Source organism: Acinetobacter sp. CAU_H_S170_2, from assembly GCF_058890445.1.
Map to the genome: position 1 here is coordinate 115,344 of NZ_JBZYAE010000001.1, position 57,671 is coordinate 173,014.

Genomic DNA, 57,671 nt, shown 5'->3' on the forward strand with positions numbered 1-57,671 from the left:
TTTTCTATATTAATATATTTACTTTTTTAATATTTATAACTTACATTTTTATTTATAGGTAATTACTTTTTTAATAATTATAATTTACATTTTTAATAAATTAAACTTACATTAATGTACATTTATTTATATGAATAAATGCGTAGAGAATATTATTAAAAAATAGCCTTTTTTGACTAAGCGTAGAATCTTCCGCGACGACGTTTTAGCCCCAAAACATGGATGGCGCGAACCAAAACTGCATAAGAAACAGAATAGCCAAAGTGTTGTTCAAAAAGTGGAACTAAATCACTAATATTTTGAAATTTTGTATTTTTAACAAATACTTGAAATTCATTCCAGTCTTTAATATGGCTAGGTGCTCCACGATTGTTCGCTGCTTTTGGAGACAAGCTACCTGTTTCCTCTTCGAGCTTAATCCATGCGTCTAAGGTCACACGAGAGATGTTAAATTCCTTGCAAACGGCAACCTTATAATCCGTGAGTTTATAGCGTTGAATCGCTGCTTTTCGAGTTTCTAAATCGTACTTTGGCATTTAATTCAATATTTTTAAAATAGCGAAGCTGTTATTATATGGCATAGTTGTTGCAAAAACCAAAATCACTAGATTAAAAAATGAAAGATGGTGATTTCGGTGAAAAATGCAGATTTTTCTTTAAAGAAAATGTCACTATGGCAAGTGGTCATTATTGGTGTGGCCTATATGACCCCGATGGTCGTGTTTGATACCTTTGGGATTGTGTCTGGGATCACCGATGGGCGTGTGCCATTGGCTTATATTTTGGCGTTGGTTGCAATGTTACTGACCTCATTTAGTTATGCACGTTTTAGCCGAATCAGTGGTGACTCAGGTTCTGCCTATAACTACACGGCACAGTCGTGTGGAGCCAAAGCCGGCTTTTTTGTCGGCTGGTGTTCACTGCTAGATTATATTTTGTTGCCTTTGGTGAATGCCTTACTGGCAAGTATTTACTTAGAAGCTGTGATTCCGAGTGTACCTTATTGGGTCTGGGTGATTTTATTTACAGGTTTAGTCACCTTGATTAACTGCTTTCGAGTCAATATTTTGGCGAACTTGAGTTTGGTGTTTGTGCTTTTGCCCTTGCTGTTGATGGTTTTATTTATCTATCTAGTCATTCAAGGCGTGGGTTCTGAACAAGGCTATGATCATGTACTGACTTTAGCCCCGCTGTTTAATGGAGACAGTTCTGTTTTGCCTTTGATTGCGGGTGCATCGATTTTATGTTTTTCATTTTTGGGTTTTGATGCGGTCACGACCATGTCCCATGAAACCAAAGATCCGCAAAAGAATATTCCACGTGCCGTGCTGCTTACCACGTTGCTCGGGGGCGGAATTTTTATTAGTGCCTCATGGTTTATCCAGCTGTATTTTCCAAGCAATGTGCGTTTTAACAACCCTGACGAAGCCTTACCTGAAATTGTCCTCTATGTGGGGGGAGCACTTTTCCAAGCCGTATTTTTATGTGCCCAAATCATGAATACCTTCGCTTCAGGTTTAGCCACTCATGCCAGTGCTTCACGTCTGATTCATATTATGGCGAAAGATGGCATTTTCCCCAAAGCAACCTTTGGGCAGCTCCATGCAAAATTAGGTACGCCACTTTATGCCGTCTTAAGTATTGGCCTGATTTCGCTATCGGCCATTTTTCTAGATCTTGCGACGGTGGTCAGCATGATTAGCTTCGGTGCTTTGATTGCCTTTACGGCGGTGAATTTCTCAGTTTTTGTGAAGTTCTATCTGTTGGAAAAACAAACCCAAGGCATTAAAAACAAATGCCTCAATTTGATTCTTCCCTTGTTATCTGTATTGGTGATGCTTTGCCTTTGGGTCAATTTAGAACGAAATGCGCTAATTTTTGGTTGCTCTTGGCTGGCGATAGGCATTGGTCTATTTATTTATAAGAAATTGAAAAGACAAAACATTGTGATTGGAAATGCATATTAAACCCTGCATGAAAATGAGATAGATATTGAGTGTAAATGAAATGAATATGAATAAACCGACATTTGTAGATGACGTTGAATACAAAGCCAGTTTTGCTGTACAAAGCGGCAAAGAGTGGAATTGGTTAAACCCGCAACGTGGTGCGTTTGATCATCCTGCCAATTACTATGAAAGTTCAATGCATGTATGGCATGAGTTTGATGCTTTAAATGCAGATATCGAATGTGATGTCGTAGTGATAGGTGGTGGCTTACTGGGAACCTCGGCAGCACTGCATTTGTCGGAGCAGGGTGTAGATACGGTCTTGGTTGAAAAGAACCGAGTGGGCAGTGCTGCCTCAGGGCGCAATGGTGGGCAACTCACACCGGGATTGGCACGTTGGGAAGCCGAAACCATGATCGAGCACTTCAGCTTTGAAGAGGCAAAAAAGTTATGGCACTTTACCTCAACTGAAGCCATGACTTTGATTGATGACATTACTGAAAAATATGATTTAGATTTACAACGTAAACGTGGACATCTAACGGCCGCAGTACACCCAGGGCATTTAGATGCCTTGCGTGAAGGCATGCAAGCACGTCAGTACTTAGATGAAAAAAATACCTCAATGCTGACCCAAGAGGAATTACGAGAGCATGTGCAATCGGATAACTATTTTGGCGGCTTATTGGATCATCTAGGTGGACATATTCATCCTTTAGCATTGACACGTGGTTTGGCGTATGGCTTTTGCCAAAAGGGCGGTAGCATCTATGAGCAAACAGAAGTGCAGTCGATTCAGGAACGTGCTGATGGTATTTATGTGACCACAGCGCAAGGGGTGATTAAAGCACGTAAAAGCGTGGTGATGGCTGTACACCATGCTTCATTTAAACTATTAGAAGAACGTAATCAAACTACGATTCCTTTTTATACTTACGTCTGTACCACAGCACCTTTAGCATTAGATTTGAAAGAACTATTGCCGACGGATCTGCCCGTATACGATACGCAATTTCAAATTGACTACTACCGTGGCGTTTCAAAAAACCGATTGTTATTTGGGGGCGAAGGCACTGGCTCGTGTTGGAGTCCTGAACAAACCCATGACTATTTGCTGGGACGTATTCAGCATGTATTTCCTCAGCTAGAGCAGGTGGCACTTGACTTTGTGTGGAGTGGAACGACAGATTTAACCGTTAATGGTGCGGCAGACAGTAGAAAATTTGGTCATCAATATCCCATTTATGCCGTACAGGGCTGGAGTGGGCATGGTGTTGCGCAAACGGTACGTATTGGTAAAGCGATTGCCGATGATTTCTGTGGTCAATGTGATGATTTTAATATGTTGACCCGAATTCAACATCAGAACATTCCTTTTGGTCGGGCATTGGCACCGTTAGTGATTCCAATTGCCAAAAGTATGTATGGTTTAGGAGCAATGATTAATCCGGGTAAGATGGTATCGTTCTAAACATGAACTTGTGCTGCTGAATCTATACAATTTATGTTTAGACTCAGCAGACACCGCATTTGAACGTTAAATTAGCGCTGTTCAGCTTCTTTTTTTGATTTCAACAGTTTGGGTTTCCATTCACTCATCATAATGCCAAACACCACCAAGAGACCGCCCAACAAAGCCAGTGGTGCTAAACGTTCTCCTGCAACGCGCCCAAATAGTGCTGCCCACACAGGCTCTCCTGCGTAAATAATCGCTGCTTGTGATGGGTTGATTGAGCGCTGTGCCCAATTCATGACATATTGAATCACAGCACTGGCAAGCCCCAATCCAAAAGCAATGCCTAATAATGGCCATGAAAAAGCAGGTAGTTGTTGCTCACCAGCCAGTGGCATGGATGCAAAGGCGAGCACAGAGGCAACCGCCAGTTGAATGACCGTCACCCGACCAATATCAACTTTTGGGGCAAAATAACCAATCAAAATAATTTCCATTGCTATAGCAATTGCACCGAGCAGGGTTAAGGTCTGGCCAAAATTCAATGAGATTGAGTTCAGACTATTGCCTGTGAGCAGGACTAAGCCTACAAACGCACAGAGTGCACCAATCCAAATCATAAAATGGGGCACTTTACGAAAGATCAACCACAATAGTAGGGGGACTAGGGGGACATACAGTGCCGTTAAAAAGGCAGATTCACTGCTACTGACTGTTTGTAGTCCGACCGTTTGTGTGCCATAGCCAATCGTGACCATACAGCCAATGAGTGCACCTGCCCACAGATCCTGTCGGGTGATGTGTTTTAAATGCTGATAGGAAAATAAGCCAATAATGGTCGCGGCACAGGCGAAACGACAACCGACAAAGAACATGGGGGAGCTAAAATTTAAGGCATATTTCACGGCCAAGAAGGTACCGCCCCAAATAAAAGTAATGAGAATCAGCGCAATCACAGGCGCTTTAGAACCGAGCTGAGTATTCAACATAAAAAACTAATGTGCAATATATTGCACATAGCTTGTCATGGTTTGTTTTTATGTGCAATATATTGCTCAATATTTTTTTTGATTTATCTGTATGAACTCTCCTGCGGTGCTACAACACGTCAGCCAAAATGTGCGTCATTATCGAAGTTTAAAAGGCCTGAGTCAGCAGCAACTCGCTGATTTAGCTGGATTAAGCCGTCGTATGGTAGCTGGGGTTGAATCTGGGCAGGACAATATTAGTCTGGCAAAGCTCAGCTTGATAGCCGATGTGCTTGAGGTCGATTTTGTACAAATTATTGCTGCGCCTGAACAGCAAGGGCAAGCGGTGGTGAACGTTTTGGCTTGGCAGGGCACACAAGCACACAGTGAAGCAAAATTAATGGCTTCAGCGGCAGCGACACAAAAAGTAGAGCTATGGACATGGGTACTTGCTCCAAATGAACACTATAGTGCTGAACCTGACCCAGAAGGCTGGCGTGAGATGCTCTATGTGATGGAGGGTGAACTAACTTTGGATTTGGCAGGCGACATGAAAGTCTTGGGTGTAGGAGAGTCGATCGTTTTTTCGAGTGCCATTGAATACCAATATATCAACCGTGGCAATGTATCGTTAAAGTTTATTCGTAATGCAATTTATTAAGAAGCAGATCTTCAAACTGATATTTAATGCATAAAAAAGAGGTCAATAGACCTCTTTTTTAAATTCTACAGTTAGAGCGATTGTTCATCTAATAGCAATTGTGCTTCACGTAGGTTTAAACTGCCTTCGTAAATCGCACGACCAGTAATTGCACCTAAAATACCAGGTTGACCTTTGAGGTTACGTACGTCATCAAGGTTGGTCACACCACCTGATGCAATCACAGGTAGGCCAGAGTATTGTGCCAGTTGAACGGTTTGTTCAACATTGACCCCTTGCATCATGCCGTCACGTGCAATGTCGGTATAGACAATGCTTGATACGCCTGCATCGGCAAAACGTTTGGCCAAATCAGTTGCCTTCACATCGGTCACATTGGCCCAACCATCGGTGGCCACCATGCCATTCATGGCATCAATCCCGACAATGATATGACCTGCAAATTTCTTACAAGCTTCTTCAACAAACTCAGGGTCTTGAACTGCTTTGGTGCCAATAATGACAAAAGACACACCCGCTTCTAGGTAGTGTTCGATGGTTTCTAGTGAGCGAATACCGCCGCCGATTTGAATGGGCAGCTCAGGTTGTGCGCGAGCAATCGCTTCAACCACAGGTTTATGAATTGGCGTACCCGCGAAAGCACCATTTAGATCGACCAAATGTAAGCGACGCGCGCCTTCATTTACCCAGTGCTGTGCAGTTGCAACAGGATCATCAGAAAAAACCGTATCGTCTTCCATACGACCTTGTTTTAAACGAACACATTTGCCATCTTTCAGGTCAATTGCAGGGATGATCAGCATGCTTTCGCTCCTAGCCAAATCTTAAATAAAATCAATGTCAGTCATCTTAGCAAAGTATTGGCAATTTTCTAAGCACCTGTTACAGCTTTTCATGACGAGGAGGTTTTATGATATTTTCCAGTTTTTGCAAAATCTCTTTCGGTAGTTGTTCCAAATGCCGCAATTCTTCAAAAACCAACAACGCGGCATAGGCATCGGCAGCGGCATAGTCAACTTGTTCAGGCGTGAGTATCTTCCTTGCCCAATTTGAAGTGCTGACTTTTTTGCTTTTCGGGAAGTTGAGTTGAAACAGCAGGGCGATGGCATTTTTAATGCCGACAGGGTTGGTCAAACCAAAGCTTGCAAAGCATTTTGACAGCTCAACCACGCCTTTGAGCTCAAAACCTTTTTTGCGGAATAGATGGGCATCATTTTTTAAACCAAAGCCCACTTTGAGTTGGGCGGGATTCGCCAAAAATGGCGCAAGGAAGTTCAAAATGGGTGGACTCATTTGAAACAAATAAGCATGCTCGACGCTAGCCAGTTGAATGAGATGCGGACCCGTGGAAACTTCTCCCACTTGAAAGGTCGGTTTGGACTCGCTGTCAAAACCGAAGATGGAAACCTGTTCCAGTTCAGCACGGATTGCTTCACACTGTTCGAAGTTTTGAATGACATGAATTGCTTGTTTTGGCAAATTTTGAAAACGAGGAAATTGTTGAATTTCGACTTTGCTGGGAAGGATGTGTTGAAAAGAAGAATCCATCATGCTTTAACTATGCCACTGTTGCTTAAGCCTAAAGCTTTTGCGTTGATTTAGCAAAACAGCCGACCTAGGCAGGCTGTTTTGCACAGGTGATTTTAGGACATAAAACCAGCCGCAATACCGCCGATAATCGCTAAAACGAAAATCAGGATGTAAATCCATGCCAAAACGGCTTCCCAGCCTGCGGTTGGGCGTGGTGAGCCATAGCTGTTGCTACGATCATCGCCTGGTGCGAAAATCAGGTAAAGCATTAGGATCACGTTGGCAAGAGGCACCAACATCAACAGTGATAACCAGCCCGTATGGTTGCGGTCATGTAGGCGACGAATAGTAAATACAAACGTGAAGTACATCAGCGCAACATAAATCAGGACGATAAAAATCATGCCGCCACCGAAGTTGCCTGTTTCCAAGTTCACGAATGTATTAGGAAAGATTGCGATGAAAATACCAAGAATAATTGACGCTACAATGGCAAGTAGACAGTTCCATGCTAGGTATGAAAAACGTCCGAAACGACCTGCGGCATTCAGCGCAGATTCTTGTGCATATTGAGTCATAGTGACTTACCTTATCGTTGTAAATTAAGTTTTTTATAAATAAAAATGTCTAAAAAGCAGGCAAAGCATAATCAAATTTGGTGACAATGAAAAGGCATCTCAGCCATCTTGAGTACACTAGTCTGCTGTAAAGCAAAGATTTTATACATTGAAAGGCACAGGAGTGGGATCACACGCCTCATTTACTTAAGCTGTTTCTGATTTATTTTTAGTCTAGATGCATCAATTTTGGATAAACAAAAGCCCAACCGAAGTTGAGCTTTTTCAATCAAACAAAAGCTGGAATAAATTAAATTTTCCATTCCACAAAGTTTTTCAGCAGTTGCAAACCTGCGGTATGACTTTTTTCAGGGTGAAATTGGGTCGCAAACAAATTTTCTTGATGAATGGCTGTGCAGAACTCTAATCCGTAGTCACAAGTTGCAGCCACAATGCCAGAGTTCTTCGGTTCAACATAGAAGCTGTGCACGAAGTAGAAACGTGCATCTTGCTCAATGTCTTTCCACATTGGATGACTCGGATCAGCCTGATGAACTTGGTTCCAACCCATATGCGGGACTTTCAAGCCGTCTACATCAGGAAAGCGTTTCACGCTGCCTTCAAAAATACCGAGAGCATCCACTCCGCCATTTTCTTCAGAGCGTTGCATCAGCGCTTGCATACCCACACAAATCGCTAATACAGGCTTATTAAATGCCGCATGGCGAACGACTTCATCAATCCCTGCTTCATGCATGCCTTGCATACAGTCACGCATAGCACCTACGCCGGGGAACACAATTTTATCAGCTTGAGCCACTAATTTGGGGTCATTGGTTACATCGACTGTTGCACCAACATGCTCAAGCGCTTTTGCTGCTGAGTGTAGGTTACCCATACCATAGTCAAGAAGGGCAATACGGGTCATTACAAACTACCTTTGGTTGAAGCAATGGTGTTGGTTGCACGTGGGTCAATTTCACAGGCCATACGAAGTGCACGCGCAAACGCTTTGAACACACTTTCAATTTGGTGATGGCTATTTTTACCTTTCAGGTTATCAATGTGTACCGTCATGAGCGCATGGTTCACAAAGCCTTGGAAAAACTCAGAGAATAGATCCACATCAAAACGACCAATCATGGCACGGGTAAATGGAATATCCATAAATAAACCTGGACGGCCAGATAAGTCCACCACAGCACGGCTTAAAGATTCATCTAACGGTGCATAAAAATGACCATAACGACGTAAACCTTTTTTGTCACCTAAAGCTTTAGCAAAAGCCTGTCCAAGCGTGATACCACAGTCTTCAACCGTGTGGTGATCATCAATTTCCAAGTCGCCATCACATTCAATATCAATATCAAATAAGCCATGTCGCTTGATTTGATCAATCATATGATCTAAAAAGGGAATACCTGTGTTGAGCGTGCCTTGACCCGTACCATCGAGGTTTACACGAACTCGAATTTTGGTTTCGTTGGTATTTCTTACCACTTCACTGATACGTTCTGTCATAGACACGTTCCTCAAAGACGTCAAATAATTGATGTAAAATGTTTCGCCGTAACGAAGTCACCGCATATTAGATTGCTCAGGAGGGTTTATCAATGCCTATTACCGTACACGCTTATACTTCACTGGAAAAAGAAGAGTTGCGCAGCCAGCTAGAGCGACTGTACGACACTAGTCCTGAATTTGGCGATGGGCATGATGCCGTAGAACAACTTGAGCAAAATCTAGCTCAGTATACCTTACTTTACACCGCAGAATTTAATACTAAAGTCATTGGCGCCATTTGGTGTAGTGGGCAGGGTGAAAATAAAACCTTAGAATACATCGTAGTACATCCTGCAAACCGTGGACGAGGTGTTGCGGAGCGGCTGGTTGAAGAAGTTTGTCGTATGGAAGAAGCTAAAGGTGTGAAAGTGTTCGAACCGGGCTGTGGTGCAATTCACCGTTGCTTAGAGCACATTGGTAAAATTTAAGCTTTTTTAAAGCAGTCTTTGGGCTGGTTTTATTCATGAATCGCCATGGTGATGCGCTTTAGGTGTAAAGAATGACTCAAAAAATGTACGAATGGTGCTAGGCTTGCTGTAAAAGTAAACACTCAAATGATTTTTTTGAAAACGGACTTGACGCTGCTTCGCTTAAACTGTTTAATACGCGACATCGGCGTGATAGCTCAGTAGGTAGAGCAACGGATTGAAAATCCGTGTGTCCCCAGTTCGATCCTGGGTCTCGCCACCATATTCAAAATCTTATTCAAAGATTTCAATCCCTGATCCCATCAGGGATTTTTTTTGCCTGAAATTTATTCGATCAAATAAAAAAAGTGATGATTTTTATTGACTATTCATCTGAGATACGGCTTAATACACGGCATCGGCGTGATAGCTCAGTAGGTAGAGCAACGGATTGAAAATCCGTGTGTCCCCAGTTCGATCCTGGGTCTCGCCACCATATTCAAAAAAGTCTCAAACAATGTTTGGGGCTTTTTTTTGTCTCATGAAAAGTAGGATTGTATAAGATGTTGAACAACATCATGCTTTAGTTAATGGAAAATGTGCTAATTTTGAGTCAAAAATAAGACTGAGAATGGCTTATGAAAGACCGCTTTTCATCGGGAAGTCAGCTTTATCAACTCGTACGTCCGAGTTATCCAGCGAGTTTGATTCAAGAAATACTCAAGCATGTAGTAACTCCTCAATTTGCGTGGGACTGTGGTGCAGGATCGGGGCAATTAACTCAATTGTTGGCGCCGCATTTTGATGCCGTGGTGGCGACAGATATCAGTGTGCATCAGTTACAACATGCACCTTATTTTGAAAATGTTAGTTATCAAGTTCAGTCTGCAGAGCACACCAGTTTTGCCGAGCAGAGTTTTGATTTAATCACGGTGGCTCAAGCCATTCATTGGTTTGATTTTGATGGTTTTTATGCAGAAGTGCGGCGGACTTTACGACCTGATGGCATTTTGGCGGTCATTGGCTATGGTTTAATTCAGCTGCAGCAACCTGAGTTACAGGGCTGTATTGAACGACTTTATTTTAAGACTTTGAAAGGCTATTGGGATGCCGAACGACGTTATATCGACGAGGCCTATCAAACCATTCCTTTTCCCTTTGAGGAAATAGCGACGTCTGAATTGTCGATGTTATTTCAATGGTCTGCTGCTCAATTGTTGGATTATTTAAATACATGGTCTGCACTGAAACATTATCGAGCAAAAAATTCAGATGACCCCTTATATGAGTTCAAAGCATTCTTTGCGTTGGATGATCACGCGAACCAAGTTTTTGAGCTTAAATTTCCAATTTTTTTAAGATTGGGTCGTCTACCTGGATCGGCGCATTGAGTGTCTGAGCTTAATCGGCAATCAGACGTTTACCAAAGCATACGACTTCGATTTCCTCATAGCCCAGTTGCTCATAGAAGCTTTGCACGTCGATGTTTTCTTTACGTACAAGCAGTTGTAGTTTGGGGCAACCTAACGCAATCAGGCGCTTCTCGAGCTGCTGTATAAGTGCGGTTGCGACCCCATTGCGTTGAAAGTGTGGATGTACTGCCAAATAATTAATCCAGCCGCGATGGCCATCATAACCACCCATCAATGTGGCGATGAGTTGTTCATCTTTAACGGCCAGTAAAAATAAACCATCTTTTTGTGCGGTTTTTCTAAAAATATCAATTTCAGGGTTGTTCCAAGGGCGAGTGAGGTCGCATAACTCCCAAAGTGCAATGACGTCTTCTAAATCTGTTTCGATATAGGGGCGAATAATGAACATGAGCTTAGCATTTTTATTTTTTGGATGCCTTTAGATTAGTTGAGTTTTTTTATTTTGATAAGTGTTTTATTGCACTTTTCATCAGACATAAAAAAAACGCCCAAGAGGGCGCTTTTTTTAAACTTTAAATTAAGCAGATTTTGCTTCTGCTTGAACAGGAAGCATGTGGCCTGTTTCTTCAAAGTTAGAATGCCAAGACAACGCTTCACGTAGAAGGTGAGGTGTATGACCACCTTTTGCACATGAACGATCGAAGTAGTCGTTTAATGCATCACGATACAGTGGGTGTGCACAGTTGTCGATAATCGCACGAGCACGTTCACGCGGTGCTAAACCACGCAGGTCAGCCAAACCTTGTTCAGTTACAAGGATGTCTACGTCGTGCTCTGCATGGTCAACGTGTGATGCAAATGGAACGATTGAAGAAATGTCGCCACCTTTTGCAATTGATTTGGTTACGAAGATTGCCAAGTGTGCATTACGTGCGAAGTCACCTGAACCACCGATACCATTCATCATTTTCGTACCGCAAACGTGAGTTGAGTTTACGTTACCGTAAATATCAAATTCAAGCGCAGTGTTGATGCCGATAATACCTAAACGACGAACCAATTCAGGGTGGTTCGAAATTTCTTGCGGACGTAAAACCAATTTATCTTTGTACGCTTCAAGGTTATTAAATACTTTCTCGCCGTATTTAGCCGAAAGAGTAATTGAAGAACCTGAAGCAAACTTCATTTTACCTGCATCAATCAACTCAAAGGTACAGTCTTGCAGCACTTCTGAGTACATGACAAGGTCTTCGAAGTTCGAATCTTTAAGGCCTGTGAGTACAGCATTGGCAATTGAGCCAATCCCTGCTTGTAATGGGCCTAAGTTTTTCGGTAGACGCTCTTCAGCCACTTCTTTTTCAAAGAAAGCGATTAAGTGGTCTGCAATGCCTTGAGTTTCATCATCTGGCGCAGTTACCGTTGATGGAGAGTCGTGTAAGTCGTTGTTGATGACGATACCCACGATTTTTGCAGGATCGATATTGATCGCGTGCGTACCAATACGTTCATCCACTTGAGTCAATGGAATTGGTTGGCGTGTTGGACGGTAAGTTGGGATGTAAATATCGTGTAAGCCTTCAAATGCAGGGCTTAAGTTGGTATTGATTTCAACAATTACTTTTTCTGCAAAAATTGCGAAGCTTGCAGAGTTGCCTACCGAGGTTGTTGGAATGATGCCACCATCTTCCGTGATCGCAACTGCTTCAATAATCGCTACATCTGGCTTTTTCAACTGAAGATTACGCATTTGCTCAACAGTTTCAGACAAGTGCTGGTCAATGAACATCACTTCGCCATTGTTGATGGCTTTACGTAAAGTGTTGTCCACTTGGAACGGTAAACGACGTGCCAATACACCCGCTTCAGTCAATTGCTTGTCTAGGTCATTACCTAAAGAAGCACCGGTAATTAATGTGATTTTTAAAGGATTTGTGTGTGCACGTTTAACCAATGCCAAAGGTACAGCTTTCGCTTCGCCAGCACGAGTGAAGCCACTCATACCTACAGTCATGCCATCTTCAATAAAAGCAGACGCTTCTTCCGCACTGATGACTTTATCGTGAAGTGAAGCTAAACGGATACGATCTAAAGACATGGTTTACTCTCGTTAATATTCTGGATCTGGCACCGATTGTACCGATCAAGAACGACATTGTGCATACCTGTTAGGCTAAGGTCTAATTTTTTGAAAAAATGTGGGTATAAGGGATTCTGATGATTTGTAAGTGGTTGAAATATATTTGGTAAAATTAAATTGTTGAATAGTTGAACAAAATCGTTTGATCAACTATTGTACAAAGTTTAAAAATGCTCAACCAAGGTTTGCTTTAATTTTTCGAGTGGATTGTTGCTGGAAATTTCAACATCTTGATTGTGATGAAGAGGTAGCGAAATAATTGCTTCAAGTCCGCCTTGTTCCCGATTATGAATAATCAATTTGCCTTGATGAATATCCACAATTCGCTTCACAATCGCGAGACCTAAGCCACTACCTTGTACGGTTCGGGCTTCATTACCACGGACAAAAGGTTGCATGAGCTCTTCAATTTGGTCTTCTGGGATCCCTTCGCCATGATCCGCTACGCTAATTAAAATGTGTTCATTTTCAAGTGTTGCGGAGAGTTCAATAGGTTCAGCACCATAACGTTTTGAATTATTGATGAGATTACCGATTAGGCGTTTGAGAGATAAACTGCGTGCTTGAATAATGGGGAGTTCTGTTGCGTCAAAACGAATATCTAGAGGTTTGAACTGCACCACCAATTCTTGTAACAACATATTTAAATCGGTGTCTTGGATTTCCTCATCTGAACCGTCGCGCATATAGGAAATGAACTGATTTAAGATCGCATCCATGTCCTCGACATCATAAATCAGCCCTTCTTTTAAAAAATCATCATCGGGCATCATTTCTGCACTGAGTCGAATACGGGTCAGTGGGGTGCGTAAGTCATGTGAAATCCCCGCCAGCATAATCCGGCGGTCACGTTCAGTCTGATCAAGGGTATAGATCATGTGATTAAACGCTTGGTTGACCTCGCGAATTTCTTGAGGGCCGTGATTGGTCTCTAAATACGGTGCTGTGCCTGTTTTACTATAACTGTTGGCAGCATTTTGCAGACGACGCAGCGGGCGATTGAGCTGACGAACCAAGGTTAAAATAATGGCTGCTGCAATAAGGGGTACGCCAAGTAGCCAGCCGAAAATTAGCTCAGGGCTGTAGTTGGCATAAGTTTTCAGTGGTTCTCGGACCCAGTTACCGTTCATTTCAGGGGTTTGAATCCAAATACGTGGGCTGGGTTTAAACTGGAAATATACTGTGGCATGTTCGACTTTTAATTCTTTGGCCAGCTTAGCTTCAATTTGGTTGGTAAAGAACTCGGCAATCACCTTATCTTTAACATTGGGATATTCTTTGGGATCGGTGACGTATTCAATCCCGACGCGGCTTCTTAGCCAGTCATCGACATCGACTTCAGTATTTTGATGATAAATCCGTAAATCGGGGTTGTTGAGAATTTCTATTTCAACAGCAAGATAACGAGCATGTTGTTGAATTTCTGGAAGATATAAGGTGCGCCAAAAGAACCACAAGGACATAAATAAACTAAAAAATACAATGAAGAGTACCAGTACGGTGGTACGCATGGCAGCAGAACGCGGCTTGATTTTATCTAAAAAGCGTTCCCAACGTGTGCGTTTCCGTTCTGAATACGCTTCGTAATCTGTAAATTTTTGAGGGTCGATGGGTTCGAGTTTCACGCCAGCTTCCTGTGGACTATTTTTTATCAATATTACTGAAAGATACAGCAGAGTCTTAGCGTTTTTATCAGTAATAGAAGGAGCTCATTCTGTTACTTTTTAAAAAGTAATCAAAATTTTTGCCATTCGCTGAACTCGCAATAAAGTTGACGAGCCTTGAAAGTAAAATTGGATCAAACAGCAGCGAATGGCTTTTAGGGACAATAAGTTCGGTGAACGTTTACATTATTGGAGCTTATTATTCCGCGCCATCTGGAACGAACACATAACCTACACCCCAAACCGTTTGAATATAACGTGCACGAGCAGGATTTTCTTCCACAAGACGACGTAGGCGCGATACTTGAACATCAATCGAACGTTCCATTGCACCCCATTCACGGCCACGCGCAAGGTTCATCAATTTGTCGCGAGTCAAAGGCTCACGTGGATGTTGTACCAAGGCTTTCAGGACCGCAAACTCACCTGTAGTTAGGGTTACAACTTGACCTTCACGCGTTAGGGTACGTGTTGATAAATCAAGTGACCATGGTCCAAAGCTGACCACTTCCATTTGTTGGCTTGGTGCACCTGGAACTTCACGCACTTGGCGGCGCAGTACGGCGCGAATACGTGCTAACAACTCATTTGGATTAAATGGTTTCGGTAAATAGTCATCTGCACCCGCTTCTAGACCTGCAATACGGTCTGAGTCACTGCCACGTGCGGTGAGCATAATAATAGGCGTATCAATATTGGATTGGCGTAGACGACGACAGATGCTTAAACCATCTTCAACAGGGAGCATGAAGTCGAGCACAATCAGTGAAAACAGTTCGCGTTGTAAGAGACGATCCATTTGGGTTGCGTCATGCGCTGTTTTCACCACAAAACCTTTATCTTCTAAAAAGCGTTGGAGTAGCGTACGTAAACGCACATCGTCATCTACCACTAAAATGCGTTCAACGCGATCTGCATCGCTATGTACAGCATCTGTTTTTTCAGCAGGTACAACTAAACTCATTGAAGTGCTCCTTTATTCTTTATTGTCATCGTAAACAAAAGTCGGGATAGTCTTGAGTATACGACTCATTTGTATGTCTTTACTATGCTCTAAAGCAACAAATATTGCAGGTAAAATCAAGACATAGATACCAAATGTATACATCTTAGCCCATAGAAAAAAATGGCAAAGAATACCTAAAAATAAGATTTAACACTGAAAATGAGATGGATTTATGAAATTTGCCTGAAATATGTCACATTTAAGCCATTAAATTAATAAAAACAGTTGTGGATTTTATAGTCTCGGTCTTTATAATCATGGCTTTTAGTACATATCCTTGTGGGATCACATACGATGACTGACTTAGTTCAGCAGTTGGCAAAAGAAATTGCCGTACGTCCAAATCAAATCGAGGCTGCCATCAAGTTGATTGATGAAGGTGCTAGCGTTCCATTTATTGCGCGTTACCGTAAAGAAGTCACGCAAGGCTTAGATGATGCGCAGTTACGTCAGCTCGATACACGTTTGGCTTATTTACGTGACTTATTTGAACGTCGCGACAAGGTAATCGAATCATTAAAAGAACAAGACAAATTGTCTGATGATTTATTGGCACGTGTAAATGCTGCTGAAACTAAAAATGCCTTAGAAGAAATTTACGCACCGTACCGTCCAAAACGGACCAGTAAATCATTTAAAGCCAAAGAAGCAGGCTTAGGCCCGATTGCAGAGAAAATCTTTGCAGAAGCGGTTGATCCAGCTGATGCATTGGCAGGCTTTAGCCATGAAGACTATCCAGATCTAGAAAGTCAGTTGGATGCGATTCAACATATTCTAATTGATGACTGGGCGCAGAATATTGCACTGACCACTGAACTTAAGGCCACGTTTGCAAAAACAGCCACTTTAAAAAGTTTAGTGGCAAGTGATGAGAAAAAAGAAGTTGGCAAAAAATTCCGCGATTACTTCGACTTTTCTGAAAATTTAAATAAAGTCCCGTCACACCGTTTATTGGCTATGTTACGTGGCCGTCAAGAAAACGTTTTAGGTTTAAAAGTTGATGGCGAAGATGATGCACCAGTGGCGCGTATTGAAAATGAATACAGCCTTGAAACTGCACAGCCGCAAGCACGTCAAGACTATTTAAAACAAACAGCTAAATTGTTCTGGTTAGGTAAGGTTCGTCCAAGTATCGAACATTCGTTGCTCACTGAAAAACGTCTTGCAGCTGAATCTGAAGCAATGGATGTTTTTGCTGAAAACTTACGTCATTTGCTGTTGTCTGCACCCGCGGGTGCACGTACAACCCTAGGTGTGGACCCTGGTATCCGTACAGGGGTGAAATTGGCTGTGGTGAATGCATCGGGTGATGTACTTACACATAGCACGATTTATCCATTTGCACCCAAAGATGATAAAGCGGGTTCAATTGCAGAACTTGCCCGTTTATGCCGCGAGTTTAATGTTGACCTGATTGCCATTGGCAATGGTACAGCAAGCCGTGAAACAGAAAGCGTTGTGGCTGAAATGATGGCTGCAAACAGTGATTTAAAACTGACACGTGTTTCTGTATCAGAAGCGGGTGCATCGGTTTATTCAGCATCTGAATTGGCTTCTGCGGAGTTACCAGAGTTAGATGTGTCGATTCGTGGTGCAGTGTCGATTGCACGTCGTTTACAAGACCCATTGGCTGAACTGGTGAAAATCGATCCAAAATCGATTGGTGTAGGTCAGTACCAACATGATGTAAACCAAACTGGTTTAGCGAAAACCCTTGAAGCAGTTGTTGAAGACTGTGTGAACTCAGTGGGTGTGGATGTTAATACTGCATCATCTGCTATCTTGGGTTATATCGCAGGTTTGAATAAGTCGATTGCGCAGCAAATTGTCGATTTTCGTAAAGAAAATGGCCGTTTTGACAACCGCCAAGATTTGAAGAAAGTGCCACGTTTAGGCGAGCGTACTTTTGAACAAGCGGCAGGTTTCTTACGTATTCAAGATGGTTCAGAGCCACTGGATGCTTCTGCTGTTCACCCAGAGTCTTATGCGCTGGTCGGTAAAATTGTTGAAGCGAAAGCGACGACAGTGAAAGATATTATTGGTAACTCTGAAATCATTCGCCAAGTGAATGCTGAAGAATTTGCAGATGAGAAATTTGGTTTACCAACCATTCAAGATGTACTGTCTGAACTGGAAAAACCAGGTCGTGATCCACGTCCAGAGTTCCGTACAGCAAAATTCCGTGAAGACATTACCGAAGTTGCGCAACTGACTGAAGGCATGCAGCTTGAAGGTGTCGTGACCAATGTGACGAACTTCGGTGCTTTTGTGGATGTTGGTGTACACCAAGATGGTTTAGTTCATATTTCAGAGTTGGCCAATGAATTCGTTGCAGATCCGCATAAAGTGGTGAAGCCGGGGCAAATTGTGCAAGTACGTGTACTCACTGTAGATGCTGAGCGTAATCGTGTGAATTTGTCGATGCGTCCGGAAGGTGCTGAAGCGTCTAAAGCTCCACGTCAACCACGTCGTGAAAATACAGAGCGTAGTGAACGTAAACCACAAGGTAAACGTCCACAACAAGCACGTCCGCAAGGCGAACGTGCTCAAACAAACAAGAAGCCGCAAACGGCTAAACCTCAAGAAAATAAAATTGGCGGTTTAGGTGCATTGTTACTTCAAGCAGGCATTAAAGGTTCGAAATAATCTTTAAGATTTGAATAAAAAAACCTCCCGATTGGGAGGTTTTTTTATGGTTACTTTTATCCGTTGATGATGGGCACGATCCAACTGGTGATAATCAGCATAATGCCAAAGTGCCCAAGCTTTCGGCAAACTTTGACAAAAGTTGGAGCGGGTTGTTCCAGTCGAGTGGCATAATCTTTGAGGCTTATGGCTTGTGTACTACGGCTATGCCACAGGAAAACAGCAAGATCGATACAGATTAGAATCGTCCCGACATTGGCCACGATATCCATCATCACATAATCTTGTAAATACAGGCTACTGCCTACTCGGTAGCAGAGATAAATCGCAAAGGCGATACACACATATTGCAGTACGAAAGTAAAAGCGCGCATAAATTCACAAAATAAAAAAAGACGGCTGTTTATAACACAAAAAGTAGAAGGGTCACGTCGTCTTTATTTTTTGTCCACAAAAAAAGGTATGAGTCTTAACTGATTAGGCTTTGTGCAATCAGGCTGGAAAAAATGGAGACTAAACCTATTTTTGAAAAAATATTGCAATACATGCTTGAGGGTTGTGAGATTGGCTTGTTTTTTGTTTCTAGAGAGTATATTTCGCTCGTCAGTGGGGTAGGCTGTTGCGGTGCGCGTTGGCTCTTAAAGCCAAATTCGAGCAAGATCATCAGCAAACCGCCATGAATCAGCACTTGCCAGATTGAAATATGAGAGAGGGTAAGTTCTGTATATAGATTAAAAGCAGTGGTTGCAGCAAAGATGAAGCAAAAAAGCTTGAATAAATAAAGTGTCTGCATTTCTTTTCCCCTTTTATAATTGCTTTTATGATGAGCTTTTTTTCTTAAGCGAATATTAAGAACTATAAAAGAGTTTCGAAAAATTTAGCTACCCAACCTTTGATCAAAGGTTGGGTAAATTGTAAGAAAACTTACCAGTGTTCACCTGGGAATAAGCGTGCATACGCTTTTTGTACCCAGTTGAGTTTTTGCTGTTCGCCTACAGACGCGGTAGAACTTGGGAATAAGTTATAACCAATCGACATGAGCTTATTGTTGATGTCTGGTGCAATTGAATAAGTAATCGATGCCAAGCGACCTAAGTTAGTTGCCACTTTCTTCGGACGCTTCACAATCGCATAAGCAACCAGATCTGCTGCTTGTTCAGGCGAAAGAGTCGGGACGTATTTATAAATTTTCGTCGGCGCAATCATTGGAGTGCGTACCAAAGGCATATACACCGAAGTAATCGCAATTTTATGTGAATGCACTTCGGCAGAAAGACAGCGACTGAATGCGTCTAATGCGGCTTTAGACGCCACATAAGCTGAGAAACGAGTGGCATTTGCCAATACGCCAATCGAGCTAATGTTAATAATATGCCCATCACGACGAATCATCATTTGTGGCAGGATGTTCATGACTAAACGTACCGCACCAAAGTAGTTAAGCTGCATGGTGCGTTCAAAGTCGTGGAAGCGTTCCGCTGACTCATGTACAGCACGGCGGATCGAACGACCTGCGTTATTAATTAAAATATCAATATGATCGACTGAAGCTAAAATCTGCTTAGAGACTTCATCAATCGAGTCTAAATCATTTAGGTCACATGGAAAAACAGAGGCTGAACCACCTTTGGCTTCGATTTCTGCTTTAACTTCTTCTAGTGTTTCTTTGGTGCGCGAAACTAAAAGGACGTGTGCTCCTGCGTCAGCCAGTTTGTGCGCAACGGTTAAACCAATACCACTTGAAGCGCCTGTAATTAAGACGGTTTTTCCATTTACACGTTCTTTAAAAAGTCTATCCATTCTTGAATTCACGTTATCATTCCTGATCTAAGTCAAATATTTGAGGGTTATGGCTATTTTTATATTCGATTATTAAGGCTGCATTTTCTGAGAAATGTAGCGGCTTTCCTTCACGGTATAATACCTAAACTGCTTAAAAATATCACTGCATAAGTTATTGAAATAATAAATAAAATTAGAGTAAAAGCTCTATTTTATTTCTTCTAATTACTTGTTTTTAACATGAATTCAATCAAAGTGAAAGGGCTATAAATATAAAAGACAAGCGTATAAAAAACCTCAATCATGTGATTGAGGTTTTAAGTTTGGCACTCTGTATTTTAGACTTGAGCCAAGGCCTGCTCTAAATCTGCAATTAAATCATCAATATGTTCAATACCTACAGATAAACGCACCATATCAAGACTTACTCCAGCAGACTTTAATTCTGCTTCATTCAGTTGGCGATGTGTGGTGGTGGCGGGGTGGCAGGCCAGACTTTTGGCATCGCCAATATTGACCAAGCGAGTGAAGAGTTGCAGAGCATCAATAAAGCGAGTGCCACCTTCACGGCCATCTTGTACCCCAAAGGATAAAATTGCCGAAGGTTTTCCTTTGACATATTTTTGCGCTAAGCCATGCTGAGGGTGATCTTTCAGGCCGGCATAGTTGACCCATTTCACTTTGGGGTGGGCTTGTAAATATTCTGCGACTTTCTGCGCATTTTCAGTATGACGTTCCATACGCAGGTTTAGCGTTTCTAAGCCTTGTAGAATCAAGAACACGCTTAAAGGGCTAATCGCAGCGCCAGTATTACGTAGTGGTACCACGCGGGCACGCGCGATATAAGCTGCTTCGCCTAAAGCTTCGACATAGTTCACGCCGTGATAACTTGGGTCTGGCGTATTCAGCACTTTAAAGCGCTCAGGATGCTTGCCCCAAGGAAATTTACCGCTGTCGACAATCGCACCGCCAATCGAGTTACCATGCCCACCAATATATTTGGTCAAGGAATGCACCACAATATCTGCCCCATATTCAAAGGGTTTCAGCAGTGCAGGCGTTGCAACCGTGTTATCGACCACCACAGGCACGCCATATTCATGCGCGATTTTGGCGATCGCTTCTAGGTCAATGATGTTGCCGAGTGGATTGCCAATCGATTCAACAAAGACCAACTTGGTTTTTTTATCAATTAAACCGCGTAGGGCTTCTGGATCTTGATAATCAAAGAAACGTACCTCAATGCCTTGTTTCGGTAGAGTGTGGGCAAACAGGTTATAGGTGCCACCGTACAAGGTTGAAACAGAAGCAATGTTGTCCCCTGCTTCGGTAATGGTTTGAATGGCATAGGTGATGGCAGCCATGCCAGAGGCTAAGGCCAACGCACCAATTCCGCCTTCGAGTGCGGCTAAACGTTGTTCTAGCACCGCAGTGGTCGGGTTCATAATTCGGGTATAAATATTACCTTGTACTTTAAGGTCAAATAAATCCGCACCATGTTGCGTATTATCAAAGGCATAAGAGGTGGTTTGATAAATCGGTACGGCCACTGCTTTGGTGGTGGCTTCGGGGCTATAACCAGCATGGATAGCCAAAGTTTCATCTTTATAGGTCATGGGACTTCATCTGCGTGAGTTAAATATTGCACAGTCTACCATCAATGAATATGAGTGAAAGTGTGAAAATAATGAATATTTATCTAAAAAATTCATAAAGATGAGCTGAGCGTAGCTTCTTGTCTGCGGAAAAGTAAGATAAAGAGAGTGTTTAAAAAATAACCGCACTGAAAGTTGTAACATTGCATTGAAGATCGGTTTCATGCCTTATTTTTTCAACGTATTCATCGTATAATGCCCGCAAATATTTTTTCGCTTCTTGCGATTTTTTGGTTTTTCTATTGAGGAGTCCTACGTGGCCCAATATATTTATACGATGAACCGAGTGTCTAAGATGGTTCCGCCTAAGCGCGAAATCTTAAAAGACATCTCTTTGTCATTTTTCCCGGGTGCAAAAATTGGTGTACTTGGTTTAAACGGTGCAGGTAAATCGACCTTGCTTCGTATTATGGCGGGCGTAGACAAAGATTTCTCTGGTGAAGCTCGTGCGCAACCGGGTATCAAAATCGGTTACCTAGAACAAGAGCCGCCACTTGATCCAAATAAAGATGTCCGTGGAAACGTAGAAGATGGTTTACGTGAACCATTGGATGCTTTGGCACGTTTGGACGAAGTATTTGCTGAATATGCAGCAGAAGATGCAGACTTTGATGCATTGGCAAAAGAGCAAGAAAAACTTGAAGCGATTATCCATTCATGGGATGCGCATAACCTGAGCAACCAAATGGATCAAGCTGCAGCTGCCTTGAATCTACCAGCTTGGGATGCGGATGTAAGCTTGCTTTCAGGTGGTGAGCGCCGCCGTGTTGCGTTGTGCCGTTTGCTTTTATCTAAGCCAGACATGTTACTTCTAGACGAACCAACGAACCACTTGGATGCAGAATCTGTGTCTTGGTTAGAGCGTTTCTTGAAAGACTTTGCCGGCACCATTGTGGCGATTACGCACGACCGTTATTTCTTGGATAACGTAGCGGAATGGATTCTTGAGCTTGACCGCGGTATGGGTATTCCATATCAAGGTAACTATTCTTCTTGGTTAGAGCAGAAGAATGCGCGTCTAGAGCAAGAGAACAAGCAAGAAGAGTCTTTTGCTAAAGCATTGAAGAAAGAACTTGAATGGGTTCGTTCAAATGCGAAAGGTCAGCAAAAGAAAAACAAAGCGCGTATGGAGCGTTTTGAAGAGCTTAACTCACGTGAATTCCAACAGCGTAACGAAACTTCTGAAATCTATATTCCACCTGGCCCACGTCTAGGCAATAAAGTCGTAGAAGTGGAAGGCATCAGCAAATCATTTGATGGTCGCGTACTGTACGAAAACCTAAGCTTTACCGTACCGCCTACAGCCATTGTGGGTATCGTGGGTCCAAACGGTGCGGGTAAAACCACACTGTTCCGTATGATGACTGGTGAACAACAGCCAGATACAGGTACGGTGACTTTGGGTGAGTCGGTTAAAGTAGCGTATGTGGGTCAGATTCGTGACACCTTAGATAACAACAAAACCGTTTGGGAAGAAGTTTCTGGCGGTTTGGATATCTTAAGAATTGGCGATTATGAAATTGCATCACGTGCTTATATCGGTCGCTTTAACTTCAAAGGTCAAGACCAGCAGAAGCGTGTAGGTGAGTTGTCAGGTGGTGAGCGTAACCGTTTACAACTGGCGAAAATCTTGCAAATGGGCGCAAACGTGATCTTACTGGATGAGCCATCGAACGACTTGGATATCGAAACCTTACGTGCACTTGAGGATGCAATTCTTGTATTCCCAGGTACGGTAATGGTGGTGTCGCACGACCGTTGGTTCCTTGACCGTATTGCAACGCACATCTTGTCGTTTGAGAACGAACAGCCTGAATTCTACGAAGGTAACTATGCTGAATATGAAGCCTATCGTTTAGCGCGTTTAGGTGATGCTGCGGTTCAAAAGCGTACCAAATACAAAAAAATTGGCGGTTAATTTCCCCGCATAAAAAAACCAGCCTTCGGGCTGGTTTTTTTATGCTTAGCAATTGCCGCTTAAGGCGTTTTAGGGGCATTCACTTGTAAGCTGATAATGGTGTAATACTGATTTTTAGGTTTTGCTTTGGCATCGACTTTTTCGCTCACTTCAATCAGGTATTGCCCAGCTTGTGCAAAAGTGAGTGTGGCATGGCCTTGTGCATCGACAGGCGTGTTTTTTGCTTGTTGCTCAAGCTCACCTTGAGCGCGAACCATGAGTTCTGCGTGTGCAAGCGCTTTGCCTGCTTGAGTAATTTGCAGTTGTACAGGCTGTTGCACCGTGATTTCATTTGGATGGGTTTTGAAGTTGACTTGAATTGGGGCTGGCGTTACAGCGACAGGTGTGGTGCTGTCTTTGCTCACATAGCTTTGAATGCTCCATTCGCGAACCGTAGAGACCTTACTTGGCACTTTGCCTTTAAAGTCACTTGGAATGACATAGTCACGCTCGCTTAGGGCAGGGACTTTATCTGCTGCGACATCAGCAAAGATTTTCCATTGACGATTATGTTGTACATATTCAATTGGATATGAGGTCTTGGCAAAAATGGTATAGGTGCCTTTTTCCGGTAGTTTAAGATCAAATGCAGTTGCAGATTCTAAGTGCTTTTGTGCTTGAATCATAGTCTGTGTTTGGTTGGGCTGGAAAACGCTGAACGAAATATCTTTTAGGGCATATTCAGGATGAAAGGCTTGTTCTGCATAGGCGCTCAATACAGGGACTTGGGTATTTTCAGTGTGATACGCCAGTGGAGCGACATAGGGTTCATGCGCTTGAGCCACTGAACAGAATAAGAGTGTGCAGAGTAGAGCGTTTTTCATAGAGACTAGGCCTAAAATATTTCGTAAGATGAGGCTCTTGATTATATCGAGAAAAACTAACAGGTGATAATAATTATTATTTATTCTTTAAGCAGATAAAAAGGGAGTACATAGACTCCCTTTTTGGATGCAGGTTCTAAGTTAAAACTTAGATTTCCCACTCATGGTCACATTCACGGCATTTCCATTTTTTCTGAGACTGCATGAAGCCTTGCATTGAAATCTTAAAATCAGGAAGGTCGCGGTAAAATAGGAAGCCTGCAATTACACACACGATGAAAACCACAACCGTTGCAATTTGTAATGTTGAGCCAGCGCCATCCCCAAATAGCCACATTGCGATGCTAATGAGCACCAAAAGTAATAATACAAAAATGGCTGGAACTAAAAAAACCAGACTTTTAGGCACGACAGGGCGTGTTGCTGGAGCCCCTGCTTGAGCAACAGGCATAATTTTTGGGCTTTGACATTGAGGACAACGATATTGCATTACAACTCCAAAATTCGAATCTATGCCGTATTCTAATCGGATTGGAGCAGAAAGCCAAAAAAGCGTGGTAATGAAGTGCTGATAAATTTGAGGCAATAAAAAACCCAAATCATAATGCTTGGGTTTTTTACCAGATGTTGCCATCTTAAATATGGCGTCCCTACGGGGATTCGAACCCCGGTTACCGCCGTGAAAGGGCGATGTCCTAGGCCTCTAGACGATAGGGACTTATTGAGGCATCACGTTGAGTGGTTAACACCGTCTCTCTGTGTGAGCGCTATATTAGGGATATAACGCCCATGCGTCAACTAAAAAATCAATTAAGCTTCATCAACTGCGTCATTTTTCGGCAATTTTAGACTTTCATTGAGTTTTTCCCAAACTTTTGCTTCTTTTTTGCTTGGACCACCTACAATTTCAAGAGCATGGCGTAAGCGCGCGAAGGTTAAGTCCGGGCCAATGGTGACCATGGTCTGCATCACTGGAGTCGAAGCGGTTGAACCTGCAATCGCAATAAAGAACGCTGGCATAAAGTCACGGAGCTTAATTTCCATTTGGCTGGCTAAGTCCATCAAGGTTTGACTTACGGTGTCATTGTTCCATGTGAACATGCTTTCCAAACGCCAAATCGCAAATTGCAGACTTTGACGAACTTGTACTTCGCTCAGTTTCTTGCTTTCAAACTGTTCTTTGGTCAAGCTTGGGAACTGGTTAAAGTAATGTGCAGACCAGTTCACCGCTTCTGAAAGTAAGTTGATACGAGGTTGAATCGCTGCAGCGATGTCTTCGAGCATCTTACGATCTGCTTTCCATGCCAATAAAGTATCTAACAGTTCAGCAGGGCTTAAGCCTTTGATCCATTGACCATTGAGCCAATTCAGTTTTTCTACATCAAAAATTGGACCACCGAGGGATACACGTTGAATATCAAAGTGTTCAATCATCTCCGCCAATGTGAATTTTTCGCGTTCATCTGGCATCGACCAGCCCATGCGGCCTAAGTAGTTCAACAAGGCTTCAGGCAAGACACCAATATTTTTGTAGTAGTTAATAGAAGTTGGGTTCTTACGTTTCGACAGTTTTGATTTGTCTGGGTTACGTAGTAATGGCATATGACCCAGTACAGGCATTTCCCAACCAAAGTATTGATACAGCAACTGATGTTTAGGTGCAGAAGGCAGCCATTCTTCGCCACGGAAAACGTGGGTAATTTGCATCAAATGGTCATCGACAACATTGGCAAGGTGATAGGTCGGTAAACCATCGGTTTTAAGCAAAACTTGCATGTCGACTTGTACCCAAGGAATTTCCACTTCCCCGCGCAGTAAGTCATTGACTGTACAAATGCCTTCTTCGGGCACTTTCATACGAATCACGTGTGGTTCACCTGCAGCAAGGCGGCTTTGGACTTCTTCAGCAGATAATTTTAAACCACGACCATCGTACTTTGGTGTTTCACCACGGGCCTGTTGTTCTGCACGCATTTGATCCAACTCTTCGCTCGTAGCAAAGCAGTAGAACGCATGACCTTTTTCAACCAAATCCAGTGCATATTGCTTATAAATATGCATGCGTTCAGACTGGCGATATGGCGCATGTGGCCCGCCAATGTCTGGACCTTCAGACCAATTCAATCCTAACCAACGCAGTGAATCTAAAATCATTTTTTCAGATTCAGGAGTCGAACGAAGTTGGTCGGTATCTTCAATCCGCAGAATAAATTCACCACCATGTTGCTTGGCATAGCATAAGTTAAATAACGCAATATACGCTGTGCCCACATGCGGGAAGCCAGTTGGAGAGGGTGCAATACGAGTACGAACAGTCATAGCCAATTATGATTCAGAATGTAAATTGAGGTCTATTATAACGAAAAAGCCCGACCACTTAATGCTTAATTCAACATTCAGTGATCAGGCTTTAGTACGCAAATGTCATAACTTGAGAGTGGTTACGACACTGTGGCTTATTTTTAGTTTAGAGGAACAATGATTGCACAAAACGGCTAAAGCGCTGGTTTTGTGTAGCAAAGAAATTTTGTGTCGGTGCAACTTTGATTGAGGTCATGATTTTTAAATCATTATCCGTCATCGTGGTTCGGTCACTGCCTTTTTGTTGACTGAGCGCTTTTTCAATCAACGATGTTTTCTCAGTGGGCATCGTCGCTTTGTCATTGCTTTGAATGGCTGCACTATGTCCCAGTTGGCTAAAACAAGCCAAGCCGATACTCAACGTAACGGTATGTAAAAATGTTGCTTTCATGTCCTTTTCCCCCCTCTCAACATGGTATTGGAACAGATTTTTATTAAAGTCATTGGTAATCTAGTTTCAATTTAACCGATTTCACAAATAAAAAAGTAGAACTGTGTCACACAATTTACAAAATTATAAACAAATTTGGGCTAAATTGACATTTAAACATCAAATATAAATCATTTGGCTTTTTGTACCAAATAACTGTGGAGATAGCATGGAGATTTTGAGCTTGATCTGTGGAGGATGGATATGGGTTTATCCTTAAAAGTGCACAAAATAGTCCTTTTAGAGATATCTTTTTATCAGATATAAAAGCCATAATTAATTATAACTAGATGATTGTATTGATTTTTTGTTGTTTATATAGTGAGCAAATTCAGTTCGAGTATAAAGCAATGAAAAAAATATTAGCGACATCTATTTTAGTATTACTTGGGGGCTTTGCAGCCAGTGCTTATGCAGCAAAAGATTTTTTAAATGTATCTTATGATCCGACCCGTGAGTTTTATCAAGAATATAACCAAGCCTTTGGACAGTATTGGAAAAGCAAAACTGGGCAGGAGGTCAATTTTAAACAGTCTCATGGTGGATCGGGCAAGCAAGCACGTGCCGTTGCAACGGGTCTACAAGCAGATGTGGTGACCTTGGCCTTGGCCAATGATATTGATGAAATTGTGAATACTGGACAAATTGATAAAAACTGGCAAAAAGAATTTCCAAATAATTCTGCACCTTATACTTCAACCATTGTTTTTTTAGTGCGTAAGGGTAATCCCAAACAAATTAAAGACTGGAATGATTTAACCAAACCGGGGGTTGAGATCATTACCCCAAATCCAAAAACAGGGGGTGCGCCGCGTTGGATTTATTTATCGGCTTGGGGTTATGCATTAAAACAACCGGGAGGTAATGATGCTAAAGCCAAAGAATTGGTGAAAAAACTTTATCAAAATGTCAAAGTTCTTGATTCAGGTGCGCGAGGTTCATTGACCACGTTTTCTGAACGAGGCATAGGTGATGTGTTGTTGTCTTGGGAAAATGAAGCTTTACTGGCAACTCAAGGCCTAGGTAAAGACAAATACGATATTGTTTATCCGTCTATTTCGATTTTAGCGGAGCCGTCGGTTGCGATTGTAGACAAAACCGTGGACAAAAACGGCAATCGAAATTTGGCCAAGGGCTATTTAAATTATCTGTATTCGCCAAAAGGTCAGGAGTTGGCGGCGAAGCATTTCTTCCGTCCACGAAATAAACAAGTGGCGACTAAATACCTTGCTCAGTTTCCAAAGCAAAAAACCTTTAATATTAATGATGTCTTTGGAGGGTGGGCCAAAGCGCAGAAAACTCACTTTGTAAATGGTGCGATCTTTGATCAAATTTATACTGAAAAATAAACGTGCTGTGGTTTAATGAGATCACGTTCGGACATAAAAGTGGATATACGTATATCCACTTTTATTATATTTTAAGCATAAAAATGTATATAATAAGAATAAGTAAAGTGTTTGCTGTTATTTTAAATAAAAACAATTCATTAGGTCTCAGTGATTCTAAAATAACGAGTATTTAAAAAACAAAAGTGAATTGCGATTTATGATTTTGTTTCATATATTTAGCATAATTCTTGATATTTAATTTAATACGCCATGAAAACGCATTTGAAATCTCTCTGGGCTGCTGCCGTAGTGGCAACAGGTCTGACATTCAGTATGACATCAGCTCAAGCGGCTGACCGTACTATGCTCAATGTCTCCTATGATGCAACACGTGAATTTTACGATGAGTTCAATAAATCCTTTGGTGCTTATTGGCAAAGTCGTACAGGACAAACGGTCGACTTTAAACAGTCACACGGTGGTTCAGGTAAACAAGCCCGTTCGGTCGTGGATGGTCTAAAAGGGGATGTAGTGACCTTGGCTTTAGCCAATGACATTGAAGAAATTGTCAAATCGGGTCAAATTCAACCGGGTTGGCAAAAAGAGTTCCCAAATAACTCTGCACCTTATACGTCGACCATTGTGTTCATGGTACGTAAAGGCAATCCGAAAAAAATTAAGGACTGGTCTGACTTAACCAAACCGGGTGTGCAAATTATTACGCCTAATCCTAAAACAGGCGGTCTACCGCGTTGGGTGTATCTGTCTGCTTGGGGTTATGCACTGAAACAACCCGGTGGTAATGAGGCCAAAGCCAAAGAGTTTGTGGGTAAAATGTACCATAACGTGAAAGTCATGGACTCTGCGGCACGGGCGTCTATGACCACCTTTGCAGAACGTCGCATTGGTGATGTGTTGTTGACTTGGGAAAATGAAGCCTTAGTGACACAAAAAACTTTAGGTAAAAATCAGTTCGATATTGTTTATCCATCGATCTCGATTTTAACCGAGCCTTCGGTGGCAATCGTGGATAAGACCGTGGCTAAAAATGGCAACAAGTGGTTAGCACAGGGTTATATCAACTATTTATATTCACCACTGGGTCAGGAAATGGTGGCGAAACACTTCTATCGTCCGCGTAATGCTGCAGTTTTAGAAAAATATAAAGCGCAATTTCCACCGTTAAAAACCTTCACCATTGATGAAGTGTTTGGTGGTTGGGCCAATGCTCAAAAGACCCACTTTGTGAATGGGGCGACCTTCGACCAAATCTATAATAGCCGTAAATAATCCAGTTAATTATTTCAGCTGCTGCTTAAAAAGCCTCCCTTGGGAGGCTTTTTTGATAATGAATGCCGTTTAAAAACGGTTTTGTCTATGAAAAGTAATATTTCCCTACAAAAAGTCGTTTGGAGCTTTGTTAAAACAAGGTAATAATGTGCAGTTACATTTTTCCTTCCGATCATATTGAGTCTTTATGTCGCATATTTCTGTATTACTTCACGAAACTGTTGATGCTTTGGTAGCAGATCGCAATACAGGGATTTTCATTGATGGGACGTTTGGTCGTGGCGGACATACACGCTTGCTGTTGTCTAAGCTGGATGAAAATGCACGTGTCTATGGTTTTGATAAAGACCCGCAAGCACTGGAAACAGCCGCGATTTTAGAACAAGAAGATCCACGTTTTAAAATTATCCATGCCAGCTTTGCTGACCTTAAGCATGAGTTAGAAGTACGCGGCATTGGCTTGGTCGATGGGGTTATGGCCGATTTGGGCGTGTCTTCACCGCAGCTTGATCAGGCGGAGCGTGGCTTTAGTTTTATGAAAGATGGACCACTGGATATGCGTATGGACAATTCAAAAGGTCCAACTGCAGCGCAGTGGCTGGTCAATATTGAGGAAGAAGCGTTAGCCAATATTATTTTCCAATACGGTGAAGAGCGTTATAGCCGTCGTATTGCCAAAGCGATTAAAGCGGCTGGGTTGATTGAAACCACAGCGCAGTTGGCTGAAATTGTGAAAGTGGCGCACCCGAAATGGGAAAAAAATAAACATGCCGCAACACGAACTTTCCAAGCAATTCGTATTGCCATTAATAAAGAATTAGAAGATATTGAAGTTTTCCTACCGCAAGCGGTAGAAGTATTAAAACCGAATGGTCGCTTGGCTGTGATTAGCTTCCATTCGCTAGAAGATCGATTAATTAAACAATTTATTCAAAAAGAGTCGACACTTGAGGAAGACATGGGTTGGGGTATGCCACAACAACGACCAGATACACGTCGTTTAAAGAAAGTATCACGTGTGAAAGCAAGTGATGCCGAGGTTAAAGCCAATCCACGTTCACGTAGTGCATGGCTTAGAGTTGCAGAGCGCTTAGCACTTAAAGGCGAATAATGAAAACTGAAGTCGTTGAAAAAATTCCAACAAAGTTAAAGTTTAAGAAGCTGATTGCCTATGTCATTTTATTGGTGCTGGTGTTTATCAGTGCCATGATGGTGGTGTTCCAAGTGTTTGAATACCGTCATGACTATCGCGAAATGAGCTCTTTTATGCGCGAGCGTGATGACTTAAATGCAGAGTGGGGCCGTTTGCTGATTGAACAGCAAACTTTTGGCGCAACTGCACAAATTGGAACGCGGGCGGTGACGCAACTGCGGATGTATTCACCACCTGCGGCGCAAACCGTAGTGATTTCTTTACCCACGACTTCAGAAGACAAAAAATAAGGCCGCTGTAACATGGTAGAAAAGCGTAAACCCACTCGTAAAAAACAGCAAGCGGTGACTGAAAAATCGGCTCTACAGGTTGAAATGTGGCGCTTTTATCTCATGTGGGCGGTGGTTTTAGCTTGCTTTATTGCTTTGGTTGGACGTGCTTTTTACGTACAGGTCATCAATACCGAGTTTTTGCAAAACAAAGCCAATGCCAATATTTTAAGAACTGAAAAAATTAAGGCCATGCGCGGTGTGATTTATGACCGTCATGGTGTGCCTTTGGCGATCAGTACGCCGATTATGAAAGTGGTGATTGACCCACGTGATTATTTTGATAATAAAAAACTGTTTGATGAAATTACCGCTGAATTAGCCAAAGACCCGCACAATCGTAAATTGAAGCGTCAATTACCAGACAAAAACTTAAATCTGGATGAACTGGCTGATGCCGTGGGCATGGATCGTGCGGAACTGAAGCGGAAACTGAATGAACGTCCGCGTTCTCGTTACTTGGTCTTAAAAAAAGAAGTGCCACCTCAGCAAGCTGAACTGATTGCGAAACGTGAGTTCCAAGGTGTTTATACCGAAAAGAACTACAAGCGTTACTATCCGCAACCACAACCGAATGCGCAAATTATTGGTTTGACCAACAGTGAAGGTTCGGGCATTGAAGGTTTAGAAATGCAGCTGAATCAACGCCTGTCGGGTATTGATGGTGAGCAGCAAATTGTTCGAGATAAAAAGGGCAATCGTTTTAAAGATGCAGAGGTAGTTAAAGAAGTTGAGCCGGGCGAAAATATTACGCTCAGTATTGACTCGCGCCTTCAGTACATTATGTACCGTGAACTGACTGCTGCGGGTGTAGCCAATAATGCTCGTTCTGCAACAGCGATTGCGGTCGATGTGAAAACGGGTGAAATTTTAGCGATGGCATCGTGGCCGTCGTATAACCCGAACGATAAAAACAGTTTGTCCAATAAAGACGCCATGCGTAACCGTGGTGCGGTTGATTCTTTCGAACCGGGTTCAACCATGAAGCCTTTGACCATTTCAATGGCTTTGGAAAGCGGCAAATATATGCCGAATACGGTGGTCAATACCACTCCAGGTTCGATGAGGGTCGGTAACCACACTATTCGAGATACGCATAACTACGGTCCACTGACTTTAGGTGGGATTATTCAAAAATCCTCTAACGTGGGTGTGGCTAAAATTGCTTTGTCTCTCCCTTATGCAACTTTACCGACTTTTTATAAACGTCTCGGTTTTGGTCAGCGTTCAGCAGTTAAATTCCCGGGTGAAAGTGGTGGTTTAATTCTTCCACCAAGTAAATGGAATGTATCGGAAGTCGCGACCATGGCATATGGCTATGGCTTAAATGCGACTGTGCTGCAAATGGTGGATGCTTATGCCATGTTGGCTAACAAAGGTGTGAAAATGCCTTTGAGTTTGTATAAGTTAGATGCGCCTCCCCGTGGTGAACAAATGATTGATCCAAAAATTGCGGATCAAGTTTTGTTGATGATGGAAACGGCAACCTTACCGGGTGGTACCGCGACTCGTGCAACCATTCCGGGCTACCGTGTGGGGGGTAAAACAGGAACCGCGCATAAGTTACGTGCTGACCGTAAAGGTTACTCAACCAACGAATATCGTGCACTTTTTGCTGGTGTTGCACCCGTTAGCGACCCGCGTTTAGCGATGGTGGTTGTGGTCGAAAACCCGCAAGGGACCTACTATGGTGGTACGGTGTCTGCGCCTGTATTTGCCCGTGTTATGCAAGAATCCTTACGTTTAATGAACGTGCCTTTAGATAAACCTTTAGATGCTCCTGTAATCAAGAGATAGGTGATGAATGTCCATTACATTTCAACAACTCTACACCGTTAACATAAGCGCTGAATGGATGGCACAGCCATTTCAAGGTTTTGTTCTTGATAGTCGTAAAGTACAGGCAGGGCAAATTTTTATTGCGCTGACATCGCTTTCACAACCTGAGAAAACAGAGCAGTTTGCCCAAATAGCCTTGGACAAAGGGGCTTTAGCGGTGGTGAGTGAAACTGAGCTTGCACTTGAAAACAGTATTGTGGTGCCGAATGTGCGTCACTTGATGGGAAACTGGCAAAAGCAATTTTTGTTGGCCACTAGCCAAGTACAGCCTGCTCGCATTTTAGCGGTGACGGGAACCAATGGTAAAACCACCATTTCTCGTTTGGTTGCTGAACTGTTGATGTTGCAAGGTCAGTCTTGTGCTGTGATGGGCACGACAGGTAATGGCATTTTACCCAATTTAGAAGCATCGTCGCATACCACCTTGGATGCGCTACATTTACAAAATGCACTACATACTTATGCCAAGCAAGGTGCTGAATTTGCTTCGATTGAAGCTTCTTCGCATGGTTTGGAACAAGGTCGTTTAGCGGGCAGTGAAATTGAAATTGCTGCATATAGTAACTTAAGTCGTGACCATTTGGACTACCATGGCACGCTTGAGGCCTATGCCGAAGCTAAATCTCGCTTGTTTCAATTTCTATCATTGAAAGTTGCAGTGATTAATCTAGATGATGAGCATGCTGGAGTCATGATTCACGCGGCACAAAATAATCCAGCCCAACCGAAAATTTTAACCTATTCAACTACGCAGCCTGCAGACTATCTGGTGAAGAATATTCAATATAGCCTGACGGGTGCGAACTTTAGCTTGTCTACGGCACAGGCCGAATATCAGGTACAGAACCCATTATTGGGTCATTTTAATATTGAAAATTTGGTCGCAAGTTTAATTATGGTTGAACAAGCGGGTTTTGATTTAGCCGATGTGGTTACTACGACAGCACAGCTCAAAGGTGCACCAGGTCGTATGCAAGTGATTCGTGATGATGCGCGTTTATTTGTTGTTGATTATGCGCATACGCCTGATGCTCTGGTGCAAGTCTTAAGCACGTTGAAGCGCCATGTAGAACAGCAACTCTGGGCAGTATTTGGTTGTGGTGGAGACCGCGACCGTGGCAAACGCCCACTCATGACCCAAGCAGCATTAAACGGAGCAGATGTGGTGTTATTGACTTCAGATAACCCACGTACAGAAAATCCTGAGCAAATTTTTGCCGATATGAAAGCGGGTGTTGATTTCTCAACTCGTGTGGTTCATGAAATCCATGATCGTCGTGAAGCGATTAAATTTGCCGTTCAACAGGCCCAAGCGGGTGATATTGTCGTGATTGCAGGCAAAGGTCATGAAAACTATCAAGAAATAGAGGGTGTTCGGCATTGGTTTGACGATGTCGTCGAAGTGCAATCCGCGATTGATGCACAGCACCACACTACTGATTCTGCTTATCCTGCACACTAAGGAAGTCATATGCATACCTCAACAACCAGCACAGTGCCTTTAGTGTCATGGACCGCCGCACAGTTACTCGAAGCGACCCAAGGTTATTGGCTAAATGATCAAGCGCCAAATACTGAAATTAAGCGTATTTTGACGGATTCTCGTGATGCAGAAGTAGGAGATGCTTTCTTAGCACTCAAAGGCGAACGTTTTGATGCACATGCTTTTATTCAGCAAGTTGCTGAACAAGGTTGCCAAGTGGCCATTGTGAGTCAGCCTATTGATGCGGAAATTTGTCAGTTGGTGGTGCCCGATACGCGTTTGGCATTGCGACAACTGGGGGCTTATCGTCGTGCACAAAATCCACAGTTAAAAGTGATTGCGCTGACGGGGAGTAGTGGTAAAACCACCACCAAAGAAATGTTAGGCAGTATTTTGTCACGTATAGCACCAACGTTAGTGACCCGTGGCAATCTGAATAACGACTTGGGTGTGCCAGTCATGTTATTGGAATTACGTCCTGAGCATCAATATGCGGTGATGGAGTTGGGTGCAAGCCATCAAGGTGAAATTGACTATACTTCGAATTTGGTCCAGCCCTTGGTTGCAGGCATTATCAATATTGGTACAGCACATTTGGGTGAGTTTGGTGGACGCGATGGCATCTGCCGTGCCAAGTCTGAGATTTATGCGCATATTACTGCAAATGGTACAGCGATTGTTCCTGCGGCCGATGACTTTGCCGATAGCATTCGTCAAGCAGTGCAAACTGAACAGGTGCTCAGCTTTGGTGCGGGTGGTGAAATCTTTGCCACTGAGATTGAGTTACAGGCACAATCTGCAACGTTTAAATTGAATACCCCGCAAGGCGTGCGTCAGGTGAATTTGCCGTTTGCTGGGGAGCATAATGTTCAAAATGCAACTGCTGCGGCAGCTTTTGCTTTAGCGGTTGGTATTAGCTTGGATGATATTGTGCTTGGCCTTGAGCAAGCGGTCGGTGCAAAAGGGCGTTTGAACTTTATTCAACAAGGTCGACATTTGTTAATTGATGATACCTATAATGCCAACCCAACTTCTATGCGTGCCGCTGCTGAAGTGCTTGCACAGCAAGAGGGGGTTCGAGTGATGGTGATGGGTGATATTGGTGAGCTAGGTAGCTCTGCTGCACAGCAGCACTATATGCTGGGACGTGATTTGGTCTCGGTGAAAGGGTTGAACTTCGTGGTGGCTGTCGGTGAATTTGCACCTGCGGCACAAGAAGGCGCACGCAGCACCCAATATGGCAAAAAAATGCAGGCTTTTTTAACTCAAGAGCAGGCTTTGCCGTTCTTACTCAGTTTAATTGAAACACATCAACCCCAGTCTATGAGTTTCCTGTTTAAAGGTTCTCGTTATACCCATATGGAAACGTTGATGGCTGATTTGATGGAGAAACTCTAAATGTTGTTATGGTTATTTGAACAACTGGCGGGCTACCATAGTTCGTTTCAGGTGGTTCGTTATTTAACATTGCGTTCTTTGCTCAGTGTTTTAACCGCATTGACCATTGGTCTAGTGCTCGGTCCTGTGATGATTCGCAAGTTGCAAGCACTCAAATATGGTCAAGCCGTGAGTTCATATGCTCCTGAAAATCATGCCAAAAAAATGGGCACACCAACCATGGGTGGGGTGCTAATCTTACTCTCAATTGGTATCTCCACACTGTTGTGGGCAGATTTGTCCAACCCTTATGTATGGATTGTCTTGGCAGTGATGGTGATTTTTGGTGCAGTGGGTTGGGCCGATGACTGGATCAAGATTCGCTATAAAGACAATGCAGGCTTACCTGCCCGTAAAAAGTTCTTTTGGACCTCGCTTGCATCATTGGGCGCAGGTATTGCGCTATATGTAATTGCGCAACAACAGAGCAATCCTGTGCATACCGCAAATATGCTGGATCTGCTGATTCCATTTTTTAAAGATTTAAGTATTCCTTTGTCGGTGATTCCGCTGGGTATTGGTTTTATCATTTTCACCTATTTGGTCATTAATGGTGCATCAAATGCCGTGAACCTGACCGATGGTTTGGACGGTTTAGCGATTATGCCTGTAGTGCTGGTTGCAGCGGGTTTAGGTGTATTTGCATATTTGGCTGGTGATGTCCGTTTTGCCAATTATTTACATATTCCTTATGTGCGCTTTGCTTCTGAGTTGGTGGTGGTTTGTGCAGCCATGATTGGCGCGGGTCTAGCCTTCCTTTGGTTTAATGCACACCCTGCACAGGTTTTTATGGGCGATGTGGGTGCATTATCATTGGGTGCAATGCTCGGTACAATTGCGGTCATGGTTCGTCAGGAAATTGTCTTTGCCATTATGGCTGGTGTGTTTTTGGTCGAAGCGATTTCAGTCTTCTTGCAAATTGGTTCTCTCAGAATGCGCAATAAACGGGTATTTCTGATGGCACCTTTACACCACCATTATGAGAAAAAAGGCTGGCGTGAAACCCAAGTGGTGATTCGTTTTTGGATTATCACAATTATGCTGGTAGTTTTAGGGCTAATGACTTTAAAATTGCGCTAAGCAAAAGTATGAAAAGAGTCGGTATTTGCCGGCTTTTTTTATGCCTGAGGTAATGTCTTGGAGAAAATAATGAATCTGCTCATGTGTCCTGTGTGTCGTGAGACTCTAACTTTAAACGAAAGAACATGGCGCTGTGCGAATTCACATAGTTATGATGTGGCGAAACAAGGCTACGTCAATCTGCATGTTGTTCAACACAAGCACAGCAAAAATCCGGGGGATACGCCTGAGTCGGTACAAGCCCGCCGTGCCTTCTTAAGTGCAGGTCATTACGCGCCTTTACAGCAAGCAGTGGTAAATAAGGTACGTGAGTTACGCATTGAAAATTTACTTGATATCGGCTGTGGTGAAGGCTATTACACCGATGCGATGCAGGCTGAAGTGCTGCAATGTGTCGGTGTAGATATTGCAAAAAATGCGGTTCAAGTGGCTGCGAAAATCAATAAAAATATCACGTGGGTGGTGGGTACGGGAGCAACTTTACCCGTGTTGGATCAATCGATTGATCTGTGTAGTAGTTTGTTTAGCCCGATTCCAAAACAAGAGATTTTAAGGGTGCTCAAGCCGCAAGGATATTTGTTGGTGGTGACGCCTGCGCCTCAGCATTTATATGCAATGCGTGAGGCTTTGTTCGAAGAGGTGAAGCCGCATGAACCGAGCAAATTTGTAGAGCAGTTGAGTGATGCGTTTGATTTGGTGAGTGATGATGTTGTCGATGCTGAATTTAAGCTTAATCAGCAGGACTTAAAAAACCTAATTGCCATGACCCCTTATGCCTATAAAGCAAAACAAGAGCGCCGTGAAGCTTTAGAGTCGCAAGCAGCTTTTGAACTACACGCACAGTATCAAATTTTACTGTTTCAGAAAAAAGCATGAGTATAAAAAAGCCCGCATCTGCGGGCTTTTATTATTGGACTTGATCAATTAAATGATCGAGCGCATCTGATTTAGGTTTCGGTTGTTCTTTGGGTGCTTGCATGGTGGGTGGAGTACTATTCTTTGGAACTAGTGTTTCCTCTTCACCTGGCAAATCATCAAAGTCACGCTCAGGAGCACGTGGAACCACCACTGGTGCAGGGCGATACAACGGCTGCGCCAAAGGTGGGGTTGGTCCTAAGTTGCTCTGAGGTGTTTCTTTCTGATGGCGTTGAATCGGTGCTTTGGCTTTAGCGTCGAGTTGAACCCAAGCCGAAGGCGTGCCTTGTAAGGCTTTGGCCATGAAGTCTGTCCAAATCGGGAGCGCAGCCACACCGCCGTATTCGCGGCGTCCCAAAGTTGTTGGTTGGTCGAAACCGACCCACGCTACGGTCACCAATTTGCCATTAAAGCCGGCAAACCAAGCATCTTTTGCATCATTGGTGGTTCCTGTTTTTCCACCCAAGTCATCTCGTCCAATACGCAATGCAGCACGGCCTGTACCATGTTGAATCACGTCTTTTAAAATATTCGCCATATCATAAGCAGAGCTGGATTTTAAAATACGTTGCGCTTGACGATAGTCACTGTTGATCTCAACAGGATTTGCCGATTTTTCAGCAGGGTTCAGCTCTTGGTTGGTGACTTCAATTACTTCATCATCAGGCGTGATGGTGTCAGCAGACTGAGGATTTGATTCTAATTGAGAGATACAACTGATACATGCATATTCAGGGTTGTTCTGATAAATGACTTTGCCATAGGCATCTTCAATACGATTGATGAAATGTGGTTGAATGCGATAACCGCCATTGGCAAAGGCTGAGTAACCTGTGGCCATTTGAATCGGTAAAACCTGAGGTGTTCCGAGTGCAATGGTGTAGTTACGCGGAATCTGTTCATCGGTTAAGCCGAAGTCCATGAACAATTGGCGTGTCCGTTCAATGCCCACAGTTTGTAAGAGTCGAACTGACACGGTATTACGCGATAAATAGAGTGCACGACGCAATGGAATCATGCCTAAATAGCGACCATCAGCATTACGCGGTGACCATTTCCCAATGGTGATCGGGCTATCATTGACCATGCTATACGGTGTCATACCGCGTTCTAAAGCAAGTGCATAAACAAAGGGTTTGATAATCGAACCTGGTTGGCGCCAGCCTTGTGTGGTTCGGTTGAATTTAGACTGATAAAAATTATAACCACCAACCAGTGCTTCTACAGCGCCATTGTTTGGGTTAAGTGCAATCAGTTGACCCTGAACTTTAGGCAGTTGCACCAAAGCCCATGAGGTTTTGTTGTCATTGGGGCGCAGCCGTACAATGTCTTTCACTTTAACAATTTGAGATGCTCTTGATGGTGCACCGCCTACCGCATTCGCATTGCGATAAGGACGTATCCAAGACATGCCAGACCATGGCACGGTTACTTTTGAGCCATCTTGCATTAAGGCATCAAAACTATTTTGATTGACACGGGTGACTTCGGCAGGGAAGGTGTTGGCAAATGCACTAAAGCTACTTAAGGGTTTGTCATGAGCTTCCGCACCACGCCAACCATGACGACGGTCATAGGCTTCTAAACCATCTTGTACCGCTTGTTCGGCATAGGCTTGGCGTTCGCTGTTGATGGTGGTGTAGACTTTATAACCAGAGTCAATCGCATGCTCGCCGAACTTTTCAATCAGTTCGCTGCGGACCATTTCACCGATATAGGGAAATCGGTTGCTTACCCCGCGGTCAGGCATATCAAGGTTAATTGGTTCAGCAATGCCTTTTTCATATTGGCTTTGGTTAATGTAGCCTAGCTGGAGCATACGACCCAAAATCCAGTTACGACGTTCTAAAGCACGTTCTGGGTTGACCACTGGATTGTATTTAGACGGTGCTTTAGGCAGACCTGCAATCATCGCCATTTGTGCAATGCTGAGTTCGTCTAAGCTTTTGTTGTAGTAAATTTTAGCTGCCGCTGCGATACCGTAGGCATTTTTACCCAAGAAAATCTTGTTGACATAGAGGGTTAAAATTTCCTCTTTCGTCAAATTCTGTTCAATTTTTCGTGCTAGAAAAACCTCAGTCAACTTACGTTTTAAGGTACGCTCGGGACTGAGATAATAGTTTTTTGCCACTTGCATGGTGATGGTCGAGCCACCCGTTTGGACGTTGGAGCCAGTAATACTTTCACTGACTGCACGTCCTAAACCTTTAAAACTGATACCACTATGCTCAAAAAAAGAAGAATCTTCCGCTGCTAAAAAGGCATGAATAAAACTTCGTGGGATCTGATCGTAATCTACGGGTACAGATAGCTTGCCACCGTATTCCGAAATGAGTTGGTTATCCGCACTATAAACTTGTAGAGGTTTTAGTAATGGCGCCTTTTTTAGAGTTGTCATTTGCGGCAAAGATGGGGCAATATAGAGATACATGCCATAAAAACCCATTGGAATTGAGACCAACATTATAATAATGATCAAAAAAAATGGATGAACACGGCCCGAACAAGATAGCTTTTTCATAACAAGTAAGTTTTAATAAGAGCTAATGGCAAACTAATTAGCGGTCAGTATATCCTGTACACATACGGAATGTTAGATGAGTTATTGTATCCGTATAAAATTATAGACGCGGACTAATTAGTGGGTTACTTTTTTTGGGGATAAAAAAATAATAGGAATGATACTGTGCTCAGGTTATATCGTAAGCCAAGTAAGGGGTTAATAGGAGTAGATATTAGTTCGACTTCTGTTAAGGTATTGGAACTTTCTGTTAAAAACAATCGGTATTGGGTGGAGAGCTATGCACTAGTCCCATTACCAGAAGGAAGTGTGGTCGAAAAAAATATATTGAATCCAGAAGCAGTTGGTGATGCCCTTGAGCGTGCGGTAAATTTGGCCAATGTTCAATCGACAGACGTAGCACTGGCAGTTCCGACGTCCATGGTGATTACTAAAATCATTGAAATGGATGCCGATATGAACGATGACGAACGTGAAATTCAGATTCGTGATGATGCTGAGCAATATATTCCATTCCCATTAGATGAAGCGAGTTTGGACTTTGAAGTCCTTCCAGACCGTTTAGCCAATCCTAATCGTGTCAATGTACTCCTCGTTGCAACCCGCATTGAAAATGTAGAAGCGCGTGCCGAAGCATTGGAGTTGGGTGGTTTAACGCCTAAGATTGCCGATGTTGAAAGTTTTGCCATTGAAAATGCATTCAAAGTCTTTTCAGATACGCTTCCAATGGGTGTAAACACCGTTGGGATTCTGGACATCGGTCATACCATGACGACCTTATCTGTCATGCAGAATAATAAAGTCATTTATACCCGTGAACAGGTGTTCGGTGGTAAACAACTGACTCAAGAAATTCAAAACCGTTATGGTTTGTCTTTTGAAGAAGCTGGACGTGCCAAAAAAAGCCGTACCTTGCCTGACGACTATGATATTGAAGTACTTGAACCTTTTCTTGAAGCTGTGGTGCAACAAGCAGCACGTTCTTTGCAGTTCTTTTTTTCGTCCTCTCAATTCAATGAGATCGACCATATTTTATTGGCAGGGGGGAATGCCAATATTCCAGGACTGGCGAAGTTATTACAACAAAAATTAGGTTATCGGGTCACCATTGCCAACCCATTTTTACAAATGGGCTTTTCTCCACAAATCGACATTAAAAAAATTGAAAATGATGCTTCATCACTCATGGTGGCATGTGGATTGGCATTGAGGAGTTTTGATTAATGGCAAAAATAAACCTACTCCCTTGGCGTGATGCGTTAAGAGAGAAACGAAAAAAAGAATTTATTGCCTATTGTATTGGGGCTGCATTAGTTGGGGTTTTAGCTGTTGCTTTGGCTTGGTTCTTTTACAGTCAAAAACTGGAAGATCAAGAACAGGCCAATCAGTTGGTGATGAGTACCAATCAAAACTTAGATGTTCAATTAAAGTCATTGGAAGGTCTGCAAGAGCAGCGCAATGCGATTGTAGAACGGATGAAGTTGATCCAAGGTTTGCAAGGTCAACGTCCTGTGGCTGTTCGTTTGGTCGATGAAATGGTGCGTGTCACACCAACTAATATGTATATTACTAAGTTTGTGCGTACAGGCGATAAATTTACCATTGAAGGGAAAGCGGAAAGCCCGAATACAGTTGCGGAATTCTTACGTAATTTAGAAGCATCGGCGTGGTATCGCAATGCCTTTATGAATTCATTCTTGGTTGCTGAAGAGAAAAAAGATAAAGCACCAAGTTCCATTGTGCCTCGTGTTGAAGAAACCTATGGCACCTTTGTGGTCACGGCAGATTTAGATGAGATTGCACAGCCAGTAGCACCTGATGCGACGACACCTGAAGCCGCAAGTACAGTTAATAATTCAACAGCGGGGGCAGCACAATGAGTCGCGATGAATTTGAAGAATTAACATCAGAAAACCATGCTGTAACCAAGAAGAAAATGACGGTTGATAAGTTTTTTCAACAGTTTAATACCTTAGATCCAAACAATTACGGCAGTTGGCCTTTTTCAGTCAAATTGACTTGTTGGATCTTTATCATTTTAGTGATTGGGGCATTGGGCTATTTTGTCGTGATTAAGCCTAAGCTTGATGCGATTTCAAATGCACATGCACAAGAGCAAAATTTACTGAATGAGTTTCGTGAAAAAGATTCAAAATTACGTAACTTGCAGCAATATCAAGCGCAATTGCAAGAAATGGAAGCCAATTTCAATCAGCAGTTAGAGCAGTTGCCGAAAGAAACTGAAATTCCTGGCTTGGTTGAAGATATCAACGTGAGCGGCGTAAATTCTGGATTAAAGTTTAAAAATATTCGTTTAGAGCCAGAAATTCGCCAAGAGTTCTTTATCGAACAGCCGATTTCCATTGAAGCGACGGGTGATTATCATTCTTTTGGTTCATTTGTCAGTGGAATTGCAGCTTTGCCACGTATTGTGACCTTGCATGACTTCGATATCTCAGCATCAAGTAACAATGAGAAAAAGACGGATATTCCGCAAATTTCATACAGTGTAAAGGCTAAAACTTACCGTTATGTCGGGGCGACGGCTACAACGGATGTTGATGTAAAAGATACAAAAAATGATAAGAAAGCCGATGCGGGAGGTGCCAAGTAATGAAACATCAAAACCTCTTACTTAGTCTCTGCGTAGGACTATTCCTTGTCGGTTGTGATTCACGTATTGATGCGGTCAATATGCAAATGGCTGAAATTCGCAATCAGCCACCGCTACCGATTGAGCCAGCGCCAGATTTCCCACCTGTACCGACCTTTAATTATGCTGCGCACCAATTAAAGAGCCCGTTTATGCCAAGCTCGTTAGCGGCTGAACTGAAGATTATGGCTGGAAAGCGTGTCTATCCAAACCTATCGCGCCAATTACAACCCTTGGAAAGTTATGCGATTGAATCGCTTAACATGAAAGGCAGCATGCGCGGACAAAATGGACAAATTTTGGCGTTGATTCAAACACCAGATGGTGAAATTGAACGCGTGCAGCGTGGTAGTTATTTGGGGATGAATCATGGTCGTGTGATTAATATCACCGCTACACAAATTGATTTGATTGAAATTATTCCGGATGGGCGTGAGGGCTATGTCGAGCGCCCGAGAAGCCTAGTATTAATTGGGCCGGCGCCTTAAAAAAGGAAAAGGAATAAAAATGAAAAATAGTGCTAAAGATTTTATATTTGGGGATGGCAATACGATGAACCATATGTTCCGTCAGTTTTCAATGGGTGCAATTGCAATGGCGGTGATGCAGGCTGCAAGTGCGCAAGTCAGTATTACGAATATTGTGCCGATGCAAATTCCGGGACAGGGAACAGAAATTCGTGTCATGTTCAACGGTTTGCCACCACAGCCGCAAGCCTATCAGTTGGAACAGCCATCACGTTTGGTTTTGGATTTTGATAAAGCACAGCAGAGCTTAAAACAAGGCAGTATTGCGGTGGCAACGGCTGAAGCCAGTACAGTAGATGTAACTTCAGATGCGCAGCGTTCACGTTTAACTGTAAATTTGGCTGATGCCGGTGCATTTACTACACGTGTTGAAGGTAATACCTTTATTCTGAAAATTAACTCAGCGAACCCAACGCTAGCAACACCTGTTGCTGCGGCGCGTTCAGAGCAAGGCATTTCAAATATTGGATTCCAACGCGGTTCAGATGGTGAAGGCCAAGTTGTGATTGATTTAAAAGGTAGCAATACCCCTGTCGATGTGAAACAGCAAGGCAGTAAAATTGTGGTGCGCGTTTTGGGGAATAAAATTCCTGCCCACTTATCACGCCGTCTAAATGTGAATGATTTCGCCACGCCTGTATCGACCATCGATGCACAAAACGATGGCAGTAACGGCCTGATCACAATTCAATCGAATGGCAGTTTTGAATATATGGCTTATCAGGCAGAAGATAAGCTCACGATTAGTTTAAAGCGTCCTGAAGATAAAAACCCAATGAAGCCTAAAGCACCAAGTGCTTATACAGGAAAAAAGATTTCTTTAGATTTTCAAGATATTGAAGTGCGACGTGTATTACAGCTCTTGGCTGATTTTACAGGCATTAACATGGTGGCTTCTGACACAGTACAAGGCAATATTACCTTGCGCCTTAAAGATGTTCCGTGGGATCAGGCGCTTGATATTATTATGAAAACCAAGAATTTGGATAAGCGTCGTAATGGCAATGTGATTTGGATTGCACCTGTTGCTGAGCTGATCAAATCTGAGGAAGATGAAGCCAAAGCTATCGCGCAAAGTATTAAGCTTTCACCAATACAAACCGATTACATTCAATTGAGTTATGCAAAATCGGCAGATGTACTGAAGTTGTTGGAGGACTCTCGAGATAGTAAAGGGAGTGAGTCTAACCGTACAGCAGGTTCAGAGTCATTGGCCTTGGAAAGTTTATTGAGTGCTCGTGGTAGTGCTGTTTCAGATTCGCGTACCAATACGCTAATTATTAATGATACACAGCAAAATATTGACAAGATTCGTCGCATGATTGACTTGCTTGATGTGGCGGTGAAACAAGTGATGGTTGAAGCTCGTATTGTAACGGCGTCAACAGATTTTTCTCGCGAATTGGGGATTAAGTGGAGCGCGAAGAAGCTGGGCAGTAGCCCAGTATGGGGCGGAGATTTTCAGCCCAGTTTTGATTTGGGTGTGGATTTAGCGACTTCTACAGCGGGAACATTTAACTTTGGTTTATTGAAAATTTCAGACTATATGCTAAACCTTGAGTTAACGGCCCTGCAAGCAGATGGTCATGGTGAAGTCTTGTCGGCGCCTAAAGTACTTACTGGTGATAAACAGAAAGCCTATATCTTGCGTGGTACAGAGATTCCTTATCAAACTTGGAGTGCGACAGAAGGCTTAAAAACCGAGTTCCGTGCGGCTAACTTAAAGTTAGAAGTGACTCCAAGCATTACCCCAGATGGTAAAGTTCAAATGGCGCTCATGGTTGAGAAAGATTCGATTGGTGATATCACCAATGATGGTATTGCAATTGACACCAGTGAATTACAAACTAATGTCTTAGTTGATGATGGTGAGACTGTTGTATTGGGTGGTATTTTTGATGATGTGAAACGTAATGACTATCAAAAAGTACCATTCTTAGGTGATTTACCCGTAGTTGGTAATTTATTTAAGAATAATACCAAAACTACCATGCAAACTGAGTTGCTGATTTTTGTGACACCACGAATTGTTAATGACAGTGTTTCAAGAAATCATTAATATATTTTCAATTTGAACAAATCTAAAAGGTGACTCCTTGCCAAGCAAAGAGTTTGAAACCCTACCAAATATTTATTTGGTAGGGCCTATGGGGGCTGGAAAAACAACGGTAGGACGACATTTAGCTGAACTGTTAGGTCGTGAGTTTCTTGATAGCGATCATGAAATTGAGCGTAAAACAGGGGCAACGATTCCATGGATCTTTGAAAAAGAGGGTGAACTTGGGTTTCGTAGTCGTGAAACGGTTGTAATCGATGAGTTAACCTCTCGACCCAACTTGGTCTTGGCCACAGGTGGTGGGGCGGTGACTCAGGCTCCAAATCGCGCATTCCTAAAACAGCGAGGTATCGTTGTTTATCTTTATACTCCTGTAGAGATTCAACTACAGCGAACCTATCGTGATAAAAATCGCCCACTGCTTCAAGTGGAGAATCCTGAACAAAAGTTAACTGACTTACTCTGCGTTCGAGATCCTTTATATCGTGAAGTTGCCCATTATATTATCGAGACCAATCAAGGGGCTGCACGAGATCTTGCGCAGCGTATCTTAAACTTGATTCTTGTAAAGTAGTTTTGATTCAGTTTTGAAGTGATTTGATCCATGCAAACCTTATATGTTGAACTTGGCGAACGCCGTTACCCGATCTTTATTGGCAGTGATTTAGATCCGAAAGCTTTACTTGAGCCGTATATTCAAGGGCGCCAAGTGATGATTGTGAGTAATGAAACGGTTGCGCCTTTGTATTTAGCGCGTTACGTGGCAGCAATTGAAGCTTTGGGAAAAACAGTTGCAACGTGTATTTTGCCCGATGGTGAAAAATATAAGAATATTGAGCACCTCAACCTGATTTTTGATGCATTGTTAGCGTCAGGCTTCAACCGTGATTGTACAGTTTTAGCTCTAGGTGGCGGTGTGATTGGTGATATGGCGGGCTTTGCTTCGGCATGCTTCCAGCGCGGAGTCTATTTTATTCAGGTGCCAACGACACTTCTTTCACAGGTTGATTCGAGTGTCGGTGGTAAAACAGGGATTAATCATCCGCTGGGTAAAAACATGATCGGGGCATTTCAACAACCGCAAGTGGTCTTGGCGGATATGTCTCAACTTAAAACGCTGCCACCACGTGAGTTATCAGCAGGTTTGGCAGAAGTGATTAAGTACGCACTCTTGGGAGATGCTGACTTTCTCACTTGGTTGGAACAATATATAGATGATTTGGTCCAGGGTGATGAAGCTGCACTGGCTGAAGCTGTGTATCGTTCTTGTGCCCATAAAGCGCGTATTGTTGCCAATGATGAAAAAGAACAAGGCGAGCGTGCCCTATTGAATCTTGGGCATACTTTTGGACATGCGATTGAATCTTATTTAGGCTATGGTGAATGGCTCCATGGTGAAGCTGTGGCAACAGGTATGGTGATGGCAGCAGATCTATCGCAGCGTATGGGATGGATTAGTGCAGAAGATTTGGTACGTACAAAAAATATCATTCAACGCGCGAATTTACCGATAGTATGTCCGCAGATTCCTCTCGATGACTTTTTGGCATATATGGCTCATGATAAAAAAGTCTTGAACGGGCAATTGCGTTTGGTTTTGATGCAAGCGGTAGGACAGGCCATCATTACCAAAACATTTGATGTAGAATTGATGAAACAGGCGATTTTAGCTAACCAAGAGCAGGCATAACTTTATTATGGCAACAACCCTTCGAACCCAGTGGCAGACAAAGCAAAATTATATTTGGCTTGCATTCGGAGGGGTATGCTTGTTTGGCGCTTTAGTCTTTTGGGCGATTACGGATCAAGAGGCTGTGGTTGAAGTTGAAAAAAAAGCTGAATCCGAAGTTGAGTTGCAAATTCAGCCAGAAAAAGTCGCAACAACCGCCCATTTAGGCTCATTTATTGATGAAGTAAAACCTTTGGATATGACGACACGTGTGGTGGCCATTGCACAACATGAAGCTGAATTCCGCGGGACTAAATTTATTCAGGAAAATAAAAAGAACAGTACAATTGAACTGTTTAGGGTTTCAGAAGAAGCGATTATTAAGCGTTTTTTGCAGAGGCAATCTGATCGTCAAGCGTTTAGTTACTTAAGACTGACAGGTGAAAACCAAATTGAGCAATATGTGCTGATCTATGGTGTATATAAAAATGCCAATGAGGCGCAAAAGGCATTGGCGGATTTAAAACTGACGTTGCCGAAGTCGGTGCAACCCAAAGTTGAAAAAATTGAAAGCTATGCAGACTATGTCAATGATCTTGGTTCTGACGAACTTGGACTTAGCAATAAGCTTTATGCTGTGCAGTTGAAACCAGCCGCTGTCCCCGTGATTGATGAAGCCACTCTTGCTGCGCGTCAACAAGCGGCACGTGCGGCAGTCGCACAAAATAAACAATCGACCACATCGACAACGGTTACTCGTCGTGATGCAGATGGAAATGTGGTTGATGTGCAAAAGTCACAAACGACCGTAGAGAATGCGCCACAAAATAAAACAAATGAACCTGAAGTGACCGACCCATTTAATTAAAATTGGTTCATTATGGCGCATCAAAAAATGTAAATTTCATATACGCACAAATATAGTGCAATAAATTGATTGTCTTCGAACTAATTTTTTACGTAAAAAACACAAACCTAATAAAACTAAAGCGCTTAACACACAAAATAAATAATTGGCATAAAACTTGCTTTAATGGTGCATGAATTGAGTTGATGTCACTGTTTTGGCGCAAAAAAGATTCGATTTATGAGCGAAATAGTAGCGGCCAAGTGCCTTAAAAAAGTGCGTGACTGCTGCATACATTTTTTCAATTAAGACATGCATAAAGACGAAAATCAGTCTATCTTGGGTGTGAAGAAAAAATGCTGTACTTCAATCAGAATCTGAATATGAGTCAATTGAACGAATCGGCAAGAAGTAATTAGATTGTTAGACGCCCGACAGGGCCTGTAGAAAGAAGGGTACGCTATGCACATGCCATCGCCTAATACTGTAGCTCCCGCTCAAGGTTTATACCAACCGGATGAGTTTAAAGATAACTGTGGTTTTGGTTTAATCGCCCATATGCAGGGTGATGCAAGCCATGATCTTGTCAAGACTGCTATGCACAGTCTGAGCTGTATGACCCACCGCGGTGGTATTGCTGCAGATGGTAAGACAGGGGATGGTTGCGGTTTACTCTTAGCAATGCCAAAACAGTTTTTCCGTGAAGAAGCGAAAAAACTCAGTGATATTACACTCAGTGAAGTTTTTGCTGTCGGCACGGTGTTCTTAAGCCTCGATCCAGCAATTGCAGCACATGCAAAACAAATTCTAACTAAAGAAATTGAATCTGAAGGCTGTCGAGTATTGGCGTGGCGTGTGATTCCGACCAATAACGATGCTTTAGGTTCGATTGCGATGCAGTCACTTCCTGCATTTGAGCAAATTATTGTGAACTGCCCAATGGGAGTGTCTGAAGTTGAGTTTAACCGTAAACTCTTCTTGGCACGTCGTCGTGCAGAACAGCAGCTTAGCAATGACTCATCATTTTATGTAACCACATTATGTTCAACAGTGATTAGCTATAAAGGCTTGATGATGCCTGAATCGATTGCTGATTTTTACACAGACTTGGCAGATCCACGTCTTGAGTCACATATTGTGGTGTTCCACCAACGTTTCTCGACCAATACTTTGCCGCGTTGGCCTTTGGCTCAGCCATTCCGCTATCTTGCGCACAATGGCGAAATTAATACCATTACTGCGAACCGTAACTGGGCGATGGCGCGTACGCCAAAGTTTGAAAACCCATTATTGCCTGGTTTAACTGAGCTCAACCCAATCGTGAACCGTACTGGCTCGGATTCTTCAAGCTTAGATAACATGCTTGAAATTCTTGTGGGCGGCGGTATGGACTTGTTCCGTGCATTGCGTATGTTGGTTCCGCCAGCATGGCAGAACGTGGAGACTTTAGATGCAGATTTGCGCGCATTCTATGAGTTTAACTCGAAGCATATGGAAGCGTGGGATGGTCCTGCTGGTCTCGTGATTCAAGATGGTCGTCATGCAATTTGTATGTTGGACCGTAATGGTTTACGTCCAGCGCGTTGGGTAATTACCAAAAATGGTTACATCACATTGGCGTCTGAAATTGGTGTATGGGGCTACGAGCCTGAAGACGTGATTTCTAAAGGTCGTGTTGGTCCAGGTCAAATTCTAGTGATCGATACCTTCACAGGTAAAATGCTCGACACTAAAGATGTCAGCACGCATTTGAAAAAAATGCGTCCTTACCGTGAATGGTTACGTGAAAACTCGGTTCGTGTACAAGGTAGTCCAGAGCTTGAAGAATATTTATGTGATCAAGGCTTAAAAGGCGACGACCTTAAAGCATCACAAAAAATGTTTATGGTGACCTTTGAAGAGCGTGACCAATTGCTTCGTCCAATCGCTGAAAGTGGTCAGGAAGCAGTGGGTTCAATGGGTGATGATACGCCAATGGCGGTTTTGTCTCGCCAAGTACGTCATGTGTCGGATTACTTCCGTCAACAGTTTGCTCAGGTCACTAACCCACCAATCGACCCATTACGTGAATCGATTGTAATGTCATTGGAAACGTGTTTAGGCCGTGAGCAAAACGTTTTTGAACAAAGCCCTGAGCATGCAGATCGTTTGATTATTTCAAGCCCAGTGTTGTCAAATTCGAAAATGCATCAAATCCGTACGCTGGGTCGCAAGGGTTATGAAATTGCAGATATCGATTTAAATTATGCGGAAGATGAAGGTTTAGAAGCTGCAATTGCGCGTATCTGTGAAGAAGCAGCGCAAGCGATTCGCGACGGCAAAACCTTATTGGTGTTGTCTGACAAGAAAATCCGCCAAGGTTTTTTGCCTGCCAATGCATTGATGGCAACTGGTGCTGTACATCACTATTTAATTAATGTTGGTTTACGTACTGATGCCAACATTATTGTTGAAACAGCATTGGCACGTGATCCGCATCAATTTGCAGTTATTCTAGGCTTTGGTGCGACAGCAATTTATCCTTATCTTGCTTATGACGTGATCAATGACTTGGTTGCCAAAGGTGAGCTATTGGGTGACCCAATCCAAGCGCAAGTGAATTTCCGTAAAGGCATTGAAAAAGGCTTGTTAAAAGTCCTTTCAAAAATGGGGATTTCTACGGTTGCCTCTTACCGTGGTGGTCAGTTGTTTGAAGCGGTGGGTCTGTCTGAAGAAGTGGTTTCAAAATGCTTCACGGGTGTACCGAGCCGTATCAAAGGTGCAACCTTTGTTGACCTTGAAAATGACCAAAAGAAATTGGCTGATACCGCATGGAAAACACGTAAACCAATTGATCAAGGTGGTTTGCTGAAATTTGTCTTCGACAAGGAGTACCATGCATTCAACCCAGACGTGATCAATGCTTTGCATAAATCAGTGCGTTCTGGTCAATATGCAGACTTTAAAGAATATGCTGAGCTGGTGAATAACCGTCCAGTGGCAACAATTCGTGACCTATTAAAGTTAAAAACAAATAACTCGATTGCTCTAGATCAAGTGGAGTCTGTAGAAGCGATTTTACCGCGCTTTGACTCTGCTGGCATGTCTTTAGGTGCATTGTCTCCTGAAGCGCATGAGGCGATTGCGATTGCGATGAACACCATTGGTGGCCGTTCAAACTCTGGTGAGGGCGGTGAAGATCCAGCGCGTTATGGCACCATTCGTAACTCGAAAATCAAACAGATTGCATCAGGTCGTTTTGGTGTAACACCTGCGTATTTAACCTCTGCTGAAGTCTTGCAGATTAAAGTAGCGCAAGGGGCTAAACCGGGTGAAGGTGGTCAATTACCAGGTGGTAAAGTGAATGGCTTAATTGCACGTTTACGTTATTCAGTACCGGGTGTGACCTTAATTTCTCCTCCACCGCACCATGATATTTATTCAATTGAAGATTTATCACAATTGATCTTTGACTTAAAACAAGTCAATCCTCAAGCGATGGTTTCAGTGAAACTGGTGTCTGAGCCGGGTGTAGGCACCATTGCTGCAGGTGTGGCAAAAGCCTATGCTGACTTCATTACCATTTCAGGTTATGACGGTGGTACAGCAGCATCGCCATTGTCTTCAATTCACCATGCAGGTTCGCCTTGGGAGTTGGGTCTTTCTGAAGCGCATCAAGCACTTCGTGTCAATGACCTGCGCGGTAAAGTTCGTGTTCAAACCGACGGTGGTTTGAAAACCGGTCTAGATGTGGTGAAGGCAGCTATTTTAGGTGCAGAAAGCTTTGGCTTTGGTTCTACACCAATGATTGCTTTAGGTTGTAAATACCTGCGTATTTGTCACCTGAATAACTGTGCAACGGGTGTTGCAACTCAACAAGATCATTTACGCCAAGAACATTATATTGGCGAGCCACAAATGCTCATCAACTTCTTCACCTTCATTGCTGAAGAAACACGTGAGTGGTTGGCAGCGTTGGGTGTTTCAAGCCTCAAAGACTTGATTGGTCGTACAGATTTGCTTGAAATGCTTCCAGGTGAAACTGAAAAACATGCACACCTTGATTTGAGCGCATTACTGGAGTCACATCCTTCTGCGCAAGGTAAGGCGCAGTACTGTGAAGTTGAAGGTAATGCACCGTTTGATAAAGGCTTGCTTGCTGAGAAAATGGTTGCTGAAATGCTACCAGCAATTGAAGCTGGGACCACTGGTGAATATCACTTCACCATTGGTAACTGTGACCGTTCAATTGGTGCTCGTATTTCTGGTGAGATTGCGCGTCGTTATGGCAACCTCAGCATGGAAGCGCATCCAGTGAAGATGAACTTGATGGGGACTGCGGGTCAATCCCTCGGTGTTTGGAATGCGGGTGGTTTGCACATTCGATTAGAAGGTGATGCGAACGACTACGTGGGTAAAGGCATGGCAGGTGGTCGTGTGTCGATCTTCCCGCCAAAAGGTTCGCCTTTCCAAACGCAAGAAACGGCAATCATTGGTAACACTTGTTTATACGGTGCAACGGGCGGTAAATTGTTCGCGGCAGGTACAGCAGGTGAGCGTTTTGCAGTACGTAACTCGGGTGCTTTCGCTGTAATTGAGGGTGCAGGCGATCACTGCTGTGAATATATGACGGGTGGTATTGTGACTGTGCTTGGTAAAGTGGGGCACAACTTCGGTGCAGGTATGACAGGCGGTTTTGCTTACGTTCTTGACCTTGATAATGACTTCGTTGATCATTACAACCACGAGCTGATTGAGCTGAATCGTATTTCGACTGAATCGATGGAAGAACATAAAGAGTTCTTAAGCCGTATCTTAGATGAACACATTGCTGAGACTGGTAGTGCTTGGGCGTACAAGATCCGTAACGAGTTTGATTTCTACAGTCGTAAATTCTGGTTGGTGAAACCGAAAGCTGCCAACTTACAGACTTTGTTGAAAACCACTCAAGCTGATCCACAATAATTCCACTACTGCTGATACATAGGCAGGTGCAGACGATAGATAAACGGGCTGCACCTACCCACGGAGAGAGACATGGCAGAGCGCCTAAACAATGACTTTCAATTTCTGGATGTAGCACGCCAAGATCCAGAGAAAAAAGAGATTCAGGTCCGCAAAGCAGAGTTTGTGGAAATTTATAAACCTTTTACAGCGGAAGTGGCAGCAAATCAGACCCACCGTTGTTTAGGGTGTGGTAACCCATATTGTGAATGGAAATGTCCAGTACATAACTACATTCCAAACTGGTTAAAGTTGATTGCTGAGGGTCGTATTTTCCAAGCAGCAGAGCTGTGTCACCAAACCAACACGCTACCAGAAGTATGTGGTCGTGTTTGTCCGCAAGACCGTTTATGTGAAGGGGCTTGTACCTTAAACGATGGTTTTGGTGCAGTGACCATTGGTAACGCTGAAAAATATATCAATGACACTGCGTTTGCACTGGGCTGGCGTCCAGATATGTCTTCAGTAAAGTGGACAGATAAAAAAGTCGCGATCATTGGTGCAGGCCCTGCGGGTCTAGGCTGTGCTGATATTTTGGTGCGTAGCGGGGTTAAACCTGTTGTATTCGACAAACGCCCTGAAATTGGTGGTCTACTGACCTTTGGTATTCCAGAATTTAAAATGGAAAAAGATGTGATGAAGCGTCGCCGTGAAATTTTCACAGGCATGGGCGTGGAATTCCGTTTAAATACTGAAATTGGGACAGATGTCACCATCGATCAACTGCTTGCAGAATACGATGCGGTGTTTATGGGTATGGGTACTTATACCTATATGAAAGGCGGCTTTGCAGGTGAAGACCTTAATGGTGTCTATGATGCATTGGATTTCTTGATTGCCAATGTCAACCGTACTCAAGGTTGGGAAAAAGACCCAAGTGAGTACATCAGTGTTGAAGGTAAAAAAGTGATTGTTCTTGGCGGTGGTGACACAGCAATGGACTGTAACCGTACCTCTATTCGTCAGGGTGCAGAAGTTGTAAGCTGTGCATACCGTCGTGACGAAGAAAACATGCCAGGTTCACGTCGTGAAGTGCAAAATGCCAAAGAAGAAGGTGTGAACTTCTTGTTTAACCGTCAACCGATTGAAATTGTCGGTGAAAATGGCAAAGTTACGGGCGTGAAAGTGGTTACAACTCAGCTTGGCGAGCCTGATAGCCGTGGTCGTCGCAGTCCAGAACCAATTCCGGATTCAGAAGAAATTTTACCTGCAGATGCCGTGTTATTGGCATTTGGTTTCCGTACCAGCCCTGCGGATTGGTTTACAAATGTGAATATTAATCTTGATGGTTCAGGTCGTGTGGTTGCAGCTGAACAGCAAACCTATAAATTCCAAACCTCAAATCCGAAAATCTTTGCGGGTGGTGATATGGTTCGTGGTTCAGACCTTGTTGTCACAGCGATTTGGGAAGGCCGTCAAGCGGCTGAAGGTATTTTGGATTATTTAGATATTTAATCTAAATCGTTCAACACAAAAACCCGCTTCGGCGGGTTTTTTATTGATCACTGTTTGCCTGAGATGATATGAAAGAGGTGAATCGGGATAAATCGAAAAAGATCTGGTTGTAAGTTCTGTAAAAATGGACGAATTTGCAAACGCACTAAGCATTTTTGCCATATGTGAATCGCCTCTAAATTCAGATACTGAAGATCGCTCGGTTAAATGCTAGGAAATGGACATGACTCAAGTGACGACAGAAAAACTATATCAACATCGTCCAAAAGCTCAGGGTATTACGATTCGACGTTTGCAATTTAACCCCAAAGCCATTCACCGGCATTATTTTGCTAATTCACCGGTCATGTCGCATTTGCTAACGGCATTGTCTTCTACTTTTCCCATCGGTGAGCAGTTCTTTGTGCATAGCGTGCGCAATGTACGTGACCAAGTGAAGGATGAAAATCTGCAAGTGCAGATTGCTGCATTTATTGGTCAAGAGGCGATGCATTCTCAAGCACACACGGCATTTAATGCGGCATGGCGCCGTGATGATTATAATCTCGACCGTTTTCAGGCGTGGTTGGCGCGTAAAGATGATTATGTGAAAAATCTGCATCCTAAAATTCAGCTCGCAATCACCTGCGCTTTTGAGCATTTTACGGCACTGCTAGGCGGCTATATTTTAAGGCATCCTGAGGTATTGAGTACCTTGGATGATGATGCGGTTAAACTCTGGGTGTGGCATGCCATTGAAGAAATTGAGCATCGCGCAGTTGCATTTGATGTTTATCAAGATGTTTATGGTGATGACAAGATTCGTCGTTTAATCATGCGCAGTGTAACAACAGGTTTTGCCAGTTTGACTTTCTATTCGGCCAGCCGTTTATTTTTACAAGACCGCAAAAAGAGTATGCCGAAGTTGGGTGGGAATCTCTTTGGGTTGTATTTACTGGCGAAGATGTTTGTGCAATTGCTGCCTGAATATCTGTCTTACTACAAAACCAACTTTCATCCCTCAGATATTGATTACACCCAGTTGTTGAAATACTGGAAAACTCGTTTGGCAGAAGACTATCAACTAGACGGTTTTCAGCAGGAATTACATGCGGTTGTGTAGTTTAAGTATAAAAAATGAGCAATAAAGACCGAGTCAAAATCACTCGGTTTTTTCACTTTTAGATGCTTTAACTAAAAGCAACAAAAGGATAATCAAATGTGTTTACAATCAAGTTATTGCAATAAATACAAAAGAAAGAGGATAGCTGAATGAATTTTATGAAAAAAACTGCTGTCGTTGTTGCCCTTGCGAGCACGTTAACACTATCGGGCTGTGGTTATAATACCTTGCAGGTCAAAGATGAGGCAGTTACAGCTGCTTGGTCAGAAGTACAAAACCAATATCAGCGCCGCGCAGATTTGGTGCCGAACTTGGTTAATGTGGTGAAGGGGTATGCTAAACATGAAGAGCAAGTCCTAACCGAAGTTACACAGGCTCGTGCCAATGTCGCGGGTTTAAAAGTCGATAAAGAAGTATTAGAAGACCCTGCATTATTCCAAAAATATCAAGAAGCGCAGGCGCAAATGACCGGTGCATTGTCACGTTTAATTGCGGTCTCAGAAAACTATCCAGATTTAAAAGCCAATGAACAGTTCCGTGATTTACAGGTTCAACTCGAAGGTACCGAAAACCGTATTGCGGTAGCGCGTAATCGCTACATTAGTACAGTACAAGACTTTAACTCCTATGCACGTCAGTTCCCACAAGTCATGACTGCGAAGGTGATTGGGATGGACACCAAACCAAACTTTAGTGCAGAGCAAAGTGCGCAAAAGGCGCCAACGGTGTCATTTAACTAGCTGTGACTTAAAGTAATCGTAACCATAGGGTAAATGAATGATAGGCCAGCAGCAGTTCTTACAGTTTTCGTATAAATGGGTGCTTGCATTCATTTTATCAGGACTGCTGTGTCTAAGTTCTTTAACATGGGCAGAGGTTGCGACTGCAACAGATGGTGCTGCGGAAACAATCGTTGCTGGAAAAATTATTCAAGGTCAGCAAGCAGCGAGTTCTAATAAGGTAAGCTCTACCAATACTGATGCCGTGCCACAACCACCCATTGCCAATGATATGGCAGAAGGTGAATCGATACGGGCGTTACCGACCTTAAATGAACCCGTGATCGATCAAGCACATATTTTAAGTGCTGAAGATAAGCAAGCCATTGGCCAAAAAATTCGTGCCTTGCATAACACAGGAAAAGCCCAAATAGGCGTAGTGATTGTACCCACCACAGGTCAAGAGGATATTTTTGGTTTTTCCATGCGTATTGCAGACCAATGGCAGCTCGGTTCAGCAAAGCAGGACAACGGTTTGCTGATAGCAATTTCCGTTAATGACCGGCGTATGCAGATTCTTACGGGTTATGGTTTGGAAGGCGTCATCCCTGACATTATTGCGAACCGTATTATTAACCAACAAATCGCACCGTATTTTAAACAAGCTCAATATGCCCAAGGGATCAATGCAGGGCTTGCTGAAATTGAACGGATTTTAAATCTTGATCCTGAAGTTGCAGCTCAAGCAGCGCAGGAGTTACAAGAACGCCAAGACCAAGCCATTCGCGAGCAGGAAGCCAAAAGTAAAACTTTTAGTATGGCTTTATTTATCTTAATTGCTGGTGTAATTGGCTCATTTGTGGTGGGCAAGCGTTTAAGTGCTTCGACGGCTGCAGTTGCAGGAACCGTTGCAGGCTTGGTCAATGGAGCTGGTTTAATCACCAGCTTACTGATTGGTGGTGGGATTTTCTTTTTACTCATCACGACCTTAGCCCAAACGATTTTTCAGCTCTTTCTCTCTTCTGGCGGCGGAGGTGGGCGCGGAGGTCGTGGCGGTGGTGGTTTTGGTGGGGGTGGATATAGTGGCGGGGGCGGCGGCTTCGGCGGTGGAGGAGCATCAGGGTCATGGTAACAACAACTGAAACGACGGAAATCGTCACTAAACCAAAGCTAGATGACGTTGTGCAACCCAGTTTTAAACGTTGGCTAAAGCATTTATTACATATGCCAGCGAGTAAACGCTTTTTTAATCAGCAAGATCAATATGCGATTGAGCAAGCGGTATTTGCTGCTGAACATGGGCACATTGGGGAAATTCAGGTAGTAATCGAAGGACACATGCCTGCACGAGAAGCCTAT

Annotated in this window: 50 protein-coding genes and 3 tRNA genes (1 of these 53 only partly in view); 32 read left to right on the forward strand and 21 right to left on the reverse strand. The window is 43.1% G+C overall.

From position 1 onward, the window contains the following. Positions 1-176 precede the first annotated feature (176 nt). Positions 177-536, reverse strand: a complete 360-nt coding sequence (locus AC5EUN_RS00535) for a COG3415 family protein (RefSeq protein WP_279701997.1) — start codon at positions 534-536, stop codon at positions 177-179. Between the two features lie 87 nt (positions 537-623). Here AC5EUN_RS00535 and AC5EUN_RS00540 point away from each other — a divergent pair, with 87 nt between their 5' ends. Together AC5EUN_RS00540 and AC5EUN_RS00545 are read left to right on the forward strand one after the other, a co-directional pair. Beyond that, positions 624-1,967, forward strand: coding sequence for an APC family permease (locus tag AC5EUN_RS00540; protein WP_493352119.1), 1,344 nt, complete (start codon positions 624-626; stop codon positions 1,965-1,967). Between the two features lie 40 nt (positions 1,968-2,007). Beyond that, positions 2,008-3,420 carry an NAD(P)/FAD-dependent oxidoreductase gene (locus AC5EUN_RS00545; protein ID WP_493352120.1) on the forward strand — a complete coding sequence of 471 codons (1,413 nt, stop codon included), beginning with the start codon at positions 2,008-2,010 and terminating at the stop codon, positions 3,418-3,420. Between the two features lie 71 nt (positions 3,421-3,491). Here the strand turns inward: AC5EUN_RS00545 and AC5EUN_RS00550 are convergent, their stop codons facing one another. Further along, on the reverse strand, positions 3,492-4,391 hold the full coding sequence (locus tag AC5EUN_RS00550) for a DMT family transporter (RefSeq protein ID WP_493352121.1): 900 nt from the start codon (positions 4,389-4,391) through the stop codon (positions 3,492-3,494). Between the two features lie 91 nt (positions 4,392-4,482). Between AC5EUN_RS00550 and AC5EUN_RS00555 the strand changes: the two genes are divergently transcribed. Next, positions 4,483-5,031: a helix-turn-helix domain-containing protein gene (locus tag AC5EUN_RS00555; RefSeq protein ID WP_110974194.1), complete on the forward strand. Its 549-nt coding sequence runs from the start codon at positions 4,483-4,485 to the stop codon at positions 5,029-5,031. Positions 5,032-5,102: 71 nt separating this feature from the next. On the opposite strand, the gene hisA is transcribed toward AC5EUN_RS00555, so the two are convergent. The 5 genes from hisA to hisB form a co-directional block, all read right to left on the reverse strand. After that, positions 5,103-5,834 carry a 1-(5-phosphoribosyl)-5-[(5-phosphoribosylamino)methylideneamino]imidazole-4-carboxamide isomerase gene (gene hisA / locus AC5EUN_RS00560; protein WP_004691558.1) on the reverse strand — a complete coding sequence of 244 codons (732 nt, stop codon included), beginning with the start codon at positions 5,832-5,834 and terminating at the stop codon, positions 5,103-5,105. Between the two features lie 79 nt (positions 5,835-5,913). Continuing rightward, positions 5,914-6,579, reverse strand: coding sequence for a 3'-5' exonuclease (locus tag AC5EUN_RS00565; protein ID WP_493352486.1), 666 nt, complete (start codon positions 6,577-6,579; stop codon positions 5,914-5,916). A 95-nt stretch (positions 6,580-6,674) separates the two neighbouring features. Further along, a complete protein-coding gene (locus AC5EUN_RS00570; protein ID WP_004691556.1) occupies positions 6,675-7,139 on the reverse strand; it encodes a DUF805 domain-containing protein in 465 nt (154 codons plus the stop codon). Positions 7,140-7,428: 289 nt separating this feature from the next. Beyond that, positions 7,429-8,046 carry an imidazole glycerol phosphate synthase subunit HisH gene (gene hisH, locus AC5EUN_RS00575; RefSeq protein WP_004691555.1) on the reverse strand — a complete coding sequence of 206 codons (618 nt, stop codon included), beginning with the start codon at positions 8,044-8,046 and terminating at the stop codon, positions 7,429-7,431. Then, positions 8,046-8,639, reverse strand: a complete 594-nt coding sequence (gene hisB / locus AC5EUN_RS00580; RefSeq protein ID WP_004691554.1) for an imidazoleglycerol-phosphate dehydratase HisB — start codon at positions 8,637-8,639, stop codon at positions 8,046-8,048. The genes hisH and hisB overlap by 1 nt, the downstream gene beginning before the upstream one ends. 92 nt (positions 8,640-8,731) lie before the next feature. Here hisB and AC5EUN_RS00585 point away from each other — a divergent pair, with 92 nt between their 5' ends. The 4 genes from AC5EUN_RS00585 (at position 8,732) to AC5EUN_RS00600 (ending at position 10,479) form a co-directional block, all read left to right on the forward strand. After that, on the forward strand, positions 8,732-9,109 hold the full coding sequence (locus AC5EUN_RS00585) for a GNAT family N-acetyltransferase (RefSeq protein ID WP_004691552.1): 378 nt from the start codon (positions 8,732-8,734) through the stop codon (positions 9,107-9,109). A gap of 186 nt (positions 9,110-9,295) precedes the next feature. Next, positions 9,296-9,371 (forward strand) — tRNA-Phe (locus AC5EUN_RS00590). Between the two features lie 137 nt (positions 9,372-9,508). After that, positions 9,509-9,584, forward strand: a tRNA-Phe gene (locus AC5EUN_RS00595). A gap of 142 nt (positions 9,585-9,726) precedes the next feature. Beyond that, the gene (locus tag AC5EUN_RS00600) at positions 9,727-10,479 is read left to right on the forward strand and encodes a class I SAM-dependent methyltransferase (protein WP_493352122.1); all 753 of its coding nucleotides are present in this window, start codon (positions 9,727-9,729) and stop codon (positions 10,477-10,479) included. Positions 10,480-10,489: 10 nt separating this feature from the next. Here AC5EUN_RS00600 and AC5EUN_RS00605 read toward each other — a convergent pair whose 3' ends face one another. From AC5EUN_RS00605 to ompR, 4 genes are all read right to left on the reverse strand, one after another. Next, complete coding sequence (locus AC5EUN_RS00605; protein ID WP_234954528.1) at positions 10,490-10,909, reverse strand: GNAT family acetyltransferase; 420 nt, start codon at positions 10,907-10,909, stop codon at positions 10,490-10,492. Between the two features lie 129 nt (positions 10,910-11,038). Beyond that, entirely contained in the window at positions 11,039-12,556 is a 1,518-nt protein-coding gene (gene scpC, locus AC5EUN_RS00610) for a succinyl-CoA:acetate CoA-transferase ScpC (protein ID WP_339422057.1), read from the reverse strand. Positions 12,557-12,762: 206 nt separating this feature from the next. Continuing rightward, the gene (locus AC5EUN_RS00615; RefSeq protein ID WP_493352123.1) at positions 12,763-14,223 is read right to left on the reverse strand and encodes an ATP-binding protein; all 1,461 of its coding nucleotides are present in this window, start codon (positions 14,221-14,223) and stop codon (positions 12,763-12,765) included. 238 nt (positions 14,224-14,461) lie between these two features. Next, on the reverse strand, positions 14,462-15,226 hold the full coding sequence (ompR, locus tag AC5EUN_RS00620; RefSeq protein ID WP_004691545.1) for an osmolarity response regulator transcription factor OmpR: 765 nt from the start codon (positions 15,224-15,226) through the stop codon (positions 14,462-14,464). Between the two features lie 336 nt (positions 15,227-15,562). On the opposite strand from ompR, the gene AC5EUN_RS00625 reads away from it, so the two are divergent. Beyond that, on the forward strand, positions 15,563-17,914 hold the full coding sequence (locus tag AC5EUN_RS00625; protein WP_493352124.1) for a Tex family protein: 2,352 nt from the start codon (positions 15,563-15,565) through the stop codon (positions 17,912-17,914). A gap of 56 nt (positions 17,915-17,970) precedes the next feature. On the opposite strand, the gene AC5EUN_RS00630 is transcribed toward AC5EUN_RS00625, so the two are convergent. The 4 genes from AC5EUN_RS00630 to AC5EUN_RS00645 all read right to left on the reverse strand — a co-directional run bounded on the left by AC5EUN_RS00630 (position 17,971) and on the right by AC5EUN_RS00645 (position 21,312). After that, on the reverse strand, positions 17,971-18,288 hold the full coding sequence (locus tag AC5EUN_RS00630) for a hypothetical protein (RefSeq protein ID WP_004691542.1): 318 nt from the start codon (positions 18,286-18,288) through the stop codon (positions 17,971-17,973). A 95-nt stretch (positions 18,289-18,383) separates the two neighbouring features. Next, on the reverse strand, positions 18,384-18,707 hold the full coding sequence (locus AC5EUN_RS00635) for a hypothetical protein (RefSeq protein ID WP_493352125.1): 324 nt from the start codon (positions 18,705-18,707) through the stop codon (positions 18,384-18,386). A gap of 131 nt (positions 18,708-18,838) precedes the next feature. Further along, entirely contained in the window at positions 18,839-19,714 is an 876-nt protein-coding gene (locus AC5EUN_RS00640) for an SDR family NAD(P)-dependent oxidoreductase (RefSeq protein ID WP_238893368.1), read from the reverse strand. Positions 19,715-20,034: 320 nt separating this feature from the next. Continuing rightward, a complete protein-coding gene (locus AC5EUN_RS00645; RefSeq protein WP_178895769.1) occupies positions 20,035-21,312 on the reverse strand; it encodes an O-acetylhomoserine aminocarboxypropyltransferase/cysteine synthase family protein in 1,278 nt (425 codons plus the stop codon). Between the two features lie 295 nt (positions 21,313-21,607). Here AC5EUN_RS00645 and ettA point away from each other — a divergent pair, with 295 nt between their 5' ends. Next, on the forward strand, positions 21,608-23,269 hold the full coding sequence (gene ettA / locus AC5EUN_RS00650; protein ID WP_004978114.1) for an energy-dependent translational throttle protein EttA: 1,662 nt from the start codon (positions 21,608-21,610) through the stop codon (positions 23,267-23,269). Between the two features lie 59 nt (positions 23,270-23,328). Here ettA and AC5EUN_RS00655 read toward each other — a convergent pair whose 3' ends face one another. The 5 genes from AC5EUN_RS00655 to AC5EUN_RS00675 form a co-directional block, all read right to left on the reverse strand. Then, positions 23,329-24,132, reverse strand: a complete 804-nt coding sequence (locus AC5EUN_RS00655) for a DUF4198 domain-containing protein (RefSeq protein ID WP_493352126.1) — start codon at positions 24,130-24,132, stop codon at positions 23,329-23,331. 148 nt (positions 24,133-24,280) lie between these two features. Continuing rightward, entirely contained in the window at positions 24,281-24,622 is a 342-nt protein-coding gene (locus tag AC5EUN_RS00660) for a membrane protein (protein WP_010327661.1), read from the reverse strand. A 152-nt stretch (positions 24,623-24,774) separates the two neighbouring features. Continuing rightward, positions 24,775-24,850, reverse strand: a tRNA-Glu gene (locus tag AC5EUN_RS00665). A 92-nt stretch (positions 24,851-24,942) separates the two neighbouring features. Continuing rightward, positions 24,943-26,451, reverse strand: a complete 1,509-nt coding sequence (gene gltX / locus AC5EUN_RS00670; RefSeq protein WP_493352127.1) for a glutamate--tRNA ligase — start codon at positions 26,449-26,451, stop codon at positions 24,943-24,945. A 148-nt stretch (positions 26,452-26,599) separates the two neighbouring features. After that, positions 26,600-26,884, reverse strand: a complete 285-nt coding sequence (locus AC5EUN_RS00675) for a hypothetical protein (protein WP_004978106.1) — start codon at positions 26,882-26,884, stop codon at positions 26,600-26,602. A gap of 389 nt (positions 26,885-27,273) precedes the next feature. Here AC5EUN_RS00675 and AC5EUN_RS00680 point away from each other — a divergent pair, with 389 nt between their 5' ends. The 9 genes from AC5EUN_RS00680 to AC5EUN_RS00720 all read left to right on the forward strand — a co-directional run bounded on the left by AC5EUN_RS00680 (position 27,274) and on the right by AC5EUN_RS00720 (position 37,741). After that, positions 27,274-28,272, forward strand: a complete 999-nt coding sequence (locus tag AC5EUN_RS00680; protein ID WP_493352128.1) for a sulfate ABC transporter substrate-binding protein — start codon at positions 27,274-27,276, stop codon at positions 28,270-28,272. A 252-nt stretch (positions 28,273-28,524) separates the two neighbouring features. Continuing rightward, positions 28,525-29,544: a sulfate ABC transporter substrate-binding protein gene (locus AC5EUN_RS00685; protein ID WP_493352129.1), complete on the forward strand. Its 1,020-nt coding sequence runs from the start codon at positions 28,525-28,527 to the stop codon at positions 29,542-29,544. Between the two features lie 187 nt (positions 29,545-29,731). Beyond that, a complete protein-coding gene (gene rsmH, locus AC5EUN_RS00690) occupies positions 29,732-30,655 on the forward strand; it encodes a 16S rRNA (cytosine(1402)-N(4))-methyltransferase RsmH (protein ID WP_004978100.1) in 924 nt (307 codons plus the stop codon). After that, positions 30,655-30,987, forward strand: a complete 333-nt coding sequence (ftsL, locus tag AC5EUN_RS00695; protein ID WP_004691506.1) for a cell division protein FtsL — start codon at positions 30,655-30,657, stop codon at positions 30,985-30,987. The genes rsmH and ftsL overlap by 1 nt, the downstream gene beginning before the upstream one ends. A gap of 12 nt (positions 30,988-30,999) precedes the next feature. Continuing rightward, entirely contained in the window at positions 31,000-32,823 is a 1,824-nt protein-coding gene (ftsI, locus tag AC5EUN_RS00700) for a penicillin-binding protein PBP3 (protein WP_010327652.1), read from the forward strand. A 7-nt stretch (positions 32,824-32,830) separates the two neighbouring features. Then, a complete protein-coding gene (locus tag AC5EUN_RS00705) occupies positions 32,831-34,327 on the forward strand; it encodes a UDP-N-acetylmuramoyl-L-alanyl-D-glutamate--2,6-diaminopimelate ligase (RefSeq protein ID WP_493352130.1) in 1,497 nt (498 codons plus the stop codon). Positions 34,328-34,336: 9 nt separating this feature from the next. Beyond that, positions 34,337-35,746: a UDP-N-acetylmuramoyl-tripeptide--D-alanyl-D-alanine ligase gene (locus AC5EUN_RS00710; RefSeq protein WP_125280894.1), complete on the forward strand. Its 1,410-nt coding sequence runs from the start codon at positions 34,337-34,339 to the stop codon at positions 35,744-35,746. Beyond that, a complete protein-coding gene (gene mraY / locus AC5EUN_RS00715; RefSeq protein ID WP_130235301.1) occupies positions 35,747-36,865 on the forward strand; it encodes a phospho-N-acetylmuramoyl-pentapeptide-transferase in 1,119 nt (372 codons plus the stop codon). It abuts the gene before it with no gap. 69 nt (positions 36,866-36,934) lie between these two features. Next, entirely contained in the window at positions 36,935-37,741 is an 807-nt protein-coding gene (locus AC5EUN_RS00720) for a putative RNA methyltransferase (protein ID WP_279734681.1), read from the forward strand. Between the two features lie 31 nt (positions 37,742-37,772). Here AC5EUN_RS00720 and ponA read toward each other — a convergent pair whose 3' ends face one another. Then, positions 37,773-40,301 (reverse strand): penicillin-binding protein PBP1a, encoded by a 2,529-nt coding sequence (gene ponA, locus AC5EUN_RS00725; protein WP_125280897.1) that lies wholly within the window; start codon positions 40,299-40,301, stop codon positions 37,773-37,775. A gap of 165 nt (positions 40,302-40,466) precedes the next feature. Here ponA and AC5EUN_RS00730 point away from each other — a divergent pair, with 165 nt between their 5' ends. The 14 genes from AC5EUN_RS00730 to AC5EUN_RS00795 form a co-directional block, all read left to right on the forward strand. Continuing rightward, positions 40,467-41,525, forward strand: coding sequence for a pilus assembly protein PilM (locus AC5EUN_RS00730; RefSeq protein WP_004978085.1), 1,059 nt, complete (start codon positions 40,467-40,469; stop codon positions 41,523-41,525). Further along, on the forward strand, positions 41,525-42,181 hold the full coding sequence (locus AC5EUN_RS00735) for a PilN domain-containing protein (RefSeq protein ID WP_493352131.1): 657 nt from the start codon (positions 41,525-41,527) through the stop codon (positions 42,179-42,181). Before AC5EUN_RS00730 ends, AC5EUN_RS00735 begins: the two co-directional genes overlap by 1 nt. Beyond that, positions 42,178-42,915, forward strand: coding sequence for a type IV pilus inner membrane component PilO (locus AC5EUN_RS00740; protein ID WP_493352132.1), 738 nt, complete (start codon positions 42,178-42,180; stop codon positions 42,913-42,915). Before AC5EUN_RS00735 ends, AC5EUN_RS00740 begins: the two co-directional genes overlap by 4 nt. Beyond that, on the forward strand, positions 42,915-43,442 hold the full coding sequence (locus AC5EUN_RS00745; protein WP_004978081.1) for a pilus assembly protein PilP: 528 nt from the start codon (positions 42,915-42,917) through the stop codon (positions 43,440-43,442). Before AC5EUN_RS00740 ends, AC5EUN_RS00745 begins: the two co-directional genes overlap by 1 nt. A 19-nt stretch (positions 43,443-43,461) precedes the next feature. Continuing rightward, a complete protein-coding gene (locus AC5EUN_RS00750; protein ID WP_493352133.1) occupies positions 43,462-45,540 on the forward strand; it encodes a type IV pilus secretin PilQ in 2,079 nt (692 codons plus the stop codon). Between the two features lie 37 nt (positions 45,541-45,577). Beyond that, complete coding sequence (gene aroK, locus AC5EUN_RS00755) at positions 45,578-46,111, forward strand: shikimate kinase AroK (protein WP_078425515.1); 534 nt, start codon at positions 45,578-45,580, stop codon at positions 46,109-46,111. 30 nt (positions 46,112-46,141) lie between these two features. Next, complete coding sequence (gene aroB / locus AC5EUN_RS00760; RefSeq protein WP_493352134.1) at positions 46,142-47,227, forward strand: 3-dehydroquinate synthase; 1,086 nt, start codon at positions 46,142-46,144, stop codon at positions 47,225-47,227. 7 nt (positions 47,228-47,234) lie between these two features. Continuing rightward, positions 47,235-48,074 (forward strand): hypothetical protein, encoded by an 840-nt coding sequence (locus tag AC5EUN_RS00765; RefSeq protein WP_493352135.1) that lies wholly within the window; start codon positions 47,235-47,237, stop codon positions 48,072-48,074. Between the two features lie 447 nt (positions 48,075-48,521). Then, entirely contained in the window at positions 48,522-52,997 is a 4,476-nt protein-coding gene (gltB, locus tag AC5EUN_RS00770) for a glutamate synthase large subunit (protein ID WP_493352136.1), read from the forward strand. 72 nt (positions 52,998-53,069) lie between these two features. Further along, the gene (locus AC5EUN_RS00775) at positions 53,070-54,491 is read left to right on the forward strand and encodes an FAD-dependent oxidoreductase (protein ID WP_490768175.1); all 1,422 of its coding nucleotides are present in this window, start codon (positions 53,070-53,072) and stop codon (positions 54,489-54,491) included. A gap of 223 nt (positions 54,492-54,714) precedes the next feature. Continuing rightward, the gene (locus tag AC5EUN_RS00780) at positions 54,715-55,593 is read left to right on the forward strand and encodes a metal-dependent hydrolase (RefSeq protein WP_493352137.1); all 879 of its coding nucleotides are present in this window, start codon (positions 54,715-54,717) and stop codon (positions 55,591-55,593) included. Between the two features lie 149 nt (positions 55,594-55,742). Next, positions 55,743-56,333, forward strand: coding sequence for a LemA family protein (locus AC5EUN_RS00785; protein WP_094148562.1), 591 nt, complete (start codon positions 55,743-55,745; stop codon positions 56,331-56,333). Between the two features lie 37 nt (positions 56,334-56,370). Further along, on the forward strand, positions 56,371-57,444 hold the full coding sequence (locus AC5EUN_RS00790; protein WP_493352138.1) for a TPM domain-containing protein: 1,074 nt from the start codon (positions 56,371-56,373) through the stop codon (positions 57,442-57,444). Then, positions 57,438-57,671, forward strand: partial view of a TPM domain-containing protein gene (locus tag AC5EUN_RS00795; protein ID WP_493352139.1) — the start only. Its footprint extends 327 nt past the window's final position; 234 of the gene's 561 nt are visible here — the first part of the coding sequence; its start codon is at positions 57,438-57,440; its stop codon lies off the right edge, out of view. Before AC5EUN_RS00790 ends, AC5EUN_RS00795 begins: the two co-directional genes overlap by 7 nt.

Coding starts and splice junctions, on each gene's coding strand:
- AC5EUN_RS00750 (WP_493352133.1), top strand. CDS start 43,462: ATGAAAAATAGTGCTAAAGATTTTATATTTGGGGATGGCAATACGATG.
- AC5EUN_RS00685 (WP_493352129.1), top strand. CDS start 28,525: ATGAAAACGCATTTGAAATCTCTCTGGGCTGCTGCCGTAGTGGCAACA.
- AC5EUN_RS00630 (WP_004691542.1), bottom strand. CDS start 18,288: ATGCGCGCTTTTACTTTCGTACTGCAATATGTGTGTATCGCCTTTGCG.
- AC5EUN_RS00600 (WP_493352122.1), top strand. CDS start 9,727: ATGAAAGACCGCTTTTCATCGGGAAGTCAGCTTTATCAACTCGTACGT.
- AC5EUN_RS00780 (WP_493352137.1), top strand. CDS start 54,715: ATGACTCAAGTGACGACAGAAAAACTATATCAACATCGTCCAAAAGCT.
- AC5EUN_RS00555 (WP_110974194.1), top strand. CDS start 4,483: ATGAACTCTCCTGCGGTGCTACAACACGTCAGCCAAAATGTGCGTCAT.
- gltX (WP_493352127.1), bottom strand. CDS start 26,451: ATGACTGTTCGTACTCGTATTGCACCCTCTCCAACTGGCTTCCCGCAT.
- AC5EUN_RS00625 (WP_493352124.1), top strand. CDS start 15,563: ATGACTGACTTAGTTCAGCAGTTGGCAAAAGAAATTGCCGTACGTCCA.
- ftsL (WP_004691506.1), top strand. CDS start 30,655: ATGAAAACTGAAGTCGTTGAAAAAATTCCAACAAAGTTAAAGTTTAAG.
- hisH (WP_004691555.1), bottom strand. CDS start 8,046: ATGACCCGTATTGCCCTTCTTGACTATGGTATGGGTAACCTACACTCA.
- AC5EUN_RS00660 (WP_010327661.1), bottom strand. CDS start 24,622: ATGCAATATCGTTGTCCTCAATGTCAAAGCCCAAAAATTATGCCTGTT.
- AC5EUN_RS00735 (WP_493352131.1), top strand. CDS start 41,525: ATGGCAAAAATAAACCTACTCCCTTGGCGTGATGCGTTAAGAGAGAAA.
- AC5EUN_RS00540 (WP_493352119.1), top strand. CDS start 624: ATGGTGATTTCGGTGAAAAATGCAGATTTTTCTTTAAAGAAAATGTCA.
- gltB (WP_493352136.1), top strand. CDS start 48,522: ATGCCATCGCCTAATACTGTAGCTCCCGCTCAAGGTTTATACCAACCG.
- AC5EUN_RS00765 (WP_493352135.1), top strand. CDS start 47,235: ATGGCAACAACCCTTCGAACCCAGTGGCAGACAAAGCAAAATTATATT.
- AC5EUN_RS00545 (WP_493352120.1), top strand. CDS start 2,008: ATGAATATGAATAAACCGACATTTGTAGATGACGTTGAATACAAAGCC.
- AC5EUN_RS00740 (WP_493352132.1), top strand. CDS start 42,178: ATGAGTCGCGATGAATTTGAAGAATTAACATCAGAAAACCATGCTGTA.
- AC5EUN_RS00570 (WP_004691556.1), bottom strand. CDS start 7,139: ATGACTCAATATGCACAAGAATCTGCGCTGAATGCCGCAGGTCGTTTC.
- AC5EUN_RS00605 (WP_234954528.1), bottom strand. CDS start 10,909: ATGTTCATTATTCGCCCCTATATCGAAACAGATTTAGAAGACGTCATT.
- AC5EUN_RS00680 (WP_493352128.1), top strand. CDS start 27,274: ATGAAAAAAATATTAGCGACATCTATTTTAGTATTACTTGGGGGCTTT.
- ponA (WP_125280897.1), bottom strand. CDS start 40,301: ATGAAAAAGCTATCTTGTTCGGGCCGTGTTCATCCATTTTTTTTGATC.
- scpC (WP_339422057.1), bottom strand. CDS start 12,556: ATGTCTTTAGATCGTATCCGTTTAGCTTCACTTCACGATAAAGTCATC.
- AC5EUN_RS00705 (WP_493352130.1), top strand. CDS start 32,831: ATGTCCATTACATTTCAACAACTCTACACCGTTAACATAAGCGCTGAA.
- AC5EUN_RS00745 (WP_004978081.1), top strand. CDS start 42,915: ATGAAACATCAAAACCTCTTACTTAGTCTCTGCGTAGGACTATTCCTT.
- AC5EUN_RS00585 (WP_004691552.1), top strand. CDS start 8,732: ATGCCTATTACCGTACACGCTTATACTTCACTGGAAAAAGAAGAGTTG.
- aroB (WP_493352134.1), top strand. CDS start 46,142: ATGCAAACCTTATATGTTGAACTTGGCGAACGCCGTTACCCGATCTTT.
- AC5EUN_RS00790 (WP_493352138.1), top strand. CDS start 56,371: ATGATAGGCCAGCAGCAGTTCTTACAGTTTTCGTATAAATGGGTGCTT.
- AC5EUN_RS00655 (WP_493352126.1), bottom strand. CDS start 24,132: ATGAAAAACGCTCTACTCTGCACACTCTTATTCTGTTCAGTGGCTCAA.
- AC5EUN_RS00710 (WP_125280894.1), top strand. CDS start 34,337: ATGCATACCTCAACAACCAGCACAGTGCCTTTAGTGTCATGGACCGCC.
- AC5EUN_RS00675 (WP_004978106.1), bottom strand. CDS start 26,884: ATGAAAGCAACATTTTTACATACCGTTACGTTGAGTATCGGCTTGGCT.
- mraY (WP_130235301.1), top strand. CDS start 35,747: ATGTTGTTATGGTTATTTGAACAACTGGCGGGCTACCATAGTTCGTTT.
- AC5EUN_RS00720 (WP_279734681.1), top strand. CDS start 36,935: ATGAATCTGCTCATGTGTCCTGTGTGTCGTGAGACTCTAACTTTAAAC.
- AC5EUN_RS00565 (WP_493352486.1), bottom strand. CDS start 6,579: ATGGATTCTTCTTTTCAACACATCCTTCCCAGCAAAGTCGAAATTCAA.
- AC5EUN_RS00550 (WP_493352121.1), bottom strand. CDS start 4,391: ATGTTGAATACTCAGCTCGGTTCTAAAGCGCCTGTGATTGCGCTGATT.
- hisA (WP_004691558.1), bottom strand. CDS start 5,834: ATGCTGATCATCCCTGCAATTGACCTGAAAGATGGCAAATGTGTTCGT.
- AC5EUN_RS00635 (WP_493352125.1), bottom strand. CDS start 18,707: ATGCAGACACTTTATTTATTCAAGCTTTTTTGCTTCATCTTTGCTGCA.
- AC5EUN_RS00785 (WP_094148562.1), top strand. CDS start 55,743: ATGAATTTTATGAAAAAAACTGCTGTCGTTGTTGCCCTTGCGAGCACG.
- AC5EUN_RS00535 (WP_279701997.1), bottom strand. CDS start 536: ATGCCAAAGTACGATTTAGAAACTCGAAAAGCAGCGATTCAACGCTAT.
- hisB (WP_004691554.1), bottom strand. CDS start 8,639: ATGACAGAACGTATCAGTGAAGTGGTAAGAAATACCAACGAAACCAAA.
- AC5EUN_RS00775 (WP_490768175.1), top strand. CDS start 53,070: ATGGCAGAGCGCCTAAACAATGACTTTCAATTTCTGGATGTAGCACGC.
- AC5EUN_RS00645 (WP_178895769.1), bottom strand. CDS start 21,312: ATGACCTATAAAGATGAAACTTTGGCTATCCATGCTGGTTATAGCCCC.
- ompR (WP_004691545.1), bottom strand. CDS start 15,226: ATGAGTTTAGTTGTACCTGCTGAAAAAACAGATGCTGTACATAGCGAT.
- ftsI (WP_010327652.1), top strand. CDS start 31,000: ATGGTAGAAAAGCGTAAACCCACTCGTAAAAAACAGCAAGCGGTGACT.
- rsmH (WP_004978100.1), top strand. CDS start 29,732: ATGTCGCATATTTCTGTATTACTTCACGAAACTGTTGATGCTTTGGTA.
- AC5EUN_RS00640 (WP_238893368.1), bottom strand. CDS start 19,714: ATGGATAGACTTTTTAAAGAACGTGTAAATGGAAAAACCGTCTTAATT.